This is a genomic window from Rhizocola hellebori (genome assembly GCF_016862955.1).
GTDB classification, from domain to species: Bacteria; Actinomycetota; Actinomycetes; order Mycobacteriales; family Micromonosporaceae; genus Rhizocola; species Rhizocola hellebori.
In genome coordinates this window covers 1-56,694 of sequence record NZ_BONY01000019.1, presented here as the reverse complement: position 1 = coordinate 56,694, position 56,694 = coordinate 1, and the positions used below count along the sequence as shown (strand labels likewise).

At 67.5% G+C, this 56,694-nt stretch carries 49 protein-coding genes and 6 tRNA genes (1 of these 55 only partly in view); 17 read left to right on the top strand and 38 right to left on the bottom strand.

The features are described from left to right. Positions 1-810 carry the beginning of a M64 family metallopeptidase gene (locus Rhe02_RS17530; protein ID WP_203909306.1) on the bottom strand. It extends 1,770 nt beyond the left edge of the window, so the window shows 810 of its 2,580 coding nt (coding positions 1-810); its start codon is at positions 808-810; its stop codon lies beyond the left edge, outside the window. A 189-nt stretch (positions 811-999) separates the two neighbouring features. On the opposite strand from Rhe02_RS17530, the gene Rhe02_RS17525 reads away from it, so the two are divergent. Both Rhe02_RS17525 and Rhe02_RS17520 read left to right on the top strand, forming a co-directional pair. Continuing rightward, positions 1,000-3,168, top strand: coding sequence for a beta-L-arabinofuranosidase domain-containing protein (locus Rhe02_RS17525; RefSeq protein ID WP_203909305.1), 2,169 nt, complete (start codon positions 1,000-1,002; stop codon positions 3,166-3,168). Between the two features lie 89 nt (positions 3,169-3,257). Further along, on the top strand, positions 3,258-5,009 hold the full coding sequence (locus Rhe02_RS17520) for a S8 family serine peptidase (RefSeq protein WP_203909304.1): 1,752 nt from the start codon (positions 3,258-3,260) through the stop codon (positions 5,007-5,009). An 85-nt stretch (positions 5,010-5,094) separates the two neighbouring features. Here the strand turns inward: Rhe02_RS17520 and Rhe02_RS17515 are convergent, their stop codons facing one another. Continuing rightward, positions 5,095-6,546: a multicopper oxidase family protein gene (locus Rhe02_RS17515; RefSeq protein WP_203909303.1), complete on the bottom strand. Its 1,452-nt coding sequence runs from the start codon at positions 6,544-6,546 to the stop codon at positions 5,095-5,097. A gap of 172 nt (positions 6,547-6,718) precedes the next feature. Here Rhe02_RS17515 and Rhe02_RS17510 point away from each other — a divergent pair, with 172 nt between their 5' ends. Next, complete coding sequence (locus Rhe02_RS17510) at positions 6,719-7,126, top strand: DUF4440 domain-containing protein (RefSeq protein ID WP_203909302.1); 408 nt, start codon at positions 6,719-6,721, stop codon at positions 7,124-7,126. Between the two features lie 25 nt (positions 7,127-7,151). On the opposite strand, the gene Rhe02_RS17505 is transcribed toward Rhe02_RS17510, so the two are convergent. Continuing rightward, positions 7,152-7,547 (bottom strand): winged helix-turn-helix transcriptional regulator, encoded by a 396-nt coding sequence (locus Rhe02_RS17505; RefSeq protein WP_203909384.1) that lies wholly within the window; start codon positions 7,545-7,547, stop codon positions 7,152-7,154. An 84-nt stretch (positions 7,548-7,631) separates the two neighbouring features. Between Rhe02_RS17505 and Rhe02_RS17500 the strand changes: the two genes are divergently transcribed. After that, on the top strand, positions 7,632-8,564 hold the full coding sequence (locus Rhe02_RS17500) for an NADP-dependent oxidoreductase (protein WP_203909301.1): 933 nt from the start codon (positions 7,632-7,634) through the stop codon (positions 8,562-8,564). A gap of 51 nt (positions 8,565-8,615) precedes the next feature. Here the strand turns inward: Rhe02_RS17500 and Rhe02_RS17495 are convergent, their stop codons facing one another. Continuing rightward, positions 8,616-10,031 carry a glycosyl hydrolase gene (locus tag Rhe02_RS17495; protein ID WP_239123886.1) on the bottom strand — a complete coding sequence of 472 codons (1,416 nt, stop codon included), beginning with the start codon at positions 10,029-10,031 and terminating at the stop codon, positions 8,616-8,618. 162 nt (positions 10,032-10,193) lie between these two features. On the opposite strand from Rhe02_RS17495, the gene Rhe02_RS17490 reads away from it, so the two are divergent. Then, a complete protein-coding gene (locus Rhe02_RS17490) occupies positions 10,194-10,712 on the top strand; it encodes a hypothetical protein (protein WP_203909300.1) in 519 nt (172 codons plus the stop codon). 155 nt (positions 10,713-10,867) lie between these two features. Here Rhe02_RS17490 and Rhe02_RS17485 read toward each other — a convergent pair whose 3' ends face one another. Next, the gene (locus Rhe02_RS17485) at positions 10,868-12,382 is read right to left on the bottom strand and encodes a family 43 glycosylhydrolase (protein ID WP_239123885.1); all 1,515 of its coding nucleotides are present in this window, start codon (positions 12,380-12,382) and stop codon (positions 10,868-10,870) included. 287 nt (positions 12,383-12,669) lie between these two features. Here Rhe02_RS17485 and Rhe02_RS17480 point away from each other — a divergent pair, with 287 nt between their 5' ends. Further along, entirely contained in the window at positions 12,670-14,103 is a 1,434-nt protein-coding gene (locus Rhe02_RS17480) for a pectate lyase family protein (protein ID WP_239123884.1), read from the top strand. Positions 14,104-14,152: 49 nt separating this feature from the next. Here Rhe02_RS17480 and Rhe02_RS17475 read toward each other — a convergent pair whose 3' ends face one another. Then, positions 14,153-14,773: a hypothetical protein gene (locus tag Rhe02_RS17475; RefSeq protein ID WP_203909299.1), complete on the bottom strand. Its 621-nt coding sequence runs from the start codon at positions 14,771-14,773 to the stop codon at positions 14,153-14,155. A 138-nt stretch (positions 14,774-14,911) separates the two neighbouring features. On the opposite strand from Rhe02_RS17475, the gene Rhe02_RS17470 reads away from it, so the two are divergent. Then, the gene (locus Rhe02_RS17470) at positions 14,912-15,736 is read left to right on the top strand and encodes an oxygenase MpaB family protein (protein WP_203909298.1); all 825 of its coding nucleotides are present in this window, start codon (positions 14,912-14,914) and stop codon (positions 15,734-15,736) included. An 84-nt stretch (positions 15,737-15,820) separates the two neighbouring features. Then, positions 15,821-16,576, top strand: coding sequence for a tyrosine-protein phosphatase (locus Rhe02_RS17465; RefSeq protein WP_203909297.1), 756 nt, complete (start codon positions 15,821-15,823; stop codon positions 16,574-16,576). Here Rhe02_RS17465 and Rhe02_RS17460 read toward each other — a convergent pair. Then, the gene (locus Rhe02_RS17460) at positions 16,573-17,061 is read right to left on the bottom strand and encodes a nitroreductase family deazaflavin-dependent oxidoreductase (RefSeq protein WP_239123883.1); all 489 of its coding nucleotides are present in this window, start codon (positions 17,059-17,061) and stop codon (positions 16,573-16,575) included. The genes Rhe02_RS17465 and Rhe02_RS17460 overlap by 4 nt on opposite strands. Before the next feature lie 83 nt (positions 17,062-17,144). Here Rhe02_RS17460 and Rhe02_RS17455 point away from each other — a divergent pair, with 83 nt between their 5' ends. Then, a complete protein-coding gene (locus tag Rhe02_RS17455) occupies positions 17,145-17,330 on the top strand; it encodes a prevent-host-death protein (RefSeq protein ID WP_203909296.1) in 186 nt (61 codons plus the stop codon). Between the two features lies 1 nt (position 17,331). Here Rhe02_RS17455 and alc read toward each other — a convergent pair whose 3' ends face one another. From alc to uraD, 10 genes are read right to left on the bottom strand one after another with little or no spacing between them, the layout of a single operon-like run. Continuing rightward, positions 17,332-18,282 (bottom strand): allantoicase, encoded by a 951-nt coding sequence (alc, locus tag Rhe02_RS17450; protein ID WP_203909295.1) that lies wholly within the window; start codon positions 18,280-18,282, stop codon positions 17,332-17,334. Then, positions 18,279-19,580 carry an allantoinase AllB gene (allB, locus tag Rhe02_RS17445; RefSeq protein ID WP_203909294.1) on the bottom strand — a complete coding sequence of 434 codons (1,302 nt, stop codon included), beginning with the start codon at positions 19,578-19,580 and terminating at the stop codon, positions 18,279-18,281. Before allB ends, alc begins: the two co-directional genes overlap by 4 nt. Beyond that, on the bottom strand, positions 19,567-19,944 hold the full coding sequence (locus Rhe02_RS17440) for an allophanate hydrolase-related protein (protein ID WP_203909293.1): 378 nt from the start codon (positions 19,942-19,944) through the stop codon (positions 19,567-19,569). The genes allB and Rhe02_RS17440 overlap by 14 nt, the downstream gene beginning before the upstream one ends. Positions 19,945-19,999: 55 nt before the next feature. Further along, complete coding sequence (pucD, locus tag Rhe02_RS17435) at positions 20,000-22,291, bottom strand: xanthine dehydrogenase subunit D (RefSeq protein ID WP_203909292.1); 2,292 nt, start codon at positions 22,289-22,291, stop codon at positions 20,000-20,002. Continuing rightward, positions 22,288-23,643 carry an 8-oxoguanine deaminase gene (locus tag Rhe02_RS17430; protein ID WP_203909291.1) on the bottom strand — a complete coding sequence of 452 codons (1,356 nt, stop codon included), beginning with the start codon at positions 23,641-23,643 and terminating at the stop codon, positions 22,288-22,290. Before Rhe02_RS17430 ends, pucD begins: the two co-directional genes overlap by 4 nt. Continuing rightward, positions 23,640-24,113: a (2Fe-2S)-binding protein gene (locus tag Rhe02_RS17425; protein ID WP_203909290.1), complete on the bottom strand. Its 474-nt coding sequence runs from the start codon at positions 24,111-24,113 to the stop codon at positions 23,640-23,642. Before Rhe02_RS17425 ends, Rhe02_RS17430 begins: the two co-directional genes overlap by 4 nt. After that, positions 24,104-24,958, bottom strand: coding sequence for an FAD binding domain-containing protein (locus Rhe02_RS17420; protein WP_203909289.1), 855 nt, complete (start codon positions 24,956-24,958; stop codon positions 24,104-24,106). The genes Rhe02_RS17425 and Rhe02_RS17420 overlap by 10 nt, the downstream gene beginning before the upstream one ends. Positions 24,959-24,960: 2 nt before the next feature. Continuing rightward, complete coding sequence (gene pucL / locus Rhe02_RS17415; protein ID WP_203909288.1) at positions 24,961-25,854, bottom strand: factor-independent urate hydroxylase; 894 nt, start codon at positions 25,852-25,854, stop codon at positions 24,961-24,963. 3 nt (positions 25,855-25,857) lie between these two features. After that, positions 25,858-26,151 carry a hydroxyisourate hydrolase gene (gene uraH, locus Rhe02_RS17410; RefSeq protein ID WP_203909287.1) on the bottom strand — a complete coding sequence of 98 codons (294 nt, stop codon included), beginning with the start codon at positions 26,149-26,151 and terminating at the stop codon, positions 25,858-25,860. Continuing rightward, a complete protein-coding gene (gene uraD / locus Rhe02_RS17405) occupies positions 26,148-26,768 on the bottom strand; it encodes a 2-oxo-4-hydroxy-4-carboxy-5-ureidoimidazoline decarboxylase (RefSeq protein ID WP_275412620.1) in 621 nt (206 codons plus the stop codon). Before uraD ends, uraH begins: the two co-directional genes overlap by 4 nt. Before the next feature lie 74 nt (positions 26,769-26,842). On the opposite strand from uraD, the gene Rhe02_RS17400 reads away from it, so the two are divergent. After that, on the top strand, positions 26,843-28,390 hold the full coding sequence (locus Rhe02_RS17400; protein WP_203909285.1) for a PucR family transcriptional regulator: 1,548 nt from the start codon (positions 26,843-26,845) through the stop codon (positions 28,388-28,390). Between the two features lie 8 nt (positions 28,391-28,398). Here the strand turns inward: Rhe02_RS17400 and Rhe02_RS17395 are convergent, their stop codons facing one another. The 3 genes from Rhe02_RS17395 to Rhe02_RS17385 form a co-directional block, all read right to left on the bottom strand. After that, positions 28,399-29,973, bottom strand: a complete 1,575-nt coding sequence (locus tag Rhe02_RS17395; protein WP_203909284.1) for a TROVE domain-containing protein — start codon at positions 29,971-29,973, stop codon at positions 28,399-28,401. 226 nt (positions 29,974-30,199) lie between these two features. Further along, positions 30,200-30,271: transfer RNA gene (locus Rhe02_RS17390), tRNA-Arg, on the bottom strand. Positions 30,272-30,310: 39 nt separating this feature from the next. Next, a complete protein-coding gene (locus Rhe02_RS17385) occupies positions 30,311-31,510 on the bottom strand; it encodes an RtcB family protein (RefSeq protein WP_203909283.1) in 1,200 nt (399 codons plus the stop codon). 69 nt (positions 31,511-31,579) lie between these two features. Between Rhe02_RS17385 and Rhe02_RS17380 the strand changes: the two genes are divergently transcribed. Next, positions 31,580-32,203 (top strand): ALF repeat-containing protein, encoded by a 624-nt coding sequence (locus Rhe02_RS17380; protein WP_203909282.1) that lies wholly within the window; start codon positions 31,580-31,582, stop codon positions 32,201-32,203. A gap of 12 nt (positions 32,204-32,215) precedes the next feature. Here the strand turns inward: Rhe02_RS17380 and Rhe02_RS17375 are convergent. The 10 genes from Rhe02_RS17375 to fxsT all read right to left on the bottom strand — a co-directional run bounded on the left by Rhe02_RS17375 (position 32,216) and on the right by fxsT (position 38,696). Then, positions 32,216-32,298: transfer RNA gene (locus tag Rhe02_RS17375), tRNA-Tyr, on the bottom strand. A 16-nt stretch (positions 32,299-32,314) separates the two neighbouring features. Continuing rightward, positions 32,315-32,389: transfer RNA gene (locus Rhe02_RS17370), tRNA-Leu, on the bottom strand. An 18-nt stretch (positions 32,390-32,407) separates the two neighbouring features. Next, a tRNA-Gln gene (locus Rhe02_RS17365) sits at positions 32,408-32,479 on the bottom strand. Between the two features lie 38 nt (positions 32,480-32,517). Continuing rightward, positions 32,518-32,961, bottom strand: a complete 444-nt coding sequence (locus tag Rhe02_RS17360; RefSeq protein ID WP_203909281.1) for an HNH endonuclease — start codon at positions 32,959-32,961, stop codon at positions 32,518-32,520. Positions 32,962-32,991: 30 nt separating this feature from the next. Next, positions 32,992-33,066: transfer RNA gene (locus Rhe02_RS17355), tRNA-Ala, on the bottom strand. A gap of 104 nt (positions 33,067-33,170) precedes the next feature. Continuing rightward, positions 33,171-33,245, bottom strand: a tRNA-Trp gene (locus Rhe02_RS17350). Between the two features lie 307 nt (positions 33,246-33,552). After that, positions 33,553-34,788, bottom strand: a complete 1,236-nt coding sequence (locus Rhe02_RS17345) for an NAD(P)/FAD-dependent oxidoreductase (protein ID WP_203909280.1) — start codon at positions 34,786-34,788, stop codon at positions 33,553-33,555. Positions 34,789-34,799: 11 nt separating this feature from the next. After that, positions 34,800-35,669: a hypothetical protein gene (locus tag Rhe02_RS17340; RefSeq protein ID WP_203909279.1), complete on the bottom strand. Its 870-nt coding sequence runs from the start codon at positions 35,667-35,669 to the stop codon at positions 34,800-34,802. Between the two features lie 25 nt (positions 35,670-35,694). Beyond that, positions 35,695-36,069: a nitroreductase family deazaflavin-dependent oxidoreductase gene (locus tag Rhe02_RS17335; protein WP_203909278.1), complete on the bottom strand. Its 375-nt coding sequence runs from the start codon at positions 36,067-36,069 to the stop codon at positions 35,695-35,697. 167 nt (positions 36,070-36,236) lie between these two features. Then, the gene (fxsT, locus tag Rhe02_RS17330; protein ID WP_203909277.1) at positions 36,237-38,696 is read right to left on the bottom strand and encodes an FxSxx-COOH system tetratricopeptide repeat protein; all 2,460 of its coding nucleotides are present in this window, start codon (positions 38,694-38,696) and stop codon (positions 36,237-36,239) included. A gap of 167 nt (positions 38,697-38,863) precedes the next feature. Here fxsT and Rhe02_RS50520 point away from each other — a divergent pair, with 167 nt between their 5' ends. Together Rhe02_RS50520 and Rhe02_RS17325 are read left to right on the top strand one after the other, a co-directional pair. Then, complete coding sequence (locus Rhe02_RS50520) at positions 38,864-38,998, top strand: hypothetical protein (RefSeq protein WP_275412619.1); 135 nt, start codon at positions 38,864-38,866, stop codon at positions 38,996-38,998. Between the two features lie 105 nt (positions 38,999-39,103). Continuing rightward, on the top strand, positions 39,104-40,156 hold the full coding sequence (locus Rhe02_RS17325) for a magnesium and cobalt transport protein CorA (RefSeq protein ID WP_203909379.1): 1,053 nt from the start codon (positions 39,104-39,106) through the stop codon (positions 40,154-40,156). Positions 40,157-40,170: 14 nt separating this feature from the next. Here Rhe02_RS17325 and Rhe02_RS17320 read toward each other — a convergent pair whose 3' ends face one another. The 3 genes from Rhe02_RS17320 to Rhe02_RS17310 all read right to left on the bottom strand — a co-directional run bounded on the left by Rhe02_RS17320 (position 40,171) and on the right by Rhe02_RS17310 (position 43,702). Further along, a complete protein-coding gene (locus tag Rhe02_RS17320) occupies positions 40,171-40,791 on the bottom strand; it encodes a histidine phosphatase family protein (protein WP_203909276.1) in 621 nt (206 codons plus the stop codon). 104 nt (positions 40,792-40,895) lie between these two features. Next, complete coding sequence (locus Rhe02_RS17315; protein ID WP_203909275.1) at positions 40,896-42,461, bottom strand: glycoside hydrolase family 183 protein; 1,566 nt, start codon at positions 42,459-42,461, stop codon at positions 40,896-40,898. An 86-nt stretch (positions 42,462-42,547) separates the two neighbouring features. Then, a complete protein-coding gene (locus Rhe02_RS17310) occupies positions 42,548-43,702 on the bottom strand; it encodes a glycoside hydrolase family 172 protein (RefSeq protein WP_239123882.1) in 1,155 nt (384 codons plus the stop codon). Between the two features lie 65 nt (positions 43,703-43,767). Between Rhe02_RS17310 and Rhe02_RS17305 the strand changes: the two genes are divergently transcribed. From Rhe02_RS17305 to Rhe02_RS17290, 4 genes are read left to right on the top strand one after another with little or no spacing between them, the layout of a single operon-like run. Then, positions 43,768-44,742, top strand: a complete 975-nt coding sequence (locus Rhe02_RS17305) for a LacI family DNA-binding transcriptional regulator (protein WP_203909274.1) — start codon at positions 43,768-43,770, stop codon at positions 44,740-44,742. 39 nt (positions 44,743-44,781) lie between these two features. Further along, positions 44,782-46,290 carry an FGGY-family carbohydrate kinase gene (locus Rhe02_RS17300; RefSeq protein ID WP_203909273.1) on the top strand — a complete coding sequence of 503 codons (1,509 nt, stop codon included), beginning with the start codon at positions 44,782-44,784 and terminating at the stop codon, positions 46,288-46,290. A 42-nt stretch (positions 46,291-46,332) separates the two neighbouring features. Beyond that, complete coding sequence (locus Rhe02_RS17295) at positions 46,333-48,813, top strand: GH116 family glycosyl hydrolase (protein WP_203909272.1); 2,481 nt, start codon at positions 46,333-46,335, stop codon at positions 48,811-48,813. Then, positions 48,810-50,447: a fucose isomerase gene (locus tag Rhe02_RS17290; RefSeq protein ID WP_203909271.1), complete on the top strand. Its 1,638-nt coding sequence runs from the start codon at positions 48,810-48,812 to the stop codon at positions 50,445-50,447. The genes Rhe02_RS17295 and Rhe02_RS17290 overlap by 4 nt, the downstream gene beginning before the upstream one ends. 113 nt (positions 50,448-50,560) lie before the next feature. Here Rhe02_RS17290 and Rhe02_RS17285 read toward each other — a convergent pair whose 3' ends face one another. The 5 genes from Rhe02_RS17285 to Rhe02_RS17265 form a co-directional block, all read right to left on the bottom strand. Next, positions 50,561-51,952, bottom strand: coding sequence for a mannitol dehydrogenase family protein (locus Rhe02_RS17285; protein WP_203909270.1), 1,392 nt, complete (start codon positions 51,950-51,952; stop codon positions 50,561-50,563). Next, positions 51,949-52,770, bottom strand: coding sequence for a carbohydrate ABC transporter permease (locus Rhe02_RS17280; protein WP_203909269.1), 822 nt, complete (start codon positions 52,768-52,770; stop codon positions 51,949-51,951). The genes Rhe02_RS17285 and Rhe02_RS17280 overlap by 4 nt, the downstream gene beginning before the upstream one ends. Positions 52,771-52,787: 17 nt before the next feature. Then, a complete protein-coding gene (locus tag Rhe02_RS17275) occupies positions 52,788-53,741 on the bottom strand; it encodes a carbohydrate ABC transporter permease (protein WP_203909268.1) in 954 nt (317 codons plus the stop codon). Positions 53,742-53,809: 68 nt separating this feature from the next. After that, a complete protein-coding gene (locus Rhe02_RS17270; RefSeq protein WP_203909267.1) occupies positions 53,810-55,135 on the bottom strand; it encodes an ABC transporter substrate-binding protein in 1,326 nt (441 codons plus the stop codon). A 57-nt stretch (positions 55,136-55,192) separates the two neighbouring features. Beyond that, positions 55,193-56,221 carry a glycoside hydrolase family 183 protein gene (locus tag Rhe02_RS17265; RefSeq protein WP_203909266.1) on the bottom strand — a complete coding sequence of 343 codons (1,029 nt, stop codon included), beginning with the start codon at positions 56,219-56,221 and terminating at the stop codon, positions 55,193-55,195. Positions 56,222-56,694 lie beyond the last annotated feature (473 nt).

Sequence of the window (56,694 nt, the reverse complement as noted above, 5' to 3'; positions counted from 1 at the left end):
GCCCGGCTCGCCGCCGGTGTAACAGGGCCGGATCACGTCACGGGAGGAGTAGGGGTATTCGTCGGCCATGGTGCCCAGCGAGTGACCCAGCTCGTGCAACGAGATCAGCGGGCCCTGCGGGGAGCCGCCGGAGGTCGTCGCGCTCGTGCCGCCGATGCCGCCGTAGGTGAAGGTGTTGAAAATAGCCAGGGTCTGGACATTCTGTGAGGTGCGCGGGATGCCCAGTACCGGCATGACATAGGTGTCGAGGATGCGATTGTGCGCCTGGTTCCCGGTTTCGCACGGGTTCACGCCCGGCGGATAGGCATCGGCGTAGCTTGCGCAGTCGACCGGCGCGGCACCGTAGACGGTGCCCCGGGCCAGCGGGTCGTTGCAGCCGTTCTGAAAGATCATCCGCAGGGCGGTGTTCTTGGTGTCGATCGGCCCCTCGCGCTGGCCGGTGTCGCGGATCGTCCCGTCCGGGTGGCGTACCCGGCCGTCGGGGTCGCAGCGCACGCCGTAGTGGATCGAGGCGATTTCCACCGCGTAGACGTTGAGGTAGCTGCGGTACGTGCGGAACGGTTCGGTCGCCCACATGACCGCGAGGTTGCGGTCCACATCGGCCAGGAAGATGCTCTGCTGATCCGCCTGATACCCGTCACCGAGAATGATCAGGTTGAGCCGCTCGGCCGGCGGCCCGGTGACCTGAATCGGGTGCACCACCGGCACCGGCAGTGCGGCCAATGGGGCCGCCCCGGCCGGATCGGCCACCACCGCGTTCGACAGCGCCGCCAATGCGGCCACCATGACGAAAACCATTCTGCGTGGCACGCCAATCACCTCACTTGAGGATCAGCTCGCGAAGACGGGTACATCGTAGCCTCGTTCGTGATCACAAAATAGATGCATTTAAACTCGTGCGCCATCGGCCGGATATTTGGTATCGTCGAGAAAATCGTTGTGCGCGAACTTGTACACGGGCGAGCAGTTCACGTCACCTCCATGGAGAGGTCAGTTGCAATGCTCGACCGACGAGACTTCCTCAAGGCTGCCGGCGTGACTGTCGTCGGCTCTGCCATCGCTACTCCCGGATCAGCCTCGGCCGACGTCACCGTCGCCGCGGAGCCGCCGCAGACAGCGTTTCTCGACGCCAACCCGCGCTGGGTGGTCAAACCCTTCCCGCTGCACCGGGTATCCATCGCCAACGGCACCATCTTCGCCGAGAAGCGCGATCGGGTGCTCAACTACGCCTCGGCCTACTCCGTTGACCGGGTGCTGCACAACTTCCGGGTCACGGCTGGGCTGCCGACGCCGGCCGGCTCCTCGCCGCCCGGCGGCTGGGACGACGCCACCGGCAATCTGCGCGGGCACTTCAGCGGTCACCTGCTGACCATGTTCGCCCAGGCCTACGCGGGCACCGGCTCGACTGTCTACCTGGACAAGGTGAACCAGGTGGTGGCCGGGTTGGCGCAGTGCCAGACGGCGATGGCGGGAAGGTTCAGCCACCCCGGGTTCCTTTCCGCTTACCCGGAAACACAGTTCATACAGCTGGAATCGTTCGCCACCTACCCGACAATCTGGGCGCCCTATTACACCCTCCACAAGATCATGCGTGGCCTGCTCGACTCCTATCTGTTGGCGGGCAACACGCAGGCGCTCACCGTGGTGACCAAGATGGGCGACTGGGTGGCCCAGCGGCTCAACGCGCTGCCACGCGCGACCCTCAACCGGATGTGGTCCATCTACATCGCGGGAGAGTTCGGCGCGATGAACGAGGTCATGGCCGACCTCTTCGCGCTCACCGGTCAGCAGAAATATCTGACCGCCGCGCTGTGCTTCGACAACCGGCAGGCGCTTTTCGGCGCGACCCTGGCCAACACGGACACGCTGACCCGCCTGCACGCCAACACCCATGTGCCGCAATTCCTCGGCTACCTGCGCGTCTTCGACCAGAACGGGGTGGCCGACTACCGTACGGTGACCGAGAACTTCTTCCGCATGGTGGTGCCCAACCGCATGTACGCCCACGGCGGGACCAGTGGCACCTGGCCCGCCGCCACCGGCCTGCCCGCCAACACCAACCCTGAGCTGTTCCAGCCGCGCGGCAACATCGCCGGGTCCATCGGCGGCAACGGCGCCGAGACGTGCACCACCTACAACCTGCTGCGGGTGGCCCGCAATCTGTTCTTCCACGACACGAACGCGGCGTATATGGACTACTACGAGCGAGGCCTGGTCAACCACATCCTCGGCTCGCGACGCGACGCCAACAGCACCAGCAGCCCCAACGTCACCTACTTCTTCCCGCTGCAGCTGGGCAGCGTGCGCTCCTTCGGCAACACCGGCACCTGCTGCGGCGGCACCGGCCTGGAGAACCACACCAAATACCAGGAGACCATCTACTTCAGAGCGCCCGATCACTCGGCCCTATGGGTCAACCTTTACATCGGGTCCACTCTGCAGTGGACGGAGAAGGGCGTCACCATCGCGCAGGCCACCGACTTCCCGCGCGCGCAGGAGAGCACGCTGACGGTCACCGGCAACGCGACCTTCGCACTGCGTCTGCGGATTCCCCAATGGGCGGACGGGTTCCGGCTGTTCATCAACGGTGTCGAGCAGACCGGCACGAAGACGCCCGGCACCTATCTGCAGGTGAGCCGGTCATGGGTCAGCGGCGACACGGTGCGCGTGATGTTCCCGTTCAAGACCCGGAGCGAGTCCACTTTGGATCAGCCGAGCGTGCAGTCGCTGCGGCACGGCCCGCTCATCCTCGGCGCGATAAGCACCGCGACCACGTTGCGCAACTTCTCGCTCTACGCCAACGCCAAATTGGACGGCCGGTTGGCGCTGACACCGGTGGCGGGCTCCACCAACCAGTTCGACAGCAACGGGTTGCGCCTGCGGCCGGTATATCTCGGCGACACCCAGGCCCATCACCTTTATGTGCGGCGCAACGAGCCCACCATCGTGTTCGGCACCCGCAGCTCGGGTGTGCCGAACAGGCTCTCCGGCACGCAGACCTTCCTGGACGCGGTCTGGGTGGCGGCACCTTTCGCCAGCCACGCGGCCTTCATGACCCAGGTGACTAACGTCGGCAACACCTGGCGCAGCCGTGGCCTGCTCAGCACCACCGAGCAGACGGCCGTGACGAACGCCGCCCAAGCCGCCGAGCCCGATCTGCGGCCCTAAATCCCCTATCCCCCAAGGAAAATCCCGCCACTCGCTACAGACGCGAGTGGCGGGCACCTTCGCTGTCCCTCACGAGATGGAGTAGATCCGTGCCCAGACTCTTGATGTCCCTTGTCTTCTCAGCCTCGCTGGTGGCTTCCGGCATTGTCGCGCCGGCGGCAGCCGCAGCCGGTGACATGCAAACCGCTGTGGTGCCGGTGGATGCGCCCGCTTCGCCGAACCTCGCGGGTCTCGGACAACTGTCGATGACCCTCTTCAGCACCGAAAAAATCGACGTTACCCAGGTCGATCCCGACACCGTTCGCCTGGGCGGCACCGGCGTCGCCCGCTGGGAAAGCGGACAGCCGCTGACCGTCGTGGCGGACCGCAACTCCGATGGCCGCGCCGACCTTGGGCTCTTTTTCGACAAGCAGGCCTTGCGCGACAACGGCGCGCTGACCGCGGCCACCACCGAGCTGACCGTTACCGCCAAGCTGCCGGACGGCCAGCCCGTCACGGCCTCGCAAGCGGTGAAGCCCAACGTCCTGCTCGAAATCAAATTCCAGGAAACTTTGGGGGTACGCGGCACAAGCGCCACCCTGCACAGCGCTCGCGGGGCCGACCTGACCGCCGTGTCCACATTGCTGCAACGCCACCACGCCGTTCTGCTTGACCCGCTGCTCAACGAGCAGACATTGGCGAGCCTTTCCCGGGCCTCCATCTCGGCCACCGCGCCGGACATGGCCTCGTGGTATCACCTCACCCTGCCCGCCGAGGCCAATGTGGACAAGGCGCTCGCCGATCTGGCCGCATCGCCCGTCGTGGCATCGGTCTACCCGGCCCCCGAGGCCGCGCTGCCGCCGGTCTCGCCGAACTTCACCTCCATGCAGGGCTACCAGCGGCCGGCCCCGCAGGGCGTCGACGCCGACTACGCCCGCAGCACCATCAACCCGCGCGCCCGCGGCGCCGGGATTCGCATCGTCGACCTCGAATACGACTGGAACCCCTTCCACGAGGACCTGAACCTGACCTGGTCGAGCGACCTGGGCGGCACCCAGTTCCCCCGCTACACCGGCTTCGCCGACGAGCACGGCACAGCGGTCTTCGGTGAGCTCGTGGCCGACGAGAACGCCTACGGCGTGACCGGCGGCGTTCCGGACGCCTCGATGTTCGGCATCTCCCCGATTCAGCGGCTCAGCTCCGGCGGGACAACCTACCGCCCCGCCTCGTCGCTGTCGTTCCTCGCCACCATCCTCACCCGCGGCGACACCGTCCTCATCGAACAGCAGACGGTCGGCCCGAACGGCGGAACCCGTTACGTACCACTGGAATGGGTTCAATCGGTCTTCGACGCTTTCGTGGTGCTCAACCAGCTCGGCGTGGTCGTTGTCGAGACGGGCGCCAACGGCGGTGAGAACCTCGACGCCGCGAATTTCCAGGGCCGCTTCAACCGTTCGGTACGCGACTCGGGCGCCATCATCGTCGGCGCCGGTTCCAGCACCAGCCGTTCCCGCCTTAGCTTCTCCAGCTACGGCTCCCGCGTCGACGTGCAGGGCTGGGGCAACAACATCACCACCACCGGCAGCAACGGCAACCTCTTCGGGGGCACCACGCCGGCCAACATCAACGTCCGCTACACCCGGTCCTTCGGCGGCACCTCCGGCGCGGGCCCGATCGTCACCGGGGTCGTGGTGGCCATCCAGTCCTACCTCAAAGCCACCGGCCGCCAGGTCATGACCGCCAGCCAGATGAGCAATCTGCTCAAGGCCACCGGTTCCGCGCAGACCGGCGACCTGAGCCAGCGCATCGGCCCACTGCCCAACCTCCGCGCCGCCCTAACCTCAGTCGGCCCCGCCGCCTAGCAGGAGCCGGGTTAAGCCGGGGGTCGGTGGGCGCGCCCGCAGTAACGCGAGCGCGCCCACCGACCTCTCGAGCGCGGATGGCCGCTCATGCCTCCCGGCGATAGGCGAGCACGGCCATCATGCCGGCCGCGGCGTGGTAGACGTTGTGGCAATGAATCATCCACAGACCGGGATTGTCCGCGTCGAAGTAGGCCTTCAGCACCTGGCCGGGCAGGACGATCGCGGTGTCCTTGCGCGGCCCGGCCGGACTGCCGAGCGCGAAGGTGTGACCGTGCAGGTGGACAGGGTGGAACATGCCGGTGGTGTTGATGAAGTCCAACCGCACCCGCTCCCCGATCACCACCTCATAGGGGTTCTTGAGCGGCTTGGCGTGGTCGAAACGCTTGCCGTTGAAGCCCCAGTTGTAGCCGCGCATGCTGCCGGTGAGCTGAAGCCGGATCGATCGGTCCAGCAGCTTTGACTGCATCTCCACGGCGGCGGCCGGCTTGAGCTGACGGTAGCTGACGATGTGGCGGTTCAGCTCGGCCGGGCGCACCGAGGCGGGCGGCGCTTCCCCGCCCCCGGTGCGGATGATCGCGAAAGCGGCGTCGTTCTTGCCCTCGGCCAGCGCCACCAACGGGAACACCCCATCGCCGAGCGTGACGATGACGTCGTACCGTTCGCCCATACCGAGCAGCAGGGCATCGGTTTGGACCGGCACTACCGCGTAGCCGTCGGCGTGGGTCACCTGCATCTGGTGGCCGCCGACAGCGACCCGGAAAACGGTGTCGGAACCCGCATTGAGGAACCGGATCCTGACCCGCTGCCCCGGTTTGGCTTGGAACACCGCGGCATCGGCGGGCGAGCGCCCATTGAGAATGAAATACGGGTACTGCACGTTGCCCGCATCGCCTCCCAAAAGGTTGCTGGTGGCCCTGGTGTGCCCCATCCCGGCGTGCGTCATCCCCTTTTCCAGATCGGCGAGCACCTCGTCGGGATCGCGTTCCGTCCAGTCGTCCAGGACCACGATCCACTCGTTGTCGTAGACCAGAGGCTCATTCGGATCCTCGACGATCAGCGGCGAGTACAGGCCGCGATCCAGCTGAGTTCCGGTGTGCGGGTGGAACCAGTAGGTGCCCGGGTGGGTCGCGGTGAACTGGTAGGTGTAGTCGGCGCCGGGGGCGACGGGCTCCTGCGTCAGGTGCGGCACGCCGTCGGCGTCGTTGCGCACCGGGATGCCGTGCCAGTGGATGCTGGTCTCGTGCGGCAACCGGTTGGCCATCGTCGCCTTCAGCCGGTCGCCGACCTTCACCCGCACCGGCGTGCCCGGGATGGCTCCGCCGTAGCACCAGGCCGGCATGACCCTGCCGCCGAGGTCCACCTCGGACGTCCGGGCCTCCACCCGGAACTCGACCACGGGGCCGCGCGATCGCGCCTCGTCGGCGGCCAGCACCTCAGGCCCGTCCGTGGCCACGAACGGCGACGTGCTGTATCCGGCGGATGCCCCGAGCGTGCCCATGGCCAGGCCGCCCAACAGCAAACTCCTACGATCAATCATTTGGCCCTCCGGGGTTCAGCCGCGCGGGGCGATGAGGCGTGCTTGGGCGATCTAGCGCCATGATCCAAGCCGGCGATACTGGTGGTACACATGGCATAAGCTTTCCTCATCGCAATGGTTGACGAAGTGAGGACACGCAGGCGACGCTGGCGGCAGCGATACCGTGGAGCCCATGCGTGCCGTGAAGGAATTGCTGGGGCTGCAAGCAGAGCAGCGCCGGGCACACCTGGAGGGTGATGCCGCCGCGATGGTGGCCATGTTCGCCGGCGACTTCGTGTCCGTCTCCGATGGCGTAGTGTCCCGGCCCAGCCGCGAGGAGAGCCTGCAGCGCTTCGAGCGCTACTTCGGCCTGGTCACCTTCCAGGCGTGGGAGGACATCGCGGAGCCGGTCATCGAGGTTTCCGGCGACGGCAGTTTGGCGACGGTGCTGGTGACCAAGCGGGTCCAGCTGACCTATCCCGACGACACCGGCGCCATCACAGCGGAGGAGACCTTCTTCGCCTGGGCCGAGACCTGGCGGCACGCCGACGGCACGCGATGGGAGCTGGCGATGGTGGTCTCCACCCGCCGTGCGCCGTGAGCAAGGTGGACAGCCACACGATTCCTCATCGGACAGTGGCCGTGTCGTAGCGCTCGCGGGCGTCGTGCACCGCGCCGATGTGGGCCTCCGCCCAGGCCTTGATGGCCTTCTGCAACGGAAGCAGGCTGTGGCCCAGCGGGGTCAGCTCGTAGTCGACCCGGGGCGGGACAGAGCCGGTGACGGCGCGGCTGACCAGCCCGTCGCGTTCGAGCTTGCGCAGGGTCTGGGTGAGCATCTTCTGGCTCGCGCCCGCGACTGTCCGCCTTAACTCGCTGTGCCGCAGTGGGCCTTCCCCCAGCGCGCTGACGACCAGGGTCACCCACTTGTCACTCAACACCGCCAGCAGTTCGTGACCTGGACACTGCGCCAGGTTGGCGTTGTACTCATGACGGGTCAGCTCACGCTTGTCCGTGGCGCTCATCGTGGTGATGGTTTCCTCCGGGTGCTCCAGGCACTCGAAAGTGCTCTCTTTGCCGACCAACCGCCGCTGCCTAGCGTTCATTCCATGAAGTCGATCATCGTACGCACCCCCGGCGGCCCCGACGTGCTCGAGCTTGCCGAAAGCCCACTGCCCCAGCCCGGACAGCTGCAGGTCCGGGTGAGGGTCGCCGCGTCCGCGGTCAATCCGATAGACCTTTCCGCCCGCGCGGGACGCCTCATCCACGCCGGGCTCATGCCCGCCCTGCCACAGTTCGGGCTGGGCTGGGATGTCGCGGGCCACATCGACGCCACCGGCGCGGGCGTCACCCGCTTCCAAACTTCGGACGCGGTGATCGGGCTGCGCGACCTGCTGTTCGCCCCGGGCGCGCACGCCGAATACGTGGTACTGGACGAGTCCGCCGTCGCCCCCGCCCCGGCCTCGGTTCCGCTCACCGACGCCGGCACCCTTCCGCTCAACGCGCTCACCGCCGATCGCGCCTTGGACCTGGCCGGCCTCGAGCCCGGCGCAACGCTATTGGTCACCGGCGCCTCCGGCGGTGTCGGCGGCTTCGCGCTTCAGCTCGCGGCGCTGCGCGGGCTGCGCACGATCGCCCTCGCCCGGCCCCACGACGCGCAAAGGGTGCGCGCCCTGGGCGCGGGCGAGGTCATCACCTCCGCCGACGACCTCGGCGCGACCGTGCGCGGCATCGTTCCCGGCGGGGTGGACGCGGTGATCGACGCCGCTGTCCTAGGCATCACGGCGCATCAGGCGCTGCGCGGCGGCGGCACCTTCGTCGCGCTGGTGGCCCCCTTCGCGCCGCCCCCGATCCGCGGCACCCGCGTCGTCGTCCAGGAGGTGTTCGCCGACGGCGCCCGCCTCACCAAACTGTCCAAACTAGTCGACGACGGCGTACTTCGTCTTCGGGTGGCCCAGGCGTTTCCGCTCGACCAGGCCCGTGCCGCGCACGAACTGCTCGAGAAGGGCGGTGTCGGCGGGCGCGTCGTCCTCACGCCGTAATCACCGATGCGCAGGGCGACGCCGACGGGGTCGCCCTGCGCATGGCGCGGGTCAAGCGGGCAGGTTCCACTGCTGATTGGTCTGGCCGTTGCAGGCCCAGATCTGCAGCGGCGTGCCGTCGGCGGTGAACTGCCCGGTGGCGTCCAGGCACCTTCCGGTCAGCGGGTTCACCAGCGTTCTGGCACCCGTGCTGTAGGTCCATTGTTGATTCGGGTTGCCGCTGATGCAGTCCCAGATCTGCACCCTGGTGCCGTTGGCGTTGACACCGCCGTTGACATCCAGGCACTTGCCCAGGGCACGTACGGTGCCGTCGGCGCCGACCGCCCAGATCTGCGCGCCGGTGCCGTTGCACGTCCACAGCTGCACCTGGGTGCCGTTGGCCGGGTTCGAGGCGGCCACGTCGGCGCATTTGCCGCTGGCGACGCCGGTGACCGGACCGGTGCGTGCGCCGCCCCCGCCGCCCGGGATGCTGAACTCGCCACGGTTGAGCACCCGGGGCGCGAAGTAGGAGCTCTGCACAGCGGCGTTGGTGTTATAGGCCGGATCGGTGAGCCATTCCGCCCACACCATCCACCAGGCCCAGCGCGGCTGGGCGTTCATCAGCGCCGGGCTGGGCACGCGGCCGACCTCGGCCAGGGCGATCGGCTTACCGCCCGCCACGCCGAGCATCGCCTGATAGTCGCTGGCGCTGGGCTCCATCTTGACCCACACGTCGAGACTGGCGATGTCCACATAGGACGCACCCGGCCAATAGTCGCCCAGCGAGCCCATGTTGACGTCCTTGACGTTCCACACCCAGACCAGGTTGGTCAGCCCTCTGGTACCGGTGAGGAAGTCGTGCGCGATCTGGTAGAGGCGGCGGCTGCCGTTGGCTCCGGGACGACCGCCCCACCACGACCAGCCTTCGTTCATCTCGTGAATGGGCCGCCACAGCACCGGTACCCCGGCGTTCTGCAGCTGCCGAAGGTAGGGCACGGCCTCGTCCAGCCGCTGCTTGAACCGGTTGTTGAGATTGGTGCCATCGGTGATCAGCTCGGTCCACTGGGCACTGGTCAGATCGCCCAGGATGCCGCCGGTGTCCCAGCCGCACGTGGCGCCGATCGTCGGCGGGCACAGGTGCCAGGTGAGGGCGACGACCGAGCCCGCCTGCCATTGCCGGATGGCCTCGCTGACCATGGTCTGCCGGGCACCGACATCGGCCGGCAGGAAGAGAAAGTCGCCGCCCCACAACCCCGGCGTCTGGCCGGTGATGCCCTGCGCCAGACGGGTATAGCGGGTCGGATCGGAGTTGGGCTCCCGGTTGTGTTGCCCGGAAAGCATGCTCTGCCCCGAGATCCCGGTGAGGAAGCTGATCAGCTGAGCCCGGGTGGACGGGGGGAAGGACAGGGCCGCGGCTTGGCCGACCGTGACGACGGCCAGGGCCAGGACGGCAGCCGTGATGGCTGTCCGCCAGAGGTGGCGACGCACGGGCTTACCTCCTTCGCGATCGTTACTGAACCGGATAAGTAAACAGACTTTACGACTGGACTTCCTGTCTGTCAACGACACCGGTCGATGGCCTGCCACTGAGCGTAAGGCGCAAGGCGGGCCGAAGATGAACCGCGAAAGTCCGATACCGTCAACCAGGTCATGGCAAATTTCGCGGATGGCGGTGTAGGCATGGTTTCGGACAGCTATGGCAATCAGCCGGCAACGTGTCCCCGATGTGGACAGGGCGACGCTGTCCTCAGCGTGCCCGACGCTTACAGCTCGGCCGCGGGCACCGAGGCGGCCCGCCGGGTGCTCCTCGACAGCGACGCCTCGATCGCCAAGCGCCAAGCGGCACGGCAGACGGTGAAAGCGGCGCCCCGAGTCGTCTCCGCGCGGCTGCTTGCGGTGGCGCCAAGCTCGTCCACGGCTCTGTTCGGCTGCCTCGGCGTGTTCTTCGGCATCGCCGCGGTGGCTTTGTTGGCGTTCTACCTTTCGTCAGCCCGATCGGGGCGCATGACCGGGTTGGGGGACCAGCCGTGGCCGATCCTGGTGGCCGCGCTCATCGCCGGCCTGGTGTGCCTGCTGTGCATCCTTCGCATTCCTGCCGCGGTCGCTCGCCAGCGGCAGGTCAAGGCGGGGCAACCGGCGGCGGCCGCGATCTGGAGCCGCGCCGGTTAAGCCTTGTCACCTCGTGTACGACTTCTCGACCACGCGCGCTTCCGGCAGCCCGCCGCGCAATGAGCTGACGCGCGCACCCAGCGGCCGTCATCGCCGATGAGGTGAAAGCCAGCGCCCCGGCCGCCGGCACAGAGCCGGCGGCCGGGGCGTGACTATCAGGAGGTCGGCTCGCCCGACGGAACAGGCAGGGCCGTGCTCAGCGCGGCTGGGACGCCGAAATTCGGTGTGCCGTCAGCGTTCCAAGTGAACTTCTGGGCGCGGGTGGTGCGGTTGACGTCGCAGCCCGCCGAGGCGGAGGCGTTGGCGTGGTAAACCATCCAGTCTTCGGTGCCGTCCGGCGACTTGAAGAAGCCGTTGTGCCCGGGCCCGTACACGCCATTGGCGTTGGACCTTTGGAAGACCGGGTTCGGCGACTTGATCCAGGACGAGGAGAGCAGTGGGTCGCCACCGTTGTAGGTGAGCATGCCGAGCTTGTAGTCGGGCGTCGAGCAGTGGCTGGCGGAGTAGACGATGAAGGTTTTCCCGTTTCGCTGCAACGCTACCGGGCCTTCCGCCACCGAGCCGCCGATGGTCTCCCAGGGCAGGGTCGCGGTGGTGAGGATGCGGCGGGTGCCGCTGGCCGTCCACGGGTTACTCAGCGGCCGGATGAACAAAGGCTGCTGGCCGTTGTAGAACGTGCCCATCAGGTAGAGGTTTCCGTTGAGCTGCAAGATGCCGGCGTCAAGCTCCCACGTGTTGTCCTGCTGCGGGTCGAGCATGTCGGCTTTCCAGGTGTAGGGGCCCATCGGGTCCAGCCCGGCGCTCTCCAGCACATGGATGCGCTGGGTGCCCAGGTTGAACGGCTCCACACCGGCTGTGTAGTAGAGGTACCAACGGGTTCCGTTGGGACCGGTGAGCAGATGGAACTCCGGCGCCCACAGGGTGCCCGCGCCGTTGGGGCGGGTCAGGTTGAAGATGACCGTCTCCTGCGCGGTGGCCAGGCCGCCGAGGGTGGCGGAGCGGCGCATGGTGATGGTGCGGTTCCAAGTGGTGGCGGCCAGATAGTAGAAGCCGTTGTAGTAGGTCAGCCACGGGTCGGCGCCCTGCGGGTCCAGCGGGTTGCGGAAAGTGCCGCCGCCGCCGGGCGTGCCCGGGTTGTAGCCGGCCAGCCGCCACACCCGCGAAGTCGCTGTGCTGCAAGGAAGCTGGACGAGCGCGGTGCCCGCGGTGGCCGCGCCGGCGTTGGGCACGATGCACTTGCCCGAGTGCACTGCTTGGAGATTGAAAGTTTTATCTGTACCGGACACCGCCACCGGAACCAGCCGGAAACGCTGATTGTTGTTGGCGTGACAGCTCCACTGGATGATCGTGGCGTTGTCCGCGGTCGACGCTCCGAACACGTCGACGCAGCGGCCCGCCGCGACGGTGGCGATGTTGTACTGGTCGGTGGTGCCGGCGACCGGGGTGAAGGTGAAGTTCTGAATGGCGTTGCCGGTGCAGGCCTCCTGGGTCAGCTGGACGCCGTTGCCGGTCTGGCCGCCGGGCACGGTGGCGCAGTTGTTGCCGTTGCGGTTGACCGCGGTCGAGGTGAACACGACCGGCGCCGCCGCCGCTGAGCTGGCGACGAAGACGGGTGGGAGCAGGGTGAACGCCGCAATGACGGCGCACATGCGCAGGGCACGTGAGGGCATGGCACATCCTCGGGTGTCAGAAATGGACACTGATGGCGCGCCCGTTATCGCCGCGTGTAACTGTACCGATTGGCCCGCGGATGGTCCAGCATTCGTTTGATCGCCAAACTATAAAGCGCCACGTGTTGACCCGTACGCAATCCATCACTATCATCTTTGTCGATGGGAAAGCGCTTTCCTATCGGCGCTACCGGGCGGCGTCGCATCATCATTCACGCATGCGCCCGGTTCGATCGGCGTTCGCATGATGCCGCCGAAGCGGGGCCGAGACCCCCAGGAGCAAGCGAATGAAGGCAGCTTCGTCAGTAAAGCGGCGGTCAATCGGTGGCGGTGCAGTCGCATTGGCCACCATCGTGACCGCGGCCATGGTTCTCAACAGCGGGACGGCCTATGCCGCGCCGACCAGGTATGAGGCCGAGAATTCACCGGCCACCTGCAACGGGACCATCGACTCCGACCACGCCGGCTTTTCGGGCAGCGGGTTCTGTAACGCCACCAACGCGGTCGGGGCCGACCTGCAGTTCACGGTGAGCGCCTCGGCGGCCGGGACGGCCACCCTCGGCGTCCGGTTCGCCAACGGCACCACCACGGCCCGTCCCGCCAACCTGATCGTCAACGGCGCGACCGTCCAGAACGTCTCGTACGAGGGCACCGGCGCCTGGACGACCTGGGTCACCAAGACCCTTACCGCCACGGTGAACGCGGGCAACAACACCATCCGGCTCAGCCCGACCACAGCCAACGGCCTGGCGAACATCGACTTCCTCGACTTCGAGGTGGGTGGCACCACTCCCCCGAGTTCGCCGCCACCGTCGCCACCACCACCGAACAACGGCCTGATCGGCTGGGCGACCCAGGGCGGAGGCACCACCGGCGGTGCAGGCGGGGCAACGGTCACGGTGACCAGCCTGTCCGCGCTGACCACGGCGGCCGCTTCCACCTCAGCGATGATCATCCGGGTGCAGGGAAGCTTCAGCTGTTCCGCTGATGTGCGCGTGGCGTCGAACAAGACGATTCTCGGCGTCGGTTCCGGCTCCGGGCTCAACGGCTGCGGGCTCAACATGCGCGATGTCAGCAACGTCATCGTCCGCAACATGCGAATCGGCTTTGTGCAAGCCGGAAGCGGCAACGGTGACGCCATCCACATCGACCACGCGACCCGGCTCTGGATCGATCACAACGATCTGTCCAGTGACACCACGCATGGCACCGACTTCTACGACGGCCTGCTCGACATCACGCACGCCGCCGACTTCGTCACCGTGTCGTGGAACAGGCTGCACGACCACATCAAGTGCTCTCTGGTCGGGCACAGCGACAGCAACGCCGCCGAGGATCGCGGCCACCTGCGCGTGACCTACCACCACAACTGGTTCGCCGGGTGCAACTCGCGCGATCCTCGCGTGCGCTTCGGCAACCCGGTGCACGTGTTCAACAACTACTACAGCAACATCGGTGACTACGGCGTGGCGTCGACGATCGAGGGTGGCGTACTCGTTGAGGGCAACTACTTCGAGAACGTGCCGGACCCGTTCCACCTCGGCGAGGGTTCAAGCCCGGCCGGAACTCTGGTGGCGCGCAACAACACCTTCGTCAACAGTGGCGGTGGCCAGACCGGCGGATCGGTGGCTTCGATCCCCTACGGGTACACCGCGGAAGCCTCCGGTGGCGTCAAGGCGAGCGTCATGGCCAACTCCGGAACCGGAAGAATCACCACCTGATACCACGCAACGAGGGCGCCGCGCTCATCGCGGCGCCCTTTGTCCTATGTCAGACAAGACGCTCGAAGCTGCCGGCGGGCGCGCCGTAGAGCATCTGCAGGTGCGTCGAGGTGAAGCTCTTCTTCTCCTCGTCCGAGCTGGTGTTGTATCGGTGCAGTTCCTCAATCTGCTTCTCCCACGAGCTGGACAGCTGGTTGCCGAGCGCGATTTTGGCCCGCGGATGCGACCAGCCGGCCTGGGTGCCGTCGGCCTTCGCGTTGCCGGACATGACTTTCGCCGACAGCAGCGTGTCATGGCAGGCGGCACAGTTGTCCCCGGCGCACAGCATGTAGATCAGCGGATCGACCATGGCGTCCGAAGCGGCCAGCACACACATCTCGCCGTGGTTGCTGTTGCCTAGCTCGCTGAACGTCTGCGCGGTGTATATCTCAAGACTCTTGTGGTACCAAGGGAAAGTGGTGATGTTTGTCTTCAGATCCTTCATGATGGCAGAAGCCTTGGTGATTCCGCCCACCTTGCTGATGATGATGCGGCCACCCTTGGTGACGCCGACGGTGAAGTTGGCCTGCTGCTTGTCTTTCACTCCGTCCTGCGTCTTGATCCAGTCCAGGATGGTTTTGGCGACCCACACGCTGAGCTCGATCGGGTCTGCCTTGGCCGGTGATGTCACGATGTCCCCTTCACTAGGCGGCTGTTACCCAGACAGAGGCAGCGCGCGAAAACATTGATACGTCGCCCGCTGTCCGCAAATGGACTGGCCAGCGGGTAACCGCTGGCGGATCCGGGCGGTCTGAGGCACAGTCGTGCCGTGAAGCAACGCCACGGGGAAGAGCTTGTCTACCGCGACCTGGTGTTGAGCCAATTCCGGCGGGAAGCCCGGCTCGGCCTGCAGATCGCCTTCTACCGCACCTATGCGATTCCGTCCATCGCCCGGCTCCTGCTGGACACCGGCGAGCTGATCAGCAGGCCGGTCAAACGCGGTTATGACACCGGCATCATCATGTACGAGCTGATCTACCACGGTTTCGAGCACCCGCGTGGCCGGGAGATCGTCTCCCGGCTCAACCGCATGCATCTCATCTACGAGATCACCAACGACGAGTACAGGTACGTCCTGGGCACGCTGATCTTCATCCCCAGCCGTCTGATCGACCGCTTCGGCGCTCGCAAGCTGACCACGGCGCAGCGTGCGGCCACCTTTCACTTCTACCGCCGCCTGGGCGAACACATGAACATCGACGCGTTGCCGGACACCTGGGAGGCCTACGAAGCATGGTTCGACCGCTACGAGCGCGACCATTTCGCCTTCGACCCCGCAGCGAAGGCCCTCATCGAGGCATCTAGAAAGATGGCGACCCAGCGGTTACCCCGGCCGTTACGGCCCGTCGCCAGCGCGGCGCTTGACGTGCTGCTGGACGAGCCGATGCGCCGGGCTCTCGGCTTACCCACGCCCGCAAAAGCCATGACGTGGCTGGTCACCCGTGCGCTCAGGCTGCGGGCCCGGCTCGCCCGCGACAGGCCGCCGCAGGCTGCCGACCTTTGGTGGCCCGGCAAGGCAAACCCCGCCTACCCCGCTGGCTACACTTTGGACCTCATCGGCCCGCAAACGCAGGCCCACATTGAACGACGGTAAAAGTCATTTATGATCAACCATAGCTGCGGGATTGACGAGAGATACGGGGCAGGCATGGCAGGGCTTTACGCGGGGATCCAAGGTGTGCCAAATCTTAGAGACCTGGGCGGTTGGCCTGCCGGGCCGGGTCGGGTCCGCCACGGGCTGCTGTTTCGTTCGGCCCAGCTGACCGTGTTGGAGGGTGCGGCCGCCGACGAGTTCGCCCGGCTCGGCATCCGCGCGGTCTACGACATGCGCACCGACGGCGAGCGCGCCGCGGCGCCTGAGCAGCTGCCACCCGGCGCTCGCCACGTCGTCGTTGACATCGTCAAAGACCTCCCCGGCGCGGCGCCCACCCAGATCTTCGACGCCCTGTCCGATCCGCAAGCGGCTGAGCGCATATTCGGCGAAGGCCGTGGCGTCGCCCTCTTCGAGCAGGGTTATCGCACACTCATCGGGCTGCCCAGCGCGCTGACCGGCTACCGCGAGTTCTTCACCGACATCGCCGAGGCCGAAAACGGCCCGATCCTGTTTCACTGCACCACCGGCAAGGACCGCACGGGTTGGGCGGCCGCCGCTCTGCTGCTGCTCCTGGGCGTGGCCGAGGACGACGTCTACGCCGAATATCTGCTCACCAACGAGCAGTTGCTGCCCACCCTGAAGCCGTTCTTCGACCGGTTCGTGGCGGCGGGCGGCAACGCCGACCTGCTGATCCCGGTGCTCGGCGTGCAACGGGAATACCTGGCCGCCGCCCTCGACGAGATGCGGCAACGCTACGGATCCATCGACGGTTATTTCTCCGATGGGCTGCAACTGCCCGCGGAAACCGTGCAGCGGCTCAGAAACGCTTACGTGGCTTAGGCGTCAGCGGGTTGCAGGATCACCACCGGGATCTCGCGCTCGGTCCAGGACTGATAGTTGTCGAAGTCTGCGTAGGCGTCGACGAGCAGCGGCCACAGCCTGGCCCGTTCCTGCGGGTCTGCGATTCTGGCCCGGACGAGCTTGTGCTCGGCTCGGATCTGCACCCGGGTGTCGGGAGTGGCGAGCAGATTGTGGTACCACTGTGGATGTTTGGGCAGCCCACCTTGCGAAGCCACCACGACGATGTTAAGCCCGTCGATGATGTAGAGCAGCGGGGTCGTGAAGGTCTGCCCCGACCGGCGGCCGCGATGCTCCAGCAGCAGGGTGGGCACGGGCTTGCGCAGCCCCGCGCCGACTCGCCACTTTCCGCCGATGCGGCCACGGGTGCGCCGGTAGACCCAGACCTGGCACTTGGCCATGTACCTCATAACCCTGGGGACCAGGGGCGAGTCGAGCTGCTTGGGCCGGGGCGCTGGGGTGGGCATGGTCCACATTCTCCTCGGTGTGCTGTCCGGGGTCCGCGGCGAAGCCCCAGCGCTAGACTAAGGCCTTAGCCAAGCAGGAGGTGATGGTGTTGTCGGCTGAGATCATCAATGATCGCGCGGAGACTCCGCTTGCGGAGATCGTCCCCCTGGTGCGCGATGTCAACCGGGTAGCGATTGGTTCGCTTGCTGGGCAGCTAGATTTGTCCGGCGACTGGGATTCGCCGCCGACCAACGCCGAGATCGCCGCCGACTTCGGCATCGGGTCATGAGCTAGCTAACCGCCGGGCTCGGTGTGCCGATGAGGCGGAGGCGGGCTATTCCGCCGTCGGGAAAGATGTTCAGCTGAACCCGTTCCACCGCGGGAAGCTCGCTGGGCAACCGGAATCGGTGCAGGGTGTCGGGCTGCAGCCGGGTCTTGGGCAGGATGGTGGCCTGCTGCCCATCCGCGGTGTGGCCCACCAGCTCGGCCCAGCCGGGCGCGTTGAACTTGAAATGCGTCGTGTCGAGCTCGGCGAGCAGCAGCCTGCCCGGCGCGGCGAGCTGGATCAGGGCCCAGTCGTGGCCGTCGTCGCGGCGGCGGCGGTTCTCCCAGCCCTCCCCGGTGGTGCGGGCGAGGCCAGGCATGAGCATGTTGTTGGGGGAAGAGAAGAACGCGTCGGAACAGCCGATCGCCCTTCCACCATTGACCAGAGCCGCTAAATCACTTGGTACCAAGGAAAGCAGCTCCAGATCGGGCACCACCTCGCCGTGCACGCGCAGCCGCGCCACCCCGCCGTCGGGATGGATCGCGAGCCGCACATGGGTGTAGGTGGCGTCATCGTTGACGGCGAAGGTGTTGGCGGTGTCGCCCTTAACCGCGGCCAGCTCGACAAGCGGCGTCCAGGGCACGTCGGAAAGCTCAGCAGCCGACCGGTAGCCCTGCACCCGCGCAGCGGACAGACTGCATTGCGGTGGATAGTTTCCTTTGAAGAAGGCCGTGTCGACCACCATCTCGCGCACGATGCCGGGGGCGGCGAGCCGGACGATGGCCCAATCGTGGCCCGGCTCGCGGCGGCGGCGGGTCTCCCAGCCGTCGTAGATCTGTCCATTGTGGTCGAATGTCTGCGGGCTGAACACCGGCGCACGCGGATCGATGAGATGGTCCGCGGCGCAGAACGACTCGTCGTTGGCGGCCACCACGGCGCCGCCAAGCGCGCGGGACGCGAGATCAACGTAGCTCATCGGGTCAGCAACCTTCCGCTGGGCTTGTCCGGGTCGACTGCCGCACCGGCCAGCCAGGTCGAGCGCACCACGCCGGTGAGGCGACGTCCGGCGTAGGGCGAAACCGGGTGCCGGTGGTGCAGCGCTGCGGGATCGACGACGAAGTCGGCTTCGGGCTGGAATTGCACCAAGTCTGCCTGTGCCCCAACGGAAATCCGCCCTTTGCCGGTGACCCCGGCGAGCCGGGCCGGGGCATCGGCCATCCAGCGCACGATGTCGGTCAGCCCGTGACCGCGCTGGCGGGCCTGCGTCCACATCAGAGGCAGGCCGAGCTGAAGCGACGCTATCCCGCCCCACGCGGTGGTGAAGCTGCCGGTCAGTTTCAGCTCGGGCGTCGCGGGCGAATGGTCGGAGACCACGCAGTCGATAGTGCCCGCGGCGAGCCCGGCCCAGAGCCGGTCGCGGTTGCCCGCGTCGCGGATCGGCGGGCAGCACTTGAACTCGGTGGCGCCGTTGGCTATTTCCTCCGCAGTCAGGGTCAGATAGTGCGGGCAGGTCTCGGCGGTCAGCTTCACACCGCGCCGCTTCGCGGCCGCTATCGTCTCCAGCGCCTCCGCGCACGACAGGTGCAGCACGTGGACTCGTGCGCCCTGTGCCAGCTCGGCCAGCAGGGCAATCGCCTCGACCTCGGCGCGTCCCGGCCGCGAGTCGAGAAAGTCTTGGTAGCGCTGCGATTCGCCCAGCTGACCCAACGCCGCGGCCGATTCGGCGTGCACGATGAGCAGCCCCCCGAATCGGCGCACCTCGCCCAGCACGGCCTGCAGCTGTGCGCTGTCCAAGGGCGGGAACTCGGGGACGCCGCTGTCGGCCAGAAAACACTTGAAACCGTAGACCCCGGCCTCGTGCAGCGGGCGCAGGTCGGCCAGGTTCTGCGGGATCGCGCCGCCCCAGAAGCCGACGTCGACCACGCATTGTCCTTGCGCCGCCTCGCGTTTGAGCTTGAGCGCGGCCACTTCGACGGTCGGTGGCAGGCTGTTGAGCGGCATGTCGAGCAGGGTGGTCACCCCGCCCGCGGCCGCGGCCCGGGTGGCGGTGGCGAAGCCCTCCCACTGGGTGCGTCCGGGTTCGTTGATGTGCACGTGGGTGTCGACCAGACCCGGCAGAAGAGCATCGTCGCCGCAGTCGTAAGCGCCCGCCCCCGACTCGTAGGGCAGGATTTCGCTGATCTTCCCGTCGTCGATGCGCAGGGTGGCCGGGCGTTCGCCATTGGGCAGCACCACCCGGCGCGACCTGATGGCGGTCAGCTCAGCCCTGCCCACGGTAGGCCCTCCACCCACCGATGGCGCTGATGTCGGTCAGCTCGGTCTGCGCGCCGAACTCGCGGCGCAACACCATCGCCAGGCTGGGCCGGCCATCGGCCAGCTCGATCACCCCTAGCTCCAGCTCGGGCGGCTCGGCGGGCAGCAGGCTATCGCGCAGCACCTCCATCGGCACGTCATAGACCTCGCCGGCCACTTCGACGCCGCCGCTGCTCACCTCTTGCAGCGCCGGGTACCGGTCACCCACCGAGTAGAAGCGGTAGCGGGCGGCCGTGCGGACCTCGCCGAGAAGCGGCGCGCCCAGCAGCAAATGGTTGAGCGGACCGCCGCGCATCGCACCGCCGTTAAGGAACATCAGGGTCATGCCATAGCCTCCTTCGTTCGCCGCGCAGCGCCGCGCCGGTGTCTGGACTGAGCGATCATGAAGCCAACGTTCCAGTGAGATGTTCCGGCCGGATCGGGACCCGTTTCAGGGCAAGCCCGGTGGCCTGGCGGATGGCCGCCACGATCGCCGGGGTCGAGGAGAGGGTCGGCGGCTCGCCCGCGCCCCGCAACCCATAGGGGGCATGCGGATCGGCGTTCTCAAGTATTTTCAGCCGCATCGGCGGCATGTCGAGGATGGTCGGGATGAGGTAGTCGGTGAAGGAGGGGTTGAGCACCTTGCCGTTGGCCACCTGAATCTCCTCCATCACGGCCAGGCCAAGCCCCTGGGCGGTGCCGCCGTGGATCTGGCCCTCGAGGGAAAGCAGGTTCATGATCTTACCCACGTCCTGTACCGCGGCCAGCTCGACGACACGCACCAGGCCGAGCTCGACGTCGACGTCGACCACCGCGCGATGCACGCAGAGGGCGAACTGGACGTGTGAATTGCCTTGCCCGGTAAGGGGATTCATCCGCTCGGTGGGCCGGTGCCGGTATTCCCGCGTCTCCTCGATCGCCGTGTCGCCAAGCACGTCGGCCAGTTGCGCCACCACCTCGCCGAGCGCGGTCACCACCTTGCCGCCGACGAGTTGCGCGTCGGCCGGCGCCCCGGCCAGCTCGATGACCCGTTGCCGGACAGCGGCACACGCCTCCTTGACCGCTCCCCCGGTCATGTAGGACTGGCGCGAGGCGGAGCTGGAACCGGCGTTGCCAACCCGGCTGTCGGCGGGCGCAATGGTCACCCTTTCGATGCCCAGCTCGGTGCGGGCGATCTGCGCCTTGAGGGTCACCAGCCCTTGGCCCACCTCGGCGGCGGCCGTGTGCACGAGCGCCGCGGGCTCACCGCCGATCATCTCCAGGCGCACCCGGGCGGTGGAGTAGTCGTCGAATCCCTCTGAGAAGCAGATGTTTTTGATGCCCACGCCGTAGCCGACCCCGCGGCGCACCCCTTCGCCGTGGGTGGTGTTGGAGACGCCGCCCGGCATCCGGCGCAGGTCGAATTCCTCGCTGGGCGGCAACGGCATCGCCACCAGATCGTCGAGCATCTCCGACAGCGGCACCGGCGAGTCGATCACCTGTCCGGTGGGCAGCGTCGAACCCTCGCTGACCGCGTTGATCTGACGCAGCCGCCAGGGGCTCATGCCGAGCGCTTCGGCGACAGCGTCCATTTGCGACTCGTAGGCGAAACAGGCCTGGACCGCGCCGAAGCCTCGCATCGCGCCGCAGGGCGGATTATTGGTGTACGCGCCGTATGCATCGATCTTGACATGCGGCACCTCGTAGGGCCCGACGCCCAGCGACGCCGCGTTGGCGACCACAGCCGGGGTGGTCGAGGCGAAGCCGCCCCCGTCGAGGGCGATCTGCGCCTTCACGAAAACCAGCTTGCCGTCGGCGGAAGCGCCGTGCTCGTAATGCATGACGGCCGGATGCCGGTGCACGTGCCCGAAGAAGGACTCCTCCCGGTGGTAGACCATCTTCACCGGTTTGCCGGTGTGCAGCGCGAGCATCGCGACGTGGATCTGCATCGACAGATCCTCGCGACCGCCGAAGGCGCCGCCGACGCCCGCCATCGTCATGCGCACCTTTTCCTGCGGCAGGCGCAGGCACGGCGCGATCTGGGCGAGGTCGTTGTGCAGCCATTGGGTGGCGACGTAGAGCTCGATTCCGCCGTCCTCCGAAGGGATCGCCAGCCCCGACTCCGGACCGAGGAACGCCTGATCCTGGATGCCTACCTCGTAGTCGCGGGCGATGACGACCGCGCACTGCGCCCGCACGGCCGGATCGTCGGGATCGCCTTGGCGCACCGGCTGGTGGCGCACCAGATTGGTACCCGGATGAACATGCTCCGACGTGGGATCGAAAAGCGCCTTGTGGGCGTCGAAAATCGGCTCCAGCACCTCGTAGTGAACCTCGATGCTGTTCAGCGCCCGCCGGGCGGCCTCCGGATGGTCGGCGGCCACCAGGGCCACCGGCTCCCCCTGATAGCGCACTTCGTCGATGGCCAGGACCGGCTGGTCGCGCTGATCGATCCCGTAGAACTTGTCCCCGGGCACGTCGGCGTGGGTCAGCACGGCCCGCACGCCGGCGATCGCCAGCGCCGGGCCGATGTCGACACCGGTGATCCGGGCCCGCGGGTGCGGGCTGCGAAGCGTGGCGCCCCAAAGCATTCCGTCGATCCACAGGTCCGACGAGTAGGCGAACTCCCCCTTGACCTTCAGTGGGCCGTCGGGCCGCACCGGGCTCTCGCCGACGCCACCGGCGCGGCTGGTGGAGGTGAGCGGCTTGGTCATGTCGCCTCCGTGAGTTTGCGATTCGCTGCCCGGGCCGCGCTTGCCAGCGCCCGCTCGTCGGCGTTGCTCAGCGCGTCGTCGGCCACCACCGGCCGGCCGCCCACCAGCAGCAGTTTGAGCGGGGCGGGCGGGCCGAAAACGAGCGCTGCCACCGGATCGGCGATGTCGGCGTGGCCGAGCCCGTCGAGCCGCCACAGCGCGATGTCGGCGAGCTTTCCCGGCTCGAGGGACCCGATTTCGTCCTGCCGGCCAAGGTTGCGCGCGCCGCCCATGGTGCCCAGATAGAGCGCGTCGCGGGCGTTGAGCGAGACGGCGGGATCGCTTGTCCCGGCGCGCAGCCGCGACGCGTACATCGCCTGGCGCAGCTCCTCGACCATCATCCCGGATTCCTGCGAGGCCGCGCCGTCCACACCGAGCCCGACCGGGGCGCCCGAGCGCAGCAGGGCTTTGACCGGGGCCAGACCCGCCCCGAGCCGGGCGTTGGAGCTCGGGCAATGTGCAGTGCCTGTCCCGGTTTCGGCGAAGCGTTTGATCGCCGACTCGGACAGGTGCACGCCATGGGCCATCCACACGTCGTCGGCGAGCCAGCCCAGCGAGTCGGCGTACTCGGCCGGGGTGCAGCCGTGGGTGGCGAGGCAGAACTCCTCCTCGTCCAGGGTCTCGGCCAGGTGGGTGTGCAGCCGCACCCGATGCTGCCGGGCCAGGGCCGCCGACTCGGTCATCAACCGGGAGCTGACCGAGAAAGGTGAGCACGGCGCTATCCCTATGCGCAGCATCGAATTGGGCGCGGGGTCGTGGTATTTCGCGATCGCGTCGGCGCAGGCGGACAGGATCGTGTCCAGGTCTTCGACCACAGAGTCGGGCGGCAGCCCGCCGTCGGAGACACCCCGGTCCATCGAGCCGCGGGTCGGGTGGAAGCGCAGCCCGATCGCGCGGGCCGCCTCGATCTCCGCGGCCAGCAGGTCACCGCCGTCGCGGGGGAAGACGTAGTGATGGTCGCTGGAGGTGGTGCAGCCCGTGCGCGCCAGCCAGCCCAGGCCGGCCGCGGCGGCGGCGTGCACCGTTTCGTAGTCTATGCGCGCCCAGATCGGGTACAGCGCCTTGAGCCAGCCGAAGAGGGTTTCGTCCTGGGCCAGGCCGCGGGTCGCCCACTGGTACAGGTGGTGGTGCGTGTTGACCAGACCGGGCGTGGCCAGGCACCCGCTGGCGTCCACATAGGAGGCGTTGTCGTGCCGAGGCGCCGGGCCCGCCCCGACCGCGGTGAGATACTCGCCCTCGATGACGAGATGGCCGCTCGCGTGCTCAGGGCCGGAAACCGTGGCTATGGCGCAGTTCTCGATGATCAGGGTCATGTCTGGGCCGCCTTGCGCCGCGCCGCCGCCCGGACCGCGTCGAGGATCTTCTCGTAACCGGTGCACCGGCAGAGGTTCCCGGCCAGCGCCTCGCGGATCTCCTCGTCGGAGGGCGACGGGTTCCGTGCGATCAGGTCGTGCGTGGCCACGATCAGGCCCGGCGTGCAGAATCCACATTGGACAGCACCGGCCTGCACGAAGCACTCCTGCACCGGATCGAGCCGGTCGCCGTCGGCCAGACCCTCGACGGTGATCACCTCCCGGTCGACGGCCTGGCCCGCCGCGACCAGACAGGCGCAGACCGCCACCCCATCGAGGTAGACCGTGCATGAGCCGCATTCGCCTTGCTCGCAGGCGTTCTTTGAGCCGGGCAGGCCAAGTCTTTCGCGCAGCACGTAGAGCAGGCTCTCGCCCGGCCACACCCCGTCGGCGTCGCGGCTCTCGCCGTTGACGGTCATCTTCAGGCGCATTGGTACTCCTTCCAGGCCCACGCCAGGTTGCGCCGGGCCAGCACGGCCAGGGCATGGCGGCGATAGGCGGCGCTTCCCCGCACGTCGTCGATGGGCGAGGCGGTCTGCGCCACCAGCTCGCCGAAACGGGCACCCACCCCGTCCGGGATCGGATCGCGGCTCTCCCACGGCAGTGCCCCGGACACGTAGTCCTCGGCGGCCACGGCTCGCCGCGGGGTGGGCGCGGCCGAGCCGATGCCCGTCCCCACCCGCCGGGCGGGCACGTCGAGCGCCAGCGCGAAGGAGCAGACCGCGATCACCATCGCGTTACGCGTGCCGATCTTCGAGAACTGTTGCGGGCCTGGGGAAAGCGGCACATGCACGGCGCGGATGAGCTCATCGGGCGCGAGCGAGTGGCGCTTCACCCCGACATAGAACTCGACGGCCGGGATGAGCCGGGTGCCCCGCACCGATTCCGCCTCCACCGACGCGCCGAGCGCCAGCAGGATCGGGTGGGCGTCACCGGCGGGCGAGGCAGCGCCGAGGTTGCCGGCGATGGTGCCGCGATTGCGGATCTGGGGTGAGCCAACCGTTCGCGAGGCCATGGCCAGCCCGGGCAGCTCCGCGCCCAGCTCCTCGATGACCCGGGTGTAGGTGACGTTCGCGCCGATGCGGATGGCGCGCTCGTCGCGCTCCCATCCGGTCAGCTCCGGGATCCGGGTCAGATCGAGCAGGGCTTCCGGGCGGCGGCGGTCGAAGTTGACTTCCACCATCACATCGGTGCCACCCGCGATCGGCACCGCCGCGGGTCGCTCTGCCTTGCGGGCCAGCGCTTCCGGCCACGTCTGCGGGCGCAGGAAGTCCATTGTCAGCTCCAGGCCGGGCCGGCGTCGGGGGCATCATCGCGCAGCACGCTGCCGTGCATCAGCCCGTAGGGGCGGTCGGCCACGATGAACACCTCGTTGGCGTTGTCGAGCCCGAAGGGGGTCAGGTCGACGACGAAGTGATGCTTGTTCGGCAGCTCCAGCTGCACTTCACACAGCTCGGGCCGGTGATCCAGCACCCTGGTACCCATAGCGTAAAGGGTTTGCTGCAACGAATAACTGTGCGTGTCCGCGAATGCCGCCAGCAGGTAGCGGCTGGCCTCGCGAAACGAGGCTCCCCAATCCGCCCGATGGGGATCGGCGGTGGTGTCGGCGTGCCGCCAGCCGGCGGTCACCACGGTCGACAGGATCCGGTCGTTGGTCTCCTTCAGCGTCGTCAGCTCGTCGGTGAGGAAGCCCCAGAACTCCGAATCGGTCGAGTTGAGCACGATCAGATCCTTGATGCCGGAGACCACATGGGCCTTCGTGCCGTCGTAGTGCACCACCGCGGTGCGCACCGGAGCCGTGCCCGAGCGGGCGAACGAATGTGCGATCCCGTTGCTGGGCAAGGCGATCCGGTCCCAGGCGTACTCTTCGATGGCGACTCGCGCATGATGCACCGAGGGCTGGCTGTCGACGAAGTGCTTGGCGAGGATGATGGCGAACTCTTCGATCTCGCCGATGCCGTACTTGCGGGCAAAGACGAAGACGGTGTTCTTCTGGGTGTCGGTCGGCAGCACCTTGGAGTTGTCGCCGGACAGGTGCGCATCGTCCATGTCACCGGACAGGGCCACGCTCACGTTCAGGTCTTTGATTTCGTGCCGGTCGGGGTGCCGGCGCACCGCGACCACGCGGGTCTCGGCCTTGCCGTAATGGTTGGCTCCGAGCTTGATGCCCACGGGTCAGCTCCCTCGGTAGGTCGAATAGGCGAACGGGCTCAACAGCAGCGGCACGTGGTAGTGCGCGGCCGGGTCGGTGACCCGAAACGCGATGACGACCTCCGGGTAGAAGCCCGCACGGTCCCCGAGATCGAAGACCAGACGGTAGACGCCGTTGCCGGGGGTGGGCAGCGAGGCGACCCGGCCGTCCGCGTCGGTTTGGGCTTGCGTCACCGCGCCGTCGTGTTCGAGCCGGATCCCGAGGCCCGGCACCGGCCGCCCGAGCGCCGCGTCGAGAACGTGGGTGGAAACCGTCATGCCGCCACCAGCTTCCGCAACCGCAGCTCGACGATCTTGGCTAGCTCCCGCCGCACTTCGGCCTGCTCCTGCGCGGCGTCGTTCTCCAGCCGCCGGGTGAGCTCGGCGAGCATCTGCTCGCCGGAAAGACCGGTGGCGCAGATCAGATATATGTGCCCGAATCGCCGCTCATAGGCGATATTCCCGGCGACGAGCGCCTCCTGCGAGCTGTCGGACACGCCCGCCTGCTCCTGCCGCGACCACTGCGCCTCCTTCGCCCGCGCTGTTTCGCTCGCGTGCGCGGCCTCGGGCGCTGGCGCGGTATCGGGCGCGTTCGCGGCATCGGGCGCTGCGACGCGCTGGCCGATGCGGGGGTGGGCCGATAGGGCCTGCAGCACTTCGGGCCAGCTCAGTTGCTCGGCCAGCTTGCGGCCGGTGGCCGCGAACGCCGTCTCGTCGGGAAAGGGCCTTAATCCAGACATCTGGACCGCCCAGGATCGGACAGCGCAGCAGGTCATAAGCTCGGCCACTGCCTCTTCGTGCGACAGTGAGTGGAAACGCTCCACCTGTCCTCCCAGAGGAATGTGCAGCTGAAACCATAAGTAGAGCAATTGATCTCTAATCGAGCCTAGCGTCATGAACGACGAAAATTCACCGGCACGAAACAGATCGATTTGGAGGTTCGACCAACTCATAGGCGAACGTGAAGGAGATGAGTGAGGAGGTGTTTCCCCTGCGACTGAGAGCCCTGCTGGACCTGGCAGACCTCAAGCTCGAGCTGCTGAGCGGCGAGTCGGAGCTCGATCGCACGATCGTGGCGGTGATGACCACCGACCTGCCCAACCCGAGCCGGTACCTCAGCGGGGGCGAGCTGGTGCTCACCGGCATGGTCTGGCGGCGCACGCCGGCCGACTCCGTCCCCTTCGTCAAGGCTCTGGTCGCCGCGGGCGTCTGCGCGCTCGCCGCCGGCGACGGCATCTCCGGGAACATCCCGGACGACCTCAGGGCGGCCTGTGCCGAGCATGGGCTGCCGCTGCTACGGGTGCCCGCAGACATCGCCTTCACCACCGTCACCGAACAGGTCGTAAGGCGGCTGTCCCCCATTCGCGCCGACAATGTCACCGATTTCCTGGGCAGGCACCGCCACCTGGTGTCCGCCTCGGCCGCGGCCGGGGGCGACGGCCTGGGCGCGGTGCTGGACCTGATCAAGCAACAGCTGTCGATGCGCTGCTGGATCATCTCGCCCACCGGGCTGGAGATCGCGGCGAACAGCGCAGCCCTGAGCGAACAGATCAAGACCCAGGCGTTACGGCACTACCTGTCCGGCCAACAGGTGCCCTATCCCCTTGCCGGGCAAGGAATGTCGGTGCTCGGCGCGGGCGAGCCGCACCAGCCGCGACTGGTGCACTGGCTGATCATTTGCGACAGCGATGTCACCCAATGGGCGCCCCAGCATCACCAGCTGGCCAGGGAGCTGGCCGCGCTCGTCGAGGCGGAGCGGCGACGCCTGGAAGGCGCCCGCGAGTCGAAGCGGGCGGCAGCCCGCGACCTGATCCGGATGGCCGCCGCCGACACCGATCCCACCGAGCTGGCTTACCAGCTCAAGTTCACCGGGTTGGCGGCCGACACCGCCCTGGTGATCGTCGCGGCGCAGCTCGAAGGCGGCTTGGCCCTGCCGATCCTGGAGGACCTGCTTTACCGCCTGCCGAGCGCGACCGCGGTGCTCGAGAAGACCGCGTTCGCCATCGTTGCCGCCAGCCCGGAGCAGGTGCGCGACGCGGTCGCCGCCGCGACCGCCCTCGCCCCGGCACTGGGCGGCAATCCGCTCCGGATCGGCGTCAGCGGGACGGCGACCGGCGCGGCGAGCCTGCGTGGCGCGCTCGATGAGGCGCGCCACGCCTGCGCCATGGCCGCGATGAGCGGCGACCGGGTGGCCATCGTCGGCGAGGAGGAGCTGACCTCACATGTCATGCTGCTCGCCGCAGTCCCCGACGGGGTGAGGCGGGCCTTCCGCGATCGCCTGCTCGGCCCCCTGCTCGAATACGACCGCCTGCATCGCGCCGACCTCGTGCCGACGCTGCGCGCCTTCCTCGCCAGCTCCGGCTCCTGGACCAAGTGCGCCGAGGAACTGCACATCCACGTGAACACTTTGCGGTACAGGATTCAGCGGATCGAACAGATGACCGGCCGCGACCTGGCCCGCCTCGACGCCCGGGTCGACCTGTTCCTCGCCCTTTCGCTCACCTCACCGCCGCTTTAGCCACGTGCTCACGTCCACGGCCAGCTCGCATTCCTGCCCATTTCCAGCAGCGGAAGCATCCGGAACGTGGCGTCGGTAAGGCCACCGAACTCATGGCGATGGGCCGCGCCGGTGGCATAGGCGCCGTGCTGGTAGCCGCCGAGGTTGAATCCGTAGATCGGCACCTGCGCCGGGACCGCATCGGAGACCCCCTTGCCGTGCGCACCGTTCATGGTCTGCATGTCGGAGATGATGACGACCCGGTCGTGCTGCTTGAACGAGGCCCGAAGCGAAGCCACTATCTGGGTACCGTGTCCGACCTCGCCGGTGCGCGCCGTGAACCGCTTGACCTCATTGAGGACCGAGGCCGCCTTGGGTACTTCGTGGCGGAACACCCCATCGGCGAAGCCATACAGGTCCACCCGCTCGCCCTTGGCCGCAAGCGCGACCCCGAACACGGCCGCGGCCTTGGCCGGGGTCATCTTCGACCGCGCCGACATGGCCCGCTGGGTCATCGAAGCCGACGTGTCCACCAGGATCAGCGTGCGTCCCGGCAATGCCGGCAGGTTCGCCAGCGATGCCTGCAGCGCCTTGTCCAGAGCGTGCCCCCACCGCAGCGACGGCGTCTGCTCGTGTGCGGCCAGGAACCGAAACGGGAACTGCCGTGACTTGGCCACCTGCACCGGATCGGCCAGCCGCGCCGCGACACCCGCGGCAACCTCATCGGACACCCCGGCCTCGTCGAAACCCCGTAGGTTACGCAACAGCGCCATGTATCCCATCGACGGGATCAGCGCCTGCCACAGCTGTGCCTTGTCCACTGTGGATCCGGCCAGTGACAGCACGTCTTCCCAAGTCATCCCGGCGGCCTTGAGCCGCTGCGGGTCAACCAGAGCGGCGGCGTCGTTGGCTGCCGCCGCGCGCAGCTCGGCGTTAGCCACCAGCATCGGCAAAGCATTGGTGGAAAAGGAATCGCGTCGATGCCGGCGTTCCAGCGCCACCTTGAACAGGTCGCTCTGCCACGGCGCGACCGGCACCGGGTGGGCGAGGTCGATGACATCGGCGAAGCGGAAACCCCTTGCCGCCGTGTCGTACTTGAGCAGACCGTACTCGGTGTACAGCCGCCCCACCGCATCGGCCACACCCCGCTTGACCGGCTTCGGAATCGCCCGGCCGTAGCGGGAAACCCAGTAGGCGAGCGCCTCGCCCGGCTCATCAGCGCGCTGCAGCACAGCAGCGACCAGCTGCCGGGAGCCGGCAATGTTGGCCGCGAGCATCGCCTTGGCGGCTTCAAGCGCACCCACCAGCGACGCGGAACGCATGTTGGCCCCGGTGCGCAGCCAGCCGAGAAACGCGACCATCCACTGCGGATCGACGGTAGCAACCTCATGCACCAGCCGGGTGTAGCGTTCGTCCCGCGCGGAAGCGGCCTCGTAGAAGGTGTCCTCGCCGGACATGTTGGAAACCGCGAGCAGGAACAGCTCGCCCTTGGCGTCGCGGGCATACCCCGGCGCGCCCTCGTGAGTGCGCCCGGCCGGCCGGCGTCCGGTGACGATCGGCGACAGCGCGGCCGCCTTGACCCGAATCTTGTTGAACTTGCCCATCTTTTCGTCCCCCACGGTGAGGAAGCAGCATTGGCTTGGGGTGCCCGAGAACAAAGTCGGTTGCGGCACATAGCGCTCTACCCGCTGAGCTACGCCCCCATGGTGGGGGCGGCAGGGCTCGAACCTGCGACATCTAGAACCCGAATCGAAGTATCCGCAGCCTGCGCACCGGGCACCCATCATCAGCCGTGGTGCTTCCATAGGTATCCACAGTGGACAGTATTTGAGCCCCTGACAGGATTCGAACCTGCATGCCACGGCTTCGTAAACCGCTGCTCATCCGTTGAGCTACAGGGGCGTGGTGGCGGCACCCCCCGGTGGGGGTGCCGCCGATGAACTATCCCTTGACACACACGACCTGCTTGAGGTGGGCAACCACCTTCACCAGATCCTGCTGCTGCTCCATCACCTGCGTGATGTCCTTGTACGCGCCGGGGATCTCGTCGACCACACCGGAGTCCTTGCGGCACTCCACGCCGGCGGTCTGCGCCATCAGGTCCTGCTGCGTGAACATCTTCTTCGCCTGATTACGGGACATCCGCCGCCCCGCGCCGTGTGACGCCGAGCAGTACGCATCCTCGTTGCCGCGGCCGCGCACGATGTACGACCCGGTCCCCATCGACCCCGGGATGATGCCGAGATCGCCGGTGCCGGCCCGGATCGCGCCCTTGCGGGTCACCAGCACGTCCACTCCGCCGTAGCGTTCCTCGGCGACGTAGTTGTGGTGGCACGAGATCGGCTCCCCGTAGGACACCTGCGGCAGGTGCTGACGGACCACCTCACACAGCACGGCCATCATGACGGCCCGGTTGCGGCGGGCGTATTCCTGCGCCCACCAAAGGTCCCGACGGTAGGCCGCCATTTGTGGGGTACCGGAAAGGAACACCGCCAGATCGCGGTCTGGCAGATCGGCGTTGTGCGGAAGCCCCCGGGCGACCGCCATGTGCCGCTCGGCCAGCTCCTTGCCGATGTTGCGCGATCCCGAGTGCAGCATGAGCCACACCTGACCGTCGTCGAGGCCACCCTGTTCGACACACACCTCGATGAAGTGGTTGCCGCCGCCGAGCGTCCCCATCTGGTGGTGGGCACGGTCTTCCAGCTTCGACACGCCCTCATCGAGCGTGCTGAACTGATTCCAGAACGCGTCCCAGCCGCCCTGCGCCAACCCCCGTATCCGGCGCGTGTTCACCGCGCTTTCACGCTGGGCGAATCCCACCGGAATCTCGGCCTCGATGGCGCTGCGCAGAGATGCCAGGTTGTCCGGCAAATCCGCCGCGGTCAGCGAGGTCCGCACCGCGGACATACCGCAGCCGATGTCCACACCCACCGCGGCCGGCGAAACCGCCTGCCGCATCGCAATGACCGACCCGACCGTGGCACCCTTTCCAAAGTGCACGTCGGGCATGACCGCCACGCCTTCCACCCACGGGAGCTGTCCAATGTTGCGCAGCTGCTGGGCGGCCTGTGGCTCGATGTTGTGCGGGTCGGTCCACACCCGCACGGGCGCCTTGGTGCCCGCCAGAAGCTCGAATCCCATGAACTTGCCTTTCCGTAGGGAGGCGATAAAGTATTCGTGTTTTGCATTGATCACGGGGAGGCAAGACCCATGCGATGGAAACTGCCGGCCGGTTTGGCCGTTCTGATCCTCCTGATCCTGGCGGCGCCTTCGGCCGCTCAAGCCGGATCGCCCGGGCTGAACGAGGCTTGCCAAACGATCGATCGCCCGGAGTACCGGGACATGCGAAAGCTTATCGACATCGATCTTGACACAGCCACCGACATCGAGGTGCGGGTCCGGGCAAACCAGATCCTGTCGGCGGCGCGGGCCGAGTCGCTGCCCCGCCTGCCCGACGCCACTCAGCAGGCGCTGGACGGGTCCAAGGAGGATCTCCGCGCGTTTCTCAAGAACGGCATGCAGATAGTGTGGTCCGACGATCTGCTGGTCCTGATTACCCGGACGCTGTCGGGCGGTGGTCCCAAAGTCAAGGCGGCCGCGAGCAAGGCGCTGGACGAAAACACTGTCGAAACCTCGCTGGCCTACCTGAACGACGGTCTGTATGTCGCACGTGAGCTGGATTGCCAGCCACCACCATCGACCACGTCGCCAGCGCCCGCCGGCGGCCAGCTGCCCAAGACCGGGACAGCGACCGCTGCGCTGGCGCTTGGTGGAGCTGCCCTGGTCGCGCTCGGCATCGGCGCCGTCCTGGTCGGTCGCCGCTCACGAGCCTGACCGCGAGCAGCGTGGTGCGGGCGGAGGGATTCGAACCCCCTGAAAAAATACCTGGTTTACAGCCAGGCCCGACTCTCCAACGTCGGCGCGCCCGCTTGGACGATTTCTGCGTACCCGGAACACGATTCGAACGTGCACTGCACTGGTTCTAAGCCAGTTGCCTCCTACCAATTGGGCTACCCGGGCATGGGTCCTGGTGTATCGCTCCCTCGCATGGATTCGAACCACGCCTTCGGCGTTCAGAGCGCCGCGTCCTACCGAATAGACGACAAGGGATTGGGGGCCGGCGGGGGTGATGGTCCCGCCGGACCCGATCAGCGCTTCACTGCGGCATGCCAAGAAGGTGCCTTGGGCTCGAACCGCAGTCGCATACCCGCTTCGGCGGGGGTGCGGTCGCCCTTGCGCTGATTACAGGCCGCACACGCGGCCACGGTGTTGAGCCAGGTGTTGCGCCCGCCCCGCGAGCTGGGCAGGATGTGGTCGATCGTGAAGGCCTCGCCACCGCAGTAGGCGCAACGGCAGCCGTCACGGCGCAGCACACCTCCACGCGACCAGGCCGGGCCGGAGCTGAATCGCCAGCGGGTGACCACATAGGACACCAGCCGCAGCACCTTCGGCATCGGAAAGACACCTATACGTATGTCAGGCTCCGATTCGTGCACCACCGCGACCCTGCGGCACAGCATCCGGATCGCGTGGTGCAGGGTGACCCGGTGCAGCGGGCCAAGGTCGGCGTTCAAAACCAGTACTGCCCCCACCGGAATCACCTCCCTGTCGTTGTTGGTGGATGGTGGACCGCAACAGAGTCGAACTGTTCACGGGCTGCACGCCAGGCAGCCCCGCACACCGGTGGCGTGCGGCCCATATCCCAGGCCGGGCACAAATAGCGTTGCCCGCCTGGGTTTTTCATACTGTCCACTGTGGAATTCTCAAGATTCGATACCGCCGGCGTGCCGGGGTTGGTGCGCATGGGTGGCAGGAGTCGAACCTGCGACATCTGGTTTTGGAGACCAGCGCTCTGACCGTGCTGAGCTACACCCATAGGAAAACGTTGGAGGAAAACAAAAACGCCGCCCGGGGCCGGGATTCCGGCGGGCGGCGTAAGTCGCATGAGTATGCGCCTAGGTTTGCCGCCGGGCCGGATATTCGATCCTGCTGCCGGACAGATTGTGTCGGACCGCGAGGTGCAGGGCCGACCAACCGCACAGCGTGAGCTGCTGCGGCCGTGTGGCTTTCTGCGTAAACATCGCGGATTCTCCTTGGTCTGAAAACGTCTGGACATCAAGGTAGAGGCAACGCGATCGCCTTGGCAACACCTTTTCGAATCGAATGTGGGTCAGATTTGCGGGCTATCGAAGTTGTTCAGCTTCCGGATCCGGCAGCGTCGGGCGGTCCAGCCGGAGGTGGGTCAGGTTGGCCAGCGGGCTGCCGCCGGTGAGGTGTGCGGCCAGAAGCTTGCCGATGCTGGCTCCGAAGGGCATGCCGTGCCCGCTGAAGCCGCCGACCGCCCAGAGCGATTCGTCAATTTCGTCGACGATCGGAATCCAGTCGGGGGTGAAGGCCATCGCTCCGGCCCAGCCGCGCTGGACGCCGATCTCGGTGAGGTCGGGGAACAACGATGGCAGGATGCCTTGCAGCGCTTGATGAACTTCGGGCTGCGGGACCTGCGCGGTGGCGTCGGTCACCGGTGCGCCGACACTGCGGCATCCGCCGAGCAGGATCGTGCCATCGGGCATCTGCTGCCAGTACTCGCCGTGGGCGGTGACTTGGGCGGCCATGCCGCAGTCAAACATGGCGGGCATCGGCTGGGTCGCGATGAGCTGACCCTGCACCGGACGAATCACCTTGCCCAGCAAAGGAAACAGCTCGGAAAGCCAGGCATTTACCGCCGCCACCACGATGCGTGCGGTGATGTTTCCATGGCTGGTTTCGACCGATACCTTACCGCCGCCGATGGCCCGGATTGCTTCTACAGCAACGCCTGTGCAGATTATCGCCCCGTGCCGCTGCGCCGCGGCGGCGACGCCGTCAACGAGGGCAACAGAATTCACCGTCGCGCCGGGCAGCATCATCGCGCCGGGAATGGTGTCGCTCAGCCGGGTGCCGATTCGGGGCTGAAGCTGGTCGCGGTCGAGCCAGGCGGCCTCGAACCCGTGCCGCCGCGTCGCTTCGATGTCGGCCAGACAGCTCGCCGCGTCTTCTTCGCCGGTGGCGAGCTGGAGGAAGACACCGGGTCGATACTCGGCCGTGAGATGTTCCTCTTCGACAACCTGACCGAGCAGGCCGGCGCCTTCCGCGGCAAGCTGGCGAATGGCCATCGCGGTCGGCGCTCCCAGCCGCAGCACCGCCTGATCGTAGGCCTCGGCGGTGGTGGGTATGACCAGACCGCTGTTGCGCCCGGTAGCGCCCCACGCGACGGCATGCCGTTCCACCACAACGACGCTGCTTCCCGCTCGGGCCAGCCAGTAGGCACACATCGCGCCGAGCAGGCCCGCGCCCACGACCACGAAGTCGGCCTCGCGGGGCGGCTCACCGGAGCCGACAACGGCCCGCGACCCGCTCTGCCAAAGCGAACTGGTTTGCACCACGACCTCCTTCAGGCGAGCGGGAGGGCCGCGGCGACCCGGGTGCGATCGTCGTGGAACCCGATGATCTGTGCCTCCAATGCAGACGGTGCCGGGCCATGGGCCGCGAGCCGGCGGCACACCGCGTAATCGCGGGCGTCGGCTTCATAGGTGTCAAGCCAGCGCTGGAAGCGACGTTGCGCACCGTCATCCAGGAATGGCCAGCGGTCGCGCGGTGCTTTCAGGCCCGGCAGGCGCCACGGTTTGGGAGTCAGCCGGGCGCGAAACGTCCCGTGGGTGCGGCACAGCTCGCGGTAGATCGGGTCGGTGTCCAGCTCGGCCAGGATCTGTGCCCCATGGGCCGACGTCGCGGGCTCGCTGACGCCGGTGACGAACACCCGCAGCCCGGAGGCGGTGCGGTAGACGATGACACCCAGGCTCGGGTGGGCGTCGGCCCAGCTCGCCAGCGTGCCAAGGCGTTGCGTGACCGATGCCGGCTCAGGCGAAGGGTCGTCCTGGGGCGCAGACCGCCGGAACATGCGCCGGAGAAGCCCGCCGGAGCGCTGCTGCTCCAGCTCGGGCAGATCGACGTCGGCGATCAGGACCCGGTCGGTGTTGAGGATTTCGGCCCCGTACCGGTTGCGGGTCACCACAAGGAATTGCTCGCCGTCTGCGGACAGCTCGTCCACTATGGGCTCGCGCAGCGGAACCCGTGGATAGTAGCCGCCCACCTTCGCCCCGGATCGGATGTCGGCCAGCGTCGATCGCAGCCGTTCCTGCGCAACGGCCATCGCCTCGGCCGCGGAGGACACCGACCATCCCCACACCCGCCGAAACAGGCGCTCCCCGCGCGGACCGGTCGCCGAACCTTCGACCGCGGCCCAGAATTTCGGAATCTGCACCCATCCTCCTGTGTCGGTATCGGTGTCAGGGACCGGGATCTGGCCTGGGCGCCAGCACCACGACCGCGGTCTGCGACGGCCGAAGGGCCGCATAGCCATCCAGGTGCGCCCCAAGCTCCCGCCACCTCGCCCACAGGCGTGACCGCTCGTCGCCCTGCGCCGCACGCGCTCTCACCAGGCGAGGCCCATCGACCAGGTCGACTTTCGCGTCGGGATGGGCCTGAAGATTGAGCCACCACGCGGGCTCGCCCGCCGCCCAGCCGTTCATCGCCATCGCAATCAGGTCCGGGCCGTCTTCGAAGTACGCGATGATCACGCTGCGTTCCCGCGCCGTGCGGCGGCCGACCGTGGTCAGGCGCAGCGTGCCCCAGCGATGAGCCTTCGGACGCCACAGCGCCATTCGGCCACCGGCAACGCGATACACCGCGCGATGCACATACCAGGCGGCGCGAACGAACCAGCGAGGAGGAAGCCTCGGCTTTCGCACCCGCTCATCCGACACGCCAGCCACCCCTCACCCATTTCCCATGAAAGGCTACCTGTGTTGGCCGCGCCGGAAGCTTTGGCCTACCCGCCGTCCGGGTCATCGCTTTGCCCATCGAGCGCCTCGAGGTTCGCTATGGACGCCAGCGTGTCCGGGTGTTCCTCGCCCAGCACCCGCCGCCGCAACGCCAGGGTCTGCTCGTGCAGCGTCCGCGCCTCGTCGGTGTCGCCCGCGTCGGCAAGTACCAGGGCAAGGTCGTTCATGGAGGTCAGCGTGGAGGGGTGTTCGGCGCCCAGCACCCGCCGCCGCTGGGCCAGGGCCTGCTCGTGCAGCGTCCGCGCCCAGGCCAGATCACCCATCTCGTGCAGCGTCCTGGCTAGGTTGTTCATCGAGTTCAGCGTGTACAGGTGATCCTCGCCGACCTCGCGCCGGAACATGGTCAGGGCAAGCTCGTGCAGGGCTCGCGCACTCGGCAGGTCGCCCAGGTCACGCAAGGTCTCGGCGAGATTGTTCATCGACGCCACGGTTTCCGGATGCTCCTCGCCCAGCACGCGTTTGCGCAGGGTCAAGGTGCGCTCCAGCAGGGTCCGCGACTGAGCCAGATCACCAAGCAGGCGCAGCATCACGGCCAGATTGTTCATTGATGCCAACGTTTCGGGGTGCTCCTCGCCCAGCACCCGCTGCCGGGCCTGGAGTGTCTGCTGGTGCAGGGATCGCGACGCCGCCAGGTCCCCGAGGCCGCGCAGCGTGATGGCGAGGTTGTTCATCGACGCCAGTGTGTCGGGGTGCTCCTCGCCCAGCACCCGCTGCCGCACCAGCAGGGTTTGGTCAAGCAGGCTCTTTGCCGCAGCCAGGTCGCCCATGGCGCGCTGTACCCTGGCCAGGCTGTTCATGGACTCCAGCGTTTCCGGATGTTCGCCACCCAGCACCCGCTGCCGGGACAGCATGGTCTGCTCGTGCAGGGTTCGTGCTTCGGGCAGTTCGCCCAGATCGCTGAGCACCGCCGCCAGACCGTTCATCGACGCCAATGTCAGCGGATGCTGCTCCCCAAGCGCTCGCTTGCGGGCGGAAACGGACTGCTCCATCAGGTTCCGAGCGGTGGGATAGTCGCCGCGGTCCTCAAGATATTGGGCGAGTACATATTGCAGGGTCGCGGCTGTCACCGGCGGCAGGTCGTGCAGGAGCACGGCTTCCAGATGGGGGCGCAGCTCAGCGCACCGGTCCCACCGGTCGGCGGTGTGCCCTCCGGTCGGGAATCCCGCGATCAGCATCAGCGCCGCCGTGTCGGCCCAGGCGGCCCGGTCTCGCCGCCACCGTGACCGGGCCGGAAGCTGGCCGCGCACCACGGTCTGCACCAACGCGTGCACCGTCACCCCGGACGCGGTCGAGGTCAGCAATGACAGATCCGCCAGCACCCGCACCGCGCCATCGAACCCGACCGTGTCCGGCACCAGCCGGCGCAACCTGGCGGGCAGCAGCTCGGGGGCCGCGCCCAGCACCGGCGAAGGAAGCGGCGCCGGCGCGACGAATGCCAGCAGGCGCAACAAATCCACCGCCGCCCGGTGCTGCCTGCGGACGCGCCGGATGCTCACCGCCCAAGTCCGCGCCACCGGCTCGCGACCCAAGGGCTGGCCCAAACCCAGCAGCCGCATCGGCTCGCGGTCGTACCGGCGCAGATAGCCCGCCAGGGTGATCCCGCCCAGGCAGTACGCCGCGGCCTGCTCCAGGGCCAGCGGCAACCCACCCAGCCGCTCGGCCAGGACCACCGCTGCTTCGCGATCGGCGTCGCCGGTGCGATCCAGCAAGAAAGCCACCGCGGCCTCCTGGTCGAGGCGATGCACCGGCAGCGCTCTGATGCGGTCGCGCCAAGCGCTGTACCGCGAAGTGATCACGACTCTGCCGTCCCCGGCGACCGGCAGCAACCCAGCCACGTCCCGCGCCGCGGTGACGTCGTCGTAGATCAGCAGCCAGCCGGACCGGCGGCCCAGCTCGGCCAGCACCGCGGTCGCCGCGTCACGCGTGTCGGCGACCTGTGGCAGTCCCAGCCCCGGCGCGAGGCGGGCCAGCCCATCCACCACGAGGGCTCGCGAGCTCGCCGTCATCAGCCAGCCCACCGTCACCTCCTCGGCGTCGGCGAGGTCGGCGGCGTACCGCAGCGCCACCTGGGTCTTGCCCATCCCTCCCAAGCCGTGCAGCGCGGCGATCCGCACCCGCCGCCCCCGCAACGCCTTCGCCAGCGCGGCCAGCTCCCCTTCCCGCCCGGTGAACCCCGCGACCGGGCCGGGAACGTTCCACGGCCCGGCCACCGCCAGCTGCGCGTCTGATCGCCACGGCACGGGTGGTGACACGGCCGAGGTGTTGCCGGCCAGCGCCGTCACCCCACCCACCACCAGTGCCGCCACCACCGTCACGGCGACCGCCACGCCGGGACGGTCCTGCAACAAGCCGGTCACCCCGCCCACCAGCACCGCCAGGGCCGCCGAGGCGCCCGCCGCGCCCGCGCCCCGCCGGATTCGGCCCACCAGCCATCGATCCCACCCCATGCCCGCCATTGTCGAGCACGCAGATCCACCTCCCTCACCGGCCAGTCGACCCGATCGTCCAAGCTGATGCGTCCCACCAAACCAGCCGAAGGTGTGCGCGGGCGTGTCTCGGGTGCTGGCCGCAGTCATGGTTGGATGGCTTCGAGGCGGCCAACAGGAGGGACGTGATGAAAGGTTCACGCGGATGGTTACGCCGCTACGCGCCGCTGATCCTGGTAGTGATCGCGGTGGCGTGGATCGTCACGATCGTCGTATGGATCACCATCGACCCGGTGCCGGGCACCGGAAATCCCATGGACTAGCAGGCACGGCAATGGACAGGGAGGTTTGCGTTGGCCAATCCGAGCTCCGGTAGCGAACGGCCTGGCTGGGTGAGACCGCGGTCGTGGTCCCAGCCGTGGCGGCAGATGGCCGCCCGAATGGCCGGCAGCCACCTGCAGAGCGTCGCCCACGCGCCGGCCCCGGCGGGCAGGGTGGTCGACTGCGCCATCTACGCCGACGGGAGGCGTCAGCCCGGCCAGCTCAGCTATGCCGATGCCTATGCCGAGGTACCGCGTACACCGGGCGCCTTCGTGTGGCTGGGTCTGCACGAGCCCACCGCGGAGCAGATGGCCGATGTCGCTGAGGTGTTCAAACTCGATCCACTCGCCGTGGAGGACGCGGTCACCGCCGACTCGCGCCCGAAAATCGAGCGCTTCGGCGAGGTGACCCTCTTCGTCCTGCGCACCACCCGCTACGTCGAGCATCCTGAGCTCACCGAGACCTCGGAGGTCGTCGAGACCGGCGTCATCGTGCTCTTCATCGGAGAGAGGTTCGTCATCACCGTGCGCCACGGGCAGCTGGGCGCGCTCGGGCCGGTACGAGGCGATCTGGAGCAGGAGCCACACCGCCTCGCCCACGGGCCATGGGTGGTCGCCCACGCGATCTGCGACCGGCTGGCGGACAGCTACCTCGACGTCTCCACCGCGATCGAGGTTGACATCGACGCGCTCGAGGAAAAGGTCTTCACGCCCCGAACCAGCAGCAACATCGCGCAGATCTATCAGCTCAAACGGGAGCTGATGGAATTCAAGCGTGCCGTCGCGCCGCTGCAGCGGCCGATGACGACCCTGGTGGAGGACAAAACCTTCCTGCCCAAGGAGATTCGCCGCTACTTCCGCAACGTCAACGACCACCTGCAGCGCGTCGTGGAACGCATCGCCGCCTACGACGATCTGTGCAACTCCATCCTGCAGGCCCGCCTGGCACAGGTCACCGTCGACCAGAACAACGACATGCGCAAGATCGCCGCCTGGGCCGCCATCGCGGCGATGCAGACCGCGATCGCCGGAATCTATGGCATGAACTTCGATTACATGCCTGAACTTCAAACACAATATGGCTATCCCGCCGTCCTGACCGTCATGCTCGGCGCAGCGCTGCTCCTGCACCGCATGTTCCGAAGTTCCGGCTGGCTGTGACGGCGAGCCACCGGTCACCGCAGGTGGGCGGTGTCGTTGTAGGCGACCAGCCGCCACGCCCGCTCGGAGCGCAGATACTCCCATTCGGTCACCGACGTGAAGTCCGGATCGATCCGCGCGCCGGTGCCGGGACGGGGTATGGCAAACAGGTGAAACAGTGACCAGACAAGGAAACCCGCGTGGGTCACGGCGAGCACCGTCTGACCGGCATAGTCGCGCGCGAATCGGTCCATGGTGCGCTGCACCCGAGAGGTGAACTGATTCCAGCTCTCCCCGCCGGGCGCGACGGGCCGATCCGGCTCGGCGAGCCAGTCGAACGAGCCGTAACGGATGCCGAACTCCTGCACGCTAAGCCCATCACCGTCACCCGGGTGCAGCTCACACAGGTCGCAATCGATCGCCCTCACGGCGGCGGGCCAGCGGTCGCGGCCAAGGATTTCGGCCGTCTCGCGGGCCCGCGCGGCGGCGCTGGACAGGAGCACATCCACCGCCGCCGCGCCGCCGGCCCATCGGCGTCGCAGCGCGGCGGCCTGCTCGCGGCCGTGTGCGGTGAGCCCGGGGCACCCGAGGGGCCCGGCCACCACCTGACGTAGCGAGTGCCAGGACTCGCCGTGCCGAACCAGGAGCAGGCGCACAGCAATCACCTAACCAGCGGATCGGCCGGCGCGGCAACCCAGGCCGCCGCGCCGGCGATCGCGACATGTCAGCCCGCGAGGCGAGCATTCCGTCAAAGTCGCGCTCAGACCCGGGTGAGGGAGAAGTCGTCGAGCTGGACCCAGATGTCGCCATGGTCGGTCCACACGCCGCCGAAGACGGTGACGGCCGTGCGTGAGCCACTGTTGAAGTTCACCGTGAAGCGTGTCCACGGCCCGACAGCGTGGAAGTTCGCCTCGGCGATGACGACATCGTTGGTACCACGGACTCCGAAGAAGCCGTTGTCGCTGTTGGGTGAGGTACGCAGCCAGCCGCTGAGCTGATAGTTGGTGTTCGCGGTGACCGGCACCGTCTGGTGCAGGTCGTGCCACCCGCTGTTGTAGCGGGCGAAACCGTTGCGGACACCGGTGTAGCCCCAATAGCCGTTGTCTATACCGCAGTTGCCTTTGCAGGCCCAGAAGCCGCCGGTGCCGGAGCCGTTGAGCGCGCCGCGCTCGAAGCTCGGGTCGCCCATGAGGTTCGGGTTGACAACCTGCCCGGCCGTGTTGATCTGGATCTTCATCAGGTAGACGTTGTACGGATCCCATTGCGACAGTGCGAAGTAGACATTCCCGCCAGAGCTCCACGGGTGCAGGTATCCGCCGTAGAGGCCCGGGTAGTCGGCGGAGCTGACAATGATCTGCGCGCTGCTCCACGGCCCGGTCGGGGTGGTAGCTGTGCGCAGAATGATGTCCTCGCCCGAAAGGTAGCTCATCAGCCACCGGCTGCTGTAGCTGTCGTAGTGCACGGACAGCTCGGAGGCGGGTGCTGCGACGATCGGGGTCGCCGCGGCGACGTTGTTGGTGACCCAGGTGCTGCCATTCCAATACTGATAAGCGGTTTGGGTCAGCACCTGCGCCTCGGGCACCCGGGCGAGCCGGATGCTGCCGCTGCGGCCGCTGGGGGTGCCGAAGACGTAGAGGTAGCCGTCGCGGCGCTCGAACGCGTGCATCTGGAACTGGTCGGTGCCCGCCGGGTTGTTCCAGGTCGGCGTCCCGGTCGTGGTCCAGGTTGTGCCGTTGTCGTCCGAGTAAGCGATCTTGGCGTAGTTGGTGTCCCACTGGCCCGGTGCGCCCCAGTGCCTGACCGACATGAACGACACGTATTGCCGCGTGCCCACCGCGATTCCGGCGGTGGGAATCTTCGTGACCTCACCGCCGGCGTTGTTGTCCTGATGCAGACCGGGCAGGATCTCCCGGGCGCGGCCGTCGGGGCCGGTGACCGCGCTGGCGAAGGACATGCCGTCGGAAAGGTTGGTGTCGCTCGATCGCAGCAGCACATTGCTGCGCCAGTTCAGGTCGCCGGGGCCGAACGCGCCGCCGCCGGGGCCGACCCAGGCGTCGCCGAAGGTGTCGCCGAAAGCCGCGAGCACCTGACCGGAACCGTTGTCCCACAAGATACCGAGGTCGGTGGACTTGATGTTCCACCGCCCGTAGGTGTTGTTCGGGGAATTCGGGCCGGTGAGTTTCTGGACCAGGCTCGCCGGGGTGTGCGCCGAGCTGGCGACGGCCGGTGCGGCGGCTATGACGCCGGCGGCGGCCACGGTGCCGAGCGTCGTGATGACGCCGGCCAGGAGACGCGGGATGGTGCTGAGTCCGTTTTGCGATGGCATGTGCGGTACTCCTCCCAGGTGGAGGGCGCGCGGAGCCGCCGGGTGCGGCCAGGCGTCGCCCCGATGAAAAAGTGCTTGCCGGCCAATCAGTCCGGCATCCGCGGCGGTTGTGCTCCGAGGTCCGGCACGGGGGCCGTGCCTAGGTGCACCTCCATGTCGTCGGCGGTGGGCGTACGGGGCCGGCGTGCCGTGGGCCGGTCGAGATAGAACAGGGCGGTGGAGGCGATGTCGTCGCGCAGCGGCAGATAGCGCCAGCCCGAGCGCCAGCCGAGCGCCTGGATGTCCACCCGCAGCCGAGACGCGAAGTGGATCGGATCGGGTAGGTGCCAGCGGTACATGCCGAAGCGCTGCTGGCTGACGTAGAGCCCGTCCGGCCGGATCACCTGTGGCAGACCGAGGTAGGGCGTGGAGTACTCGGTGTAGCCGCGGCCGGGCACGTCGAAGTTCCAGGCGCCGCCGAAGTAGTCCTCGGTTCCGGTGCCGCAGATGGTGGGGTAGTCCTCGTCCGAGTCGAGGTAGAACTTGATTTCACCCTCGCCCCACCAGCCGTTGCTGTTGACGCCCCAGGCAAGGTAGGTGCCGACGTAATGGCCGGCGCCTTCGACGCCTTCCACCAGAACGTGGGTCTTGAGGTATTCCAGCGGATTGCTGCGCCGCCACTGGGTGTGCAGGTAGCCCAGGCCCGCGTAGTCGCCACCGATCTCGTAGGTGATCTGGTAGTAGACCCGCACGCTGACCGTCGACAGGTTTTCCAGGGTCAGCCGGGCGCCGTCGGCGAAGGGCATGGGCCAGTAGGAGTTGAAGCCGCCGTGCGGGTTGGCGGCGATGACCTGAGAGTTGACTTGGGCGAACTCGCCCCAGCCGCTGCAGAAGAAGTCGCCGTAGGGCACCTCGATCGCGGGCTCGGCGCTGCCGTCCCAGTAAGCGCGCAACAGCAGGGTGCGCCAGTTGTCCTTGTGCGTGGTGATCCAGATATGGGTGATCTTGCCTGGCCCTTGGATGGACGCCAGGTCGAAGGTCTCCCCCGCGGCGATGTCCACGCTTGGCGATATCTTCCAGCCCGCACCGAGGTCACGGGCGCACGCCGCTCCGGTGCCCTCGGTCGCCCGGCCGCCGCCGCCCGCCGATCCGTCGAAGTTCTCCGGACTGATCGAGCGGGTCTGCACAGCCCGCAGACGGGCGATCGTACTGAGGTCCGCGTTGCCCACGTGTTCTCCCACCTGGCGTGTAATCGATTTCACTACGGTAGGGTGAGGGGGCGACCGTGTCAACGGTTGACCGAAGCCCGGCCGATCGATGAGGAGCTATGCCAACGATCTACGAGGTTGCCGCCGCGGCCGGCGTCTCCCCCGCCACCGTGTCGCGGGTGTTCAACGGCGCCAACGTTTCTCCGGAGAAGGCCGAGCGGGTGCGGGAGGCGGCGAAGGCGCTGTCGTTCACGCCCAGCCGGACGGCGCGGACCCTCCGCCTGCAGAGCTCCGAGGTGATAGCTCTGGTCATTCCGGACATCGAGAACCCCTTCTTCACCGCGCTGGCCCGCGGCGTCGAAGACGTCGCCCGCGCGGCCGGCTACTCGGTGGTGCTGTGCAACACCGACGAGGACCACGAGAAGGAGCTGCGCTACCTGGACATCGCGCTGAGCGCCACCATGGCCGGCGTCATCATCGCGGCGGCCGGCGGCAACAGCGACCTGAGCGGCCTGCTCGCCCGCAAATGCCCGGTGGTGGCCGTCGACCGCAGCCCGCACGGGGTGGATGTGGACGCGGTCATCGTCGACAACCGGGCCGGTGGCCGCGCCGCCACCAAGGCCCTTGTCGAGCAAGGCTTCCAGCGCATCGCGTGCATCACCGGCCCGAGCGATGTCGAGACGGCCACCCAGCGCGCCGGGGGCTGGCGTGACGCCATCGCCGCCGGGCCCGGATTCGACGGCCACGAGCGCTATCTGCGGTACGCGAACTTCCGCGTCGACGGCGGCGCGAAGGCGATGAGCGAGCTGCTGGCGATGAGCGAGCCGCCGGACGCGGTGTTCGTGGCCAACAACCTGATGAGTGTCGGCGCCCTACAGGTGCTTTCCGAGCAGGCCAAACTGCCGCCCGACACCGGCGTGGCGATCTTCGGTGATCTTCCTTTCCTTCCTCTGGTACCGATCCCGATCACCGTGGTGCACATGCCTGCCCGCCACCTGGGGGTAACCGCCGCGAAGCTGCTGCTGGAGCGGATCAACGGAGACGACCAGCCGGCCCGCACCATCGTGCTGCGAAACCAGGTCGCCGCGGTGTGAGTGCTTGACGGTGAAATCGATTTCTGGCAGGGTACGGGCATGCTCAGCCAAGCCTGCGTCCTCGGTGTCGACATCGGCACGTCGAGCAGCAAGGGCGTGCTCGTCACGCTCGACGGCGCGATCGTCGCCACCGCCACCCGCGAGCACGAGGTGCACCGGCCCGCGCCGGGACACGTCGAAATGGACGCTCGTGTCTGGTGGGACGAGGCTGTCGGCATCATCCGCGAGCTGCTCGCCGCGCCCGGCGCGCCGGAGCCGGGGCAGGTCAAATCCGTTGGGGTGAGCGGCATGGGGCCGTGCGTCCTGGTCACCGACGTGGCGGGCGAGCCCCGGCGACCCGCGATCCTCTACGGCATCGACACCCGCGCCACCGCGCAGATCGAGCGGCTGACCGAGCGGCTCGGCGGGGCGGACGCCATCCGCGAACGCTGCGGCTCGGCGCTGAGCACCCAGGCGGTCGGGCCCAAGCTGGCCTGGCTGGCCGAGCATGAGCCGCAAGCCCTCGCCGCAACGTGGCGCTTCTTCCAGCCAAGCACCTGGCTGGGCTGGAAGCTGACCGGCGCCTACTATCTCGACCACCACTCGGCCAGCCAGTGCACGCCGATGTACGACACGCAAGCGCAGGACTGGCACGCCTCCTGGGTGGACGAGGTCGCCACCGGGGCAAGGCTTCCGCCGCTGGTGTGGCCGGGCGACATCGTCGGCCACGTCGGCGCGGTGGCCGCCGCGCAAACCGGTCTCGCCGTCGGCACCGCCGTCATCGCGGGCACGATCGATGCCTGGTCCGAGGCGATAAGCGTTGGCGCGCAACGGGTCGGTGACCTAATGCTGATGTACGGCACGACCATGTTCCTCATCAACACCGTGGACAAGCCGCTCACCTCGCCGACGTTGTGGGGAACGGTCGGCGCTTTCCCCGGCACCCGCAACCTCGCCGGCGGCATGGCCACCAGCGGCGCGATCACCGGATGGCTGCGCGACCTGTTCGGCTCGGTGGACTACCCGCAGCTGCTGGCCCTGGCCGACGCGGCCGGGCCGGGCGCCAACGGATTGCTTATGCTGCCCTACTTCGCCGGGGAACGCACCCCGATCGCCGACCCCAGCGCGCGCGGCGTGCTGGCCGGGCTCACCGTCGAGCACACGCGCGGCGATCTCTATCGGGCGGCGCTGGAGGCGACGGCTTTCGGTGTGCGCCACAACCTGACCGCGATCGAGGAGGCGGGCGGGCACGTCGAGCGGATAGTCGCCGTAGGCGGCGGCGCGCAGGGCAGCCTGTGGACCCAGATCGTCTCCGACGTGACCGGGCGCGCGCAGGCCATCCCGGCCAAGACGATCGGCGCCAGCTTCGGCGCGGCCTTCCTCGCCGCGGGTGCCGTCGGCAGTCCCGACATCGAGCAGTGGAACCCCATGGTGCAGATGCGGATCCCACGGCGGGAAGCTCGCGCCGGCTACGACGAGCTTTACGGGCTCTACCGCGACCTTTACCCGGCCACCGCGCCGATCGTGCACACCCTCGCCGATCGCCAGCGGCGCAACGCCGCCCGCTGACGGTCGCCCGAAGACGAACTTAGGAAGGAGGCTTGCCCCCGCATGCCCTTGAAACCCGACGCACAAGCGGCAGCCTTCCCGCTGGGCGGGATCGGCACGGGCAACGTGTCGATCGGCGCTCGCGGCGAGCTGCGCGACTGGGAGCTGGCCAACCGGCCGGCCAAGGGCGCGCGGCTGCCGTTCACCTTCTTCGCCATTCGGGCCGAACCTGTTGGTGGCAAAGCGGTCACCCGGGTACTGGAGTCACGGCTGACCGGGCCCCACGAAGGGGACCAGGGTTACGACGCCGGCCGGCTGGCCGGGCTGCCGAGGCTGGCCGACAGCCGGATGCACGGCCAGTACCCGTTGCTGCGCATGGATTTCACCGACGACGAGCTCGCCGTGCAGGTGGCTCTGACCGCGTTCACCCCGCTGGTGCCGCTGGACGCGGACACCTCCGGCATCCCCGGCGCGGTGCTGCGCTACACGGTGACCAACCCGCTGGAAGTCGACGCAGACGTCACCATCGCCGGCTCGCTGGCCAACCCGATCGGCATCGTCGGCTACGACGTGCATCACTTCCCTCGCTTCGCCGGTCAGCCGGCCAACGCCTGGGCCGACGCGGATGGCTTGCGCGGCATACGTTTCAGTAGCGACCTTCCCGACGGCGATCTGCGCCACGGAACCCTGGCCCTGGCCACCACCGACCGCCAGACCACCGCGAAACCGCAGTGGCTCACGGGTTTCTGGCAGGACGGCGTCCAGGTCTTCTGGGACGATCTGTGCGCCGATGGGCGGCTGGAGCCGGAGACCGCGTTCAGCATGGACGACCCGCCCTACCCGCCGTGGTTCACCAAGCTGCGCGTCGGTTCCCTGGGCATCGCCCACCGGCTGGCGCCGGGCGCCAGTCAGGACTTCGAATTCCTGCTCACTTGGCATTTCCCCAACCGGCCGCGGGCGTGGCAGGGCAACATCAATCTTGACAACACGCGCGCCGGTGAAGTGGTCAGGAACCATTACGCCACCGAGTACGCCGACGCGTGGGCGGTCGCCCAACGCCTCGCCAAGGACCTGCCGGAGCTGGAACGGCACACCCGGGCGTTTCACGGTGCCCTGTTCGGCAGCACCCTGCCGCCCGAGGTGGTCGACGCGGTCAGCTCGACCCTGGTCGTGTTGCGCAGCACCACCTGTTTCCGGCTGGAAGGCGGCACCTTCGCCGCCTGGGAGGGCAGCTTCGACGACGCGGGAAGTTGCGAAGGCACCTGCACCCACGTGTGGAACTACGCGCAGACTGCCGCTTTCCTCTTCCCGGAGCTGGAACGCGATGCCCGCCGCACCGAGTTCGTCCACGAGACCCGTGCCGACGGCCGGATGAACTTCCGCGCCAACAGCGTTTTCGGCAACGCGCCGTGGGATTTCCATCCGGCCGTAGACGGGCAGCTCGGCTCGATCGTGCGGCTCTACCGGGAGTGGCGCTTCAGCGGCGACCGCGATTTCCTGGCCGAATGCTGGCCGGGGGCGCAGCGGGCACTGGAATTCGCCTTCACCGAATGGGACAGCGACGGCGACGGCGTGCTGGACAGCAAGCAGCACAACACCTACGACATCGAGTTCTACGGCCCGAACTCGCTGGCGAATTCGATGTTCTTCGCCGCGTTGACCGCGGGCGCGGCCATGGCCGAAGAAATGGGTGATACCGAAGCGGCACAGCGCTACCGCGACGCGGCGCAATCCGGTGCACAGCGGATGGACGCGCTGCTGTTCAACGGCGAGTACTACGAGCAGAAGCTCGACGACGTCGACGCCCGCCGCTACCAGTACGGCAGCGGGTGCCTTTCCGACCAGGTGTTCGGCCAGCTGCTGGCCCACGTCGCCGGGCTGCGCCACATCCTGCCCGCCGAGCATGTGCGCAGCGCCGTCGCCGCGGTCTATCGCCACAACTTTCGCGCCGATCTGACCGGCCACCACAGTGTCCAGCGCACCTATGCCCTGCCCGGCGAAGCCGGTCTGGTGCTGTGTTCCTGGCCGCGCGGGGGCCGCCCGCGCATCCCGTTCGTCTACAGCGACGAGGTGTGGACCGGCATCGAGTACCAGGTAGCCACCCACCTGATCTTCGAGGGGCTGGTCGAGGAGGGCCTGCGTCTCGTGCGCGCGGTGCGCGAGCGGCACGACGGCCGGCGGCGCAACCCGTTCAACGAGGTTGAATGCGGTAATCACTACGCGCGGTCGCTGGCCAGCTGGGGCCTGATCCTCGCGCTCAGCGGCGTGGACTATGACGCGGCGAGCAGAACCCTGGCCTTCTCCCCCCGCCTGAAAAACGATGGGCTGAGCACCATCTTCACCACCGGTACCGGCTGGGGCGAGCTGATCCTCGCCCCCTCGGGCGCACAGCTGCGCCTGCTGGGTGGCCGGCTCGACCTCAACTCCCTCACCGTCGCCCACCCGCGGCACGGGCTGCTGGCAGCGGGCCCGGTGCGGCTCGCCGCGGGTGGCGCAATCCAGCTCACCGCCTCCGACCCCTCCGACCCTAAGGACCATTCATGAGCGGCTATCTCCTGCCCGCATCCCCGCAGCGGCCATCGGCGCAGCACCAAACCGTCTACACGATCGCCAGCGGCGACCTGCGGCCGTCCGCCAACATCACCTGCTGGCCGGCGCAGCAGCAGTTCGAAGCCGCCGTCACCACCGCCCTGGCCGACCTGGGCTGGGCGGTGCACCGGGCGCACCCGTTCGACCCGGACAAGGGGCACGGCTTCATCGACAGCCAGCGCTACGGAATCGAGGTGTTCAAAGGCATCCCGGTCGACGCGCCGCTGATGGTGGTGGACGCGGTATGGCAGTACAGCCACCACGTGCTGGCGGGCCTGCGCAGCCACCGCGGCCCGATCCTCATCGTGGCCAACTGGTCCGGGGAGTTCCCCGGCCTGGTGGGCCTGCTGAACCTGACCGCCAGCCTGACCAAGGCCGGTGTCGCCCACTCCGCATTGTGGAGCGAAACGTTCACCGACACGTGGGCCCGCGATGGGCTGCGGACCTGGCTCGAAACCGGCGAGGTGCGCCACGACCAGTCCCACGTCCGGGCCATGCCCGACCTCGACGCCGCCGCGCCGGAGGTGGAGCTGGGCGTGGCCCTGGCCCGCCAGCTGCGCGAGGACAAGGCCATCATCGGCGTCTTCGACGAGGGCTGCATGGGCATGTACAACGCGATCATCGACGACGAGATGCTCAACCCGCTGGGCATCTACAAGGAGCGTTTGTCGCAAAGCGCTCTGGTCGCCGAGATGGCCCGGGTCGGCGACGACGAGGCGGCCGCCGCGCAGCAGTGGCTGGACGAGCGCGGCTTCACCTTCCACTTTGGAACCGACGAGGCGACCGAGCTGACCCGGGCCCAGGTGACCAGCCAGCTCAAGATGTACGTTGCGGCGCTTCGGATCAGCGACGACTTCGGGCTGGACGCGGTCGGAATCCAGTACCAGCAAGGGCTCAAGGACACCGTTCCGGCCAGCGACCTGGCCGAGGGGCTGCTCAACAACGTCCAGCGGCCCCCGGTGCGCAGCCGCGACGGCGCCCGCGAACTCTATGCGGGCCAGCCGCTGCCACATTTCAACGAGGTCGACGAGGGAGTCGCGGTCGACGCTCTGATCACCAACCGGATCTGGACTGCGATGGGCTTCGACCCGGCGACCACGCTGCACGACATCCGCTGGGGCGACGAGTACTCCGGCGAATTCGTCTGGGTATTCGAGATCTCCGGCTCCGCGCCCGCCTCCCATCACGGCGGCTACCACAACAGCTACAGCATGCGGCAGCCACCGATGTACTTCCCGCTCGGCGGTGGCACGCTGAGCGGCATCGCCGTTCCAGGCGAGATCGTCTGGTCCCGCGTGTTCATCATGGACGGCGCCCTGCACGTCGACGTCGGCCGCGGCCACGTCGCCGACCTGCCCGCCGCGGAGACGCAGCGAAGGCTGGAAGCCACCACCAAGCAGTGGCCCATCATGCACGCGGTGCTGCACGGCGTCGGCCGCGACCAGCTGATGGCCCGGCACAAGGCCAATCACGTCCAGGTGGCCTACGCCCCCGACGCCGACTCCGCCGACCGGGCCCTGCTGGCGAAAGTAGCGCTGTTCGCGGAACTCGGCGTGACAGTCCACCTATGCGGAGACGTAAAGCTCTAGCCGACCAAGCCCTGGGATCTCAGACCCGAGATCCCAGGGCCAGCAAGGAAAACCACGGCCGATCGGCGCGGCCAAAGGGGCGCGGCAAGATCGGCGCCGCCCAAGCCACGCGGTCAGAGGTCGGCGAGGGTTGCCTGGGCGCCGCGGCGGATCAGAGAGTCCAGCGCCCAAAGGTAGTCGGCCGTGAAGCGGGCGTTGGAAGCCAGGTCGCCGAAGAGGTCCCGCTGGTGCAGGAAGGCCAGCGGCGTGTCGCGCTGCCGGGTCGCGTGCGCCATTACCCTGTCGCGCAAGCGGTCCACGACGTCGATCGGTTCGCCTTTCTCGTCGACTCCTTCTGTGTACCGCGCCCAGCTGGCCACGATCGCCGCCGACAGCCGCACCGGGCCGCCCGTCGCGAGCTGGTGGCGCACGACCGGCAGCAGCCAGGTCGGGATCCGGTCGGAGGAGTCGGCGCACAGCCGGGCAATGGTGTCGCGCACATGCGGGTTGGCGAACCGCTCGATCAGGGTGTCCTTATAGCGATCCAGGTCCACCCCGGGTACAGGATGCAGGGTCGGGGTGGCCTCGGAGTCCATGTAGCGCCGCAGGAGCCGCGCGATCAGCGGGTCCTGCGCCGCCTCGTGCACGAAGTGGTACCCACAAAGGCGGCCGAAGTAGCAGAGACCTTGATGGCTGGCGTTGAGCAGGCGCAGCTTCATCAGCTCATAGGGTTCGACGTCGGTCACCATCTGCACGCCGGCCGCCTCGAAAGGTGGCCGCCCGGCGGGGAAGTCGTCCTCGATCACCCACTGGAAGAATGGCTCGGCGACCACCGGCCAGGCATCGTCCACGCCGAACCGGGCCGCGATCGCCGTGCGGTCCGCGTCGGTGGTGGCTGGGGTGATCCTGTCCACCATCGAGTTGGGAAAGCATACGGCGGTGCCGATCCAGGCGCCCAGCTCGGGATCTTTCAGCGTCGCGAAGGCGGAAAGCATCCGCCTGCACACCTCGCCGTTGCCCTGGATGTTGTCGCACGACAGCACGGTGAAGGGGATGACGCCGCGCTCGCGACGGCGGCGCAGCGCTTCGGTGATCAGGCCGAAAGCGGTCTGCGGCACAGCTTCTGGCACCAGGTCGGCCACGATGCGCGCATCGGTGGCGTCGAACTGCCCGGTCGCGCGGTCGACGTGGTAACCGCCTTCGGTGATGGTCAGCGAGACTATGCGCGTCTGCGGCGACGCCATCGCTTCGATGACGGCCTGCGGGTCGTCGGGGGCGAAGAGGTAGTCGGTGATCGAGGTGATCTCGCGGGCGCTCTGCCGCCCGTCGGGGTGCTTGAGCACCAGTGTGTAGCGGAAGCCCTGCTGCCGCAACACATCACGCATGCGCCGGTCGCCGGGCAGGACACCCACCCCGCAGATGGCCCAGCCGTCGGCCAGGCCCAGCGCACGCAGGTCGTCCACGACCATCGCCTGGTGCGCGCGATGGAACCCGCCGACTCCGATGTGGACAATGCCGGTGCTCATTTGATCCCCGAGATTCGTACCCCGTTCACAATGAAACGCTGGAAGATGAGCAGCAGCGCGATCGTCGGCAGGGAAGCCAGAGTGGAACCGGCCATCAGCAAGCCCCAGTCGTTGCCGCGATCCGAGCGGAAGGTGCCGAGGAACTGCATGATCTGGGTCAGGTTCGGGTCGGTGATGGTGAGGACCGGCCAAACGTAGGCGTTCCAGTAGGCCAGATAGGAAGCGATGCCCATCACCACGAACGACGACGCCGACTGCGGCAGGAACACCTTGACGAAGATCTGCCACCGGCTGGCCCCGTCGACCAGTGCCGCCTCCTCGACCGCCATCGGGAAGCCCAGATAGAACTGCCGGATGAAGAACATCTGACCCGACGACGCCACCCCCGGGATGATGAGCACCGCCATGGTGTCGAGCATGCCCAGCTTCGACACCACCATGAACGAGGTGAGCAGGATGGCCATCCCCGGCACGAACATGGGCGTAAGGCAGTAGACCCACCAGAATCGCTTGCCGGTGAACTCCAGGCGGGCAAAGGCATATGCCGCCAGGGTGTTCACGGTCAGGCTGAGCACGGTGAAGATGAGCGCGCCCACGAAGGTGACCCCCATCGCCCGCATGAACTGGGGATCCTTCAGGATCGTGGTGTAGTTGTCCCAGCGCCACATGTCCGGGAAGAACTGGAACGGCGAGCGAAGCACCTCGGTCTTGCCCTTGAACCCGGCGATCACCATCCAGGCCAAGGGAAACGACACACTGACGGTGATGAGCGCCATGAGCGCGGTGGAGAGGATCCGTTGCGAGGTGGACCTGGTCATCAGCTGCCCCTGTGCGTCTAGCCGTCGATGGCTTTGTCGGAGTTGACGAGTCTGAAGATCACCAGCGAGATCGCCCCGAGCACAAGGAAAAGCATCAGCGACGCGGTGAGCGAGAAGCTGGTGGCATAGGGCGTCAGGTCGCGGAAACTGGTGAAGATGAACAGGTTCGGCGTCATGGTCGCGTCGACCGGGCCGCCGCCCGTCATGATCAGCGGCAGGTCGAAAAGCTGGATCGCCAGCGTGAAACCGGTGACCAGCAGATAGAGCAACACGTTGCGCAGCAGCGGGATGGTGATGTGAAACAGCCGCTGGAAGAAGCCGGCCCCGTCGAGCTGAGCGGACTCGTAGTAGCCCTCGGGGATGTCCAGCAACCCGGCCAGCAGGATCAGGGTGGTGATGCCGAAGCCGAGCCAGATGCCCGGAACGGCGATGGCCGGCAGCGCGAAAGAGGGGTCGTTGAGCCAGTTGACCGGAGCGTAGTTGAGCAGGCTGAGCAGCCAGTTGATGACGCCTTCGTCCTGGTACATGAAGACGAAAAGCACCGATGCCACCACCGTCGAGACGACCGCCGGAAGGTAGATGGTGGTCTTCATGAACGCTGCCGCGCGTTTGCTGAGCATCTTGATGAAGCTGGCCAGCAGCAGCCCGATGACTATCCCGGTCGGCACCGTGAGCAGCGCATAGTAGAGGCCGACCCAGATCGAGGACCAGAAACGCGGGCTCTCCAGCACGTACTGGTAGAACTGAAGCCCGACGAATTCCGGCTCCTCGTAGAAACTGATCTTGAAGGTGCTCAGGTACACCGAGTAGACCAGCGGCCAGATCACGAAGATTGTCAGCAGGATGACCATCGGGGCGATCATCAGGTAAGCGGTGCGGTTGTCCCGGCGATGGCCGGCGACGCGGCGTTCGGCAAGCCCGTCCGCGGCCGGTTTCGCCGCGGTGGCGATCCCGGATTCGAGAACAGTCATCGGTGTCCCCTTCGGCAGCGGTGCCCGGGTTGCGCAGTGCGCTTCCCGGGCACCGGAGTTCGGCAGGCTTACTTGGGCGCAGTCCCGGCGAGCGACTGCTTCTTAATGACATCGTTGATGGCGGCGTCGGCCGTCTTCAGCGACGTCGGGATGTCGGCGCTTCCCTTCATCGCCGACTCGATGGCGGTGCCGAAGGCGAGCGAGATGTCCCACGGGTAAGCGGGTTCCGCCTTGCCGAAGGGAACCACCTTCTCCGAGATGATCTTCATGAACGGGTCCGCCGAGGCGTCAGGGTTGCTCGCGAGCGCCAGGTCAACCGACGAACGCACCGTGTACTTGGAGAATCCGCTCGTCTTGAAGAAGTCAGCCATGATGGCCGGGTCCCCGGCGAGCAGGTACTTGATGAACTCGGCCGCTTGCTGCTTGGCCTTGGACTTGGCGTCAACGGTTAGCGTCCAGCCGCCGAGGGTGGCCGTGGTCTTGCCGGTGCTGCCGTCGAACGACGGGAAAGGCGCCACCGCGGTCTTCGGAATCATCGCCTTGAAGTCGTTCTTCAGCTGGCCGATCACCCAGGAGCCGCCCGCCATCATCGCCACCTCGCCCTGGCCGTAGGGCGCCCCGTCGGCGTAGCCAACCTTGGGCTGCTTGGGAATCAGTCCATTGGCATAGAGGGTCTTGTACAGACCCAACAGCTTCTCATAACACGGGTCCATGGCGGCGGCCTTGGACCAGTCGTCGTTCACCGGCAAGCGCCCGCAGGCGTTGTACTGCAAGCCCCAGCTCGACCAGCCGAGGTCAGGCGCGGCGGAGGCGATGGTCATGCCCTTCACGGCGCCCTGGGTCAGCTTGGTGGCCCAGACAATGAGCTCGTCCCAGCTCTTTGGCGGGCTGGCCGGGTCCAGGCCGGCGGCGGTGACCAGGTCTGTGCGGTAGTAGAGCACCGTCGACGGCTCGACCAGCATCGGATACGCGTAGTGCTTGCCGCCAATCGTGACGAAAGGCTTCACGTTGCCCTTGATGTCGTCGAACTTTTCGGCCGGCAACAGCTCGTCCAGCGAGGCGAACTGGCCCTGCGCCACGCCCGGCGAGACGTTGCCGTAGTTGGTGGTGGCGATGTCGGGCGCCTTGCCGGCCGCCTGTGCCGCCTTGAGTTTCTGCGCCCAGGTGTCGCCCGGAACAACCTGGTAGTCAACCTTCACCTTGCTCTGCGAGGCGTTGAACTGGTCGACATACTTCTTGAACCAGGCCTGCTGGTAGTCCTCGAACTTCTGCTGCCAGAACGTGACGGTGGTCGTGCCGGCCGGGGTTTCTCCCCCGCCGCTGCTGCATCCGCTCATCGCAACGGACGCAGTGACAGCTGCTATCGCGAGCATGACAATGCCGCGTCTGCGCATTGCTTCCTCCTCTTACTGCGACCCGTGGCCGAGGCGCAGATCGTAATAGTGCCTGGGTCAGGCTCTGCCGACTAGATCGGCCCGGTACCAGAAGACGTTGTAGGGGTCCCAGACCGAGAGGGTGAAATAGATGGTTCTGCCTCCGTCCGCGGTGAAGCGCGGAAGCATGTATGGCGAATAGAGACCGGGCACGTCGGCCGAGGAGACCAGGGTGATGGCGTCACCCCAAGGGCCCCAAGGCTTCAGGCCTTCGCGGATGCTCGCGCCGGCGCCGCCGCCATTGGTGTAGGTCATCAACCACCTGGAAAGGTAGGGATTCCACACCACGGACAGCTCGCCGACGGTGTCCTGCACGATAGTGCGCGCCCTGGCCCGGTCGTTCGACCACTGCGGCGACCCATCTTCGGTGGTACCGGTGAAGTAGCTATACGCATCCGGTACCTCGACCTGCGCTTCGGCGACCTTCATCAGCTGAACGCCGCCGAAACGGCCGTGCGTAACGCCCCAGAAGTAGAGGTCACCGTCGATTTTGGTGACGCTCACCTGGACGAAATTGCTGTCCCCGGGCCAGGTCGGCGCGGTCAGCTTGGTCCAGGTCTGCCCGTGATCGGTGGACTTGGCCAGGCCCGCGTGGTTGACCTCCCACTCGCCCGGCTCGCCCCAATGGCGTACCGACATGTAGGCGAGGTACATCGCTCCGTTCGCGGCGAACCCGTAAGTCGGGATCACCGTCATCTCGCTGTAATCGACCTTCTCGGAACCAAGCAATTCCTTGGCCCCGCCCCGATCGTCGACGATGAAACCCTCCAGCGCGATGCCGTTGGCCGGATCGGCGTCGGTGGTGTAGGCCAACGCGTTGGAGCGCCACTGTTCACCACCCCCGCCGGTGAAACCGGGCGCCCTCTTGCCGAAGGTGTCACCGAACACGAACCAAACCTTGCCTTCCGCCTCGAACATCGAGCCCAGGTCTGTCCCGGCAATCTCGAAGCGATCGGTGCGATTCGGCGAATCCGGCCCGGTCACCTGCGCCACCCGCTGCACGTTGGTCACACCCGCCAACGTGAAAGGCTCTTGCGGTGGGGTCATCTGCCCTCCTCGGGTGGAGCAGCCGGCAAACGCGATAGCGACGGCGAAAGCAAGCGCCGCCGTCCACCCACGACGCGAGCCAAAGACGTTCACGCGCGTTACCGGCATGTGTCCGCCTTGTCTCATCGGGAGCAGGATGGCTAGCAGTGAACCCCAAGAAATCGGTTTCGTCAAGCATGCCAGCTCTCCCGCGTGATACACCCCCAGATGGCCACCCCAGCAGCGCGAAATCGATTTCAAGATCCCTCCTGAATTCCCCCTGAACAGCTCTCACCACAGCACCCCGACACGTCCCCGACCCCACCCACCGCACGACCCCCAAGGAAGCGCGCACCCCGGGTTCCACGCACCCGCGCGACCCCCAGGCGCGACGCGCACGGCGTCCACCCACCCGCGCCTCCCGCTCGGCGTCCACCCGCGCCACCCGCCGTTCCCATGAGCCGGGCCGGCCCGCTCCCTTTCCCCCACCTCCC

What these genes read in the sequence shown, in the direction of transcription:
- Rhe02_RS17400 (WP_203909285.1), top strand. Translation starts at nt 26,843, where the DNA reads ATGAGTGAGGAGGTGTTTCCCCTGCGACTGAGAGCCCTGCTGGACCTG.
- Rhe02_RS17425 (WP_203909290.1), bottom strand. Translation starts at nt 24,113, where the DNA reads ATGCGCCTGAAGATGACCGTCAACGGCGAGAGCCGCGACGCCGACGGG.
- Rhe02_RS17515 (WP_203909303.1), bottom strand. Translation starts at nt 6,546, where the DNA reads ATGATTGATCGTAGGAGTTTGCTGTTGGGCGGCCTGGCCATGGGCACG.
- alc (WP_203909295.1), bottom strand. Translation starts at nt 18,282, where the DNA reads ATGAGCTACGTTGATCTCGCGTCCCGCGCGCTTGGCGGCGCCGTGGTG.
- Rhe02_RS17510 (WP_203909302.1), top strand. Translation starts at nt 6,719, where the DNA reads ATGCGTGCCGTGAAGGAATTGCTGGGGCTGCAAGCAGAGCAGCGCCGG.
- Rhe02_RS17295 (WP_203909272.1), top strand. Translation starts at nt 46,333, where the DNA reads ATGCCCTTGAAACCCGACGCACAAGCGGCAGCCTTCCCGCTGGGCGGG.
- Rhe02_RS17305 (WP_203909274.1), top strand. Translation starts at nt 43,768, where the DNA reads ATGCCAACGATCTACGAGGTTGCCGCCGCGGCCGGCGTCTCCCCCGCC.
- Rhe02_RS17420 (WP_203909289.1), bottom strand. Translation starts at nt 24,958, where the DNA reads ATGGACTTCCTGCGCCCGCAGACGTGGCCGGAAGCGCTGGCCCGCAAG.
- fxsT (WP_203909277.1), bottom strand. Translation starts at nt 38,696, where the DNA reads ATGGGGTGGGATCGATGGCTGGTGGGCCGAATCCGGCGGGGCGCGGGC.
- Rhe02_RS17265 (WP_203909266.1), bottom strand. Translation starts at nt 56,221, where the DNA reads ATGACCCCACCGCAAGAGCCTTTCACGTTGGCGGGTGTGACCAACGTG.
- Rhe02_RS17325 (WP_203909379.1), top strand. Translation starts at nt 39,104, where the DNA reads ATGGCCGCCCGAATGGCCGGCAGCCACCTGCAGAGCGTCGCCCACGCG.
- Rhe02_RS17300 (WP_203909273.1), top strand. Translation starts at nt 44,782, where the DNA reads ATGCTCAGCCAAGCCTGCGTCCTCGGTGTCGACATCGGCACGTCGAGC.
- uraH (WP_203909287.1), bottom strand. Translation starts at nt 26,151, where the DNA reads ATGACGGTTTCCACCCACGTTCTCGACGCGGCGCTCGGGCGGCCGGTG.
- pucD (WP_203909292.1), bottom strand. Translation starts at nt 22,291, where the DNA reads ATGACCAAGCCGCTCACCTCCACCAGCCGCGCCGGTGGCGTCGGCGAG.
- Rhe02_RS17270 (WP_203909267.1), bottom strand. Translation starts at nt 55,135, where the DNA reads ATGCGCAGACGCGGCATTGTCATGCTCGCGATAGCAGCTGTCACTGCG.
- Rhe02_RS17290 (WP_203909271.1), top strand. Translation starts at nt 48,810, where the DNA reads ATGAGCGGCTATCTCCTGCCCGCATCCCCGCAGCGGCCATCGGCGCAG.
- Rhe02_RS50520 (WP_275412619.1), top strand. Translation starts at nt 38,864, where the DNA reads ATGAAAGGTTCACGCGGATGGTTACGCCGCTACGCGCCGCTGATCCTG.
- uraD (WP_275412620.1), bottom strand. Translation starts at nt 26,768, where the DNA reads ATGACGCTAGGCTCGATTAGAGATCAATTGCTCTACTTATGGTTTCAG.
- Rhe02_RS17455 (WP_203909296.1), top strand. Translation starts at nt 17,145, where the DNA reads ATGGTGTTGTCGGCTGAGATCATCAATGATCGCGCGGAGACTCCGCTT.
- Rhe02_RS17485 (WP_239123885.1), bottom strand. Translation starts at nt 12,382, where the DNA reads ATGCCCTCACGTGCCCTGCGCATGTGCGCCGTCATTGCGGCGTTCACC.
- Rhe02_RS17480 (WP_239123884.1), top strand. Translation starts at nt 12,670, where the DNA reads ATGAAGGCAGCTTCGTCAGTAAAGCGGCGGTCAATCGGTGGCGGTGCA.
- Rhe02_RS17395 (WP_203909284.1), bottom strand. Translation starts at nt 29,973, where the DNA reads ATGGGCAAGTTCAACAAGATTCGGGTCAAGGCGGCCGCGCTGTCGCCG.
- Rhe02_RS17275 (WP_203909268.1), bottom strand. Translation starts at nt 53,741, where the DNA reads ATGACTGTTCTCGAATCCGGGATCGCCACCGCGGCGAAACCGGCCGCG.
- Rhe02_RS17460 (WP_239123883.1), bottom strand. Translation starts at nt 17,061, where the DNA reads ATGCCCACCCCAGCGCCCCGGCCCAAGCAGCTCGACTCGCCCCTGGTC.
- Rhe02_RS17335 (WP_203909278.1), bottom strand. Translation starts at nt 36,069, where the DNA reads ATGGCGCTGTGGCGTCCGAAGGCTCATCGCTGGGGCACGCTGCGCCTG.
- Rhe02_RS17380 (WP_203909282.1), top strand. Translation starts at nt 31,580, where the DNA reads ATGCGATGGAAACTGCCGGCCGGTTTGGCCGTTCTGATCCTCCTGATC.
- Rhe02_RS17385 (WP_203909283.1), bottom strand. Translation starts at nt 31,510, where the DNA reads ATGGGATTCGAGCTTCTGGCGGGCACCAAGGCGCCCGTGCGGGTGTGG.
- Rhe02_RS17430 (WP_203909291.1), bottom strand. Translation starts at nt 23,643, where the DNA reads ATGACCCTGATCATCGAGAACTGCGCCATAGCCACGGTTTCCGGCCCT.
- Rhe02_RS17500 (WP_203909301.1), top strand. Translation starts at nt 7,632, where the DNA reads ATGAAGTCGATCATCGTACGCACCCCCGGCGGCCCCGACGTGCTCGAG.
- Rhe02_RS17285 (WP_203909270.1), bottom strand. Translation starts at nt 51,952, where the DNA reads ATGAGCACCGGCATTGTCCACATCGGAGTCGGCGGGTTCCATCGCGCG.
- Rhe02_RS17525 (WP_203909305.1), top strand. Translation starts at nt 1,000, where the DNA reads ATGCTCGACCGACGAGACTTCCTCAAGGCTGCCGGCGTGACTGTCGTC.
- Rhe02_RS17490 (WP_203909300.1), top strand. Translation starts at nt 10,194, where the DNA reads ATGGCAAATTTCGCGGATGGCGGTGTAGGCATGGTTTCGGACAGCTAT.
- Rhe02_RS17440 (WP_203909293.1), bottom strand. Translation starts at nt 19,944, where the DNA reads ATGACCCTGATGTTCCTTAACGGCGGTGCGATGCGCGGCGGTCCGCTC.
- Rhe02_RS17280 (WP_203909269.1), bottom strand. Translation starts at nt 52,770, where the DNA reads ATGACCAGGTCCACCTCGCAACGGATCCTCTCCACCGCGCTCATGGCG.
- Rhe02_RS17315 (WP_203909275.1), bottom strand. Translation starts at nt 42,461, where the DNA reads ATGCCATCGCAAAACGGACTCAGCACCATCCCGCGTCTCCTGGCCGGC.
- Rhe02_RS17505 (WP_203909384.1), bottom strand. Translation starts at nt 7,547, where the DNA reads ATGAGCGCCACGGACAAGCGTGAGCTGACCCGTCATGAGTACAACGCC.